Raw genomic sequence first — 57,671 nt, forward strand, 5'->3', positions numbered from 1 at the left:
ATCCCACTCCGAAATAGGAACATTGTCTCTTACTTCTTGGATTCTAAAACCTTTTTCGTCCAAGACATAATTGTAAACAACGCCCCTTTTTATTCTCAATACGCCTGATTGAATTTCATCAGTAACTTTGATCCTCCAAACATGGTCGTACTTCTTAGAAGAAATTTTAAGTTTATTTGGATAAATACCCGTTTTTTCAAACTCCATCATACCACCCATGGTGTGGGTTACAAAAATATCATCGTTACCATTTTCACTAATTTTTCATAATTACATTATACCAACCTCGTTTTTCCAGTTAGCAACTCCTGCATCATCCCCAACTTTATTTTTTTATATTTCTCCAGTTTTTGCTCTAATACTGTAAGTTCTGCATCCATATCCGAAAGAATTGTAGCAATAATGGTTTGTTCTTCAGGTGATTTTGGAAAAGGAATTTCGGTATTATTAATCAAGGTTGTATTCAAATTCATTTGCGAGCCAGTTTGACCACTTTTAGCCCAATTATCTTCTATAAATGTTAGGAAATAATATAAATATTGTCTGTCAACTTGAGGATTTTTAAAAAAAACGAATCCATCATGAATACAAACATCAAAAGTTGTGAGTATTGGCCTTCCAACTGTTGCACAAATGCTCATAATTAAATTTCCATTTTCAACTAATCGACTATTTTTTACTCCTAAATCGGATAATTTTTGAGTTGTTTCAAGAAGAACTTTTTTTGATTTCGTAACATCTGAAATCCTCACCCATCCAACTGGTGATTGCTTATCAAACCATTTAGTGTCTTCTATTGGTCTTGGTGATGCTCCTCTAACTATTGTTGCAACTTCTCCCAACTTCTTAACTTCCCAACCTTCTTTTGGCTGCAAAAGTTCTTGCATCGTACCTTGTTTGATGTTTCGTTTTTTGGCAATGAGTTTTTCTAAACCCGTTAGTAAAGAATCTGCATCGGATAAGGCAGTTGCAATGGCGGTTTGTTCTATTTGATTTGAAGGTGAAGGGAATTCAAAACCTTCCATTTCCCACTTTTGTGTATGAACAAGTGCAGATGCACCATGAGCATTATCTTCAATGAATTTTGTTAATTTTTTTAGAGCATATGTAAAAAAAGGTTTGGAAATTTCATTTTCATTTATCACTATTTTCCAAGTATGATAATTTAACAACCCTTTTGAACCATTCCAAATATGAGGACCAAAAGAAGTGCCTCTACTTCCTGACCAAGCAAATAATAACTGCCCATTGTCAACTTCTAATTTTTTATCGTATATACCTTGATAATAATTATAATCTTGAGAGCCATTTAAATTTTGAATTCGAATAATTGGTAAACCATCAGTTTTCCACTCAAAAGGTTTGAATCCTCTACCATTTATTAATTGGCAAACCTCTCTAATCTTTTTAACTTTCCATTCGCTAGGAATTACGCCAACTTCCGTTTGTTGGTATCCTTCTTTAACTACCATACCAATCCCATTTTAGCCAAATGCGCATTTACTTTTTCTTCAAGGGTTTCCACTTCGTTTTTTAGCTGTGGCATTGGGTTTTCGTATCTTTCTGCTAATTCCTTGATGCGTAAGGTCAAGGCTTGGCTCACACGTTCCATTTCTGTTGTAATGGCGGTGGCAATGGTGTACATCCATTTATGGTCAGCTACCAAAGTTTTTATTTCGATTTCGGTAAGCGTTGGATATTTAGCAATTACATTTTTTTCCAATGCTTTCAAAGCCACTTTCAATTCCGCATTTATTTTGGAGTCTTGCTCCAAGAGTTTCAAATAGGTTTCGCATACTGCAATTTCATCTTTGGCTGCTTTTTCTGTCTTTTTCTCTTTGAGCAATTTGGTTACTTCGGCTTTATTTATTTTTTCTAAATCGCCAAACAATCCGCCTTCAGCTCCATGTTCTTCTTCGAGTTCGATTTTAGTAGCTTGACCTTCTTCTTTTTTTGCATTTAAGGCATCAATTCTATTTTGTTCTGATGTAAAATAATGAGAAATGATAAGGCTTGGCGGGATCAATCTACCTTCCAAACCGTCTAATCCTTCCACATCTTTACGTACGGTTTCTTTCTTAGCGTTTTTACTTTCTTTAGCCATTCGGTTTACTTCATTACCTGCTTTCCAGCCATCGGCAGCAATCACATAAATATCGTCCTGCATGGTTTCGCTCCAATAACTCATCAGGTGTTGGTACACATCATATTGGTCTATCAAAGCGCGATTATCGTAAGCATGTAGTAATGCTTCCGAGATAGTATTTATAACTTCTTTGGGTTTAGAACCCGCGTCTAAGTTTTTAAGTTCAGCAGTAGTTTTATCTTTCCATTGTTCAAAAACCGTTTTCAGATCATTAGTAAACGAAAGAAATTCGGGATGCGTGAAAATCGTATTTTTTACTTCAGCCAAAGGCACATTCAATTGCGCATAAGTGGCATTGGTATCCGAGAATAAAACTTTTTTCAAGTTCGGATATACTCTCCAATAATCGCCTAAGGCATTAATGTCATTTTGAGGGATTCCACCTTTTAAATGGGCTAAAATATCCTGGATGTCTTCGGTTTCCTGACTGTCAATATATCTTGGGATGTTGAGGTTGTAATCGTTTTTGGCATCAGCAATTTCATCCATACTCACCATACGGCTGTATTTAGGTACTTCGAGCTGCTTGTTGAACACATCTACAATTTTATGAATGTCTTGGTCACGCAAGCGGTTTTTATTCCCGTCTTTCATATAACCTTTACCCGCATCAATCATGAAAATTCCTTTGCGGGTATGGGCATTTTCTTTATCAATCAAGATAATACAGGCAGGAATTCCTGTACCGTAAAACAAGTTGGCAGGCAAACCAATAATCCCTTTGATCAATCCTTTTTTGATGATGTTTTTACGAATTTCACTTTCTGCATTACCACGGAACAAAACCCCGTGAGGCAAAATAATAGCACCTTTGCCTGTACTTTTCAATGATTTTATAATGTGAAGCAAAAAGGCATAATCACCATTCTTGTCTGGAGGGGTTCCATAATCCTGGAAACGTTTGTAAATATCATTTTGTGCATCGACACCGTTACCCCAGTTCGATAACGAAAACGGAGGATTGGCTACGACATAATCAAAGGTTTTTAATTTACCATCTTCTTCCCATTTTGGTTTAGCCAAAGTATTGTCGGCCCAAATAGTTCCAGATGGTTTATTGTGTAAGATCATGTTCATACGGGCCAAACCAGCAGTAGCCGTCTCTTTCTCTTGTCCGTATAATGAGATTTCTTTTTCAGCTTCGTCTGCTACTTTTAAAAGCAAGGATCCGCTGCCACATGTTGGATCATAAGCGGTAGTTTGTGCCGTACTATTAGCATCGTTGATTCCAAGAATCTTTGCCAAAACCTTACTTACCTCAGATGGTGTATAGAATTGTCCTTTCGATTTTCCGCTTTCGGTAGCAAAGTGACGCATCAGAAATTCATAGGCATCACCCAAAATATCATCGCCTTCGGCTTTGTTTTTACTAAAGTCTAATTCTGGTTTATTGAAAATCAAAATCAGTTTAGAAAGGGTATCGATCATTTCTTTACCACTACCTAATTTGGTAGGGTCATTAAAATCAGGAAAATCTTGTAGTTGGTTAACTTCTTTAAGCGGATTCAGAATTTTCTTGTTGATGTCATCACCAATAGTTTCTTTTCCTACTAAAGCTACCATGTCCTGGAAACTTGCTCCGTCTGGAATAACAAGCGGTGCGTATTTATCACCTGAATATTTATCGGAGATGTACTTTACAAATAACATTGTAAGTACGTAATCTTTATATTGAGAGGCGTCCATTCCGCCACGTAATTCGTCACAACTAGCCCAAAGGGAGCTGTATAATTCAGATTTTTTAATTGCCATTATTGTATGCTATTCTTTATGTTGGGGATTTATGTTTTCTAAGTCTTTTCGTGGCTAATGTAACCATTATTTCATTAGTACAAATGTGGTAAACCGTAAAGAGAGCGAATAATTTTACCGCTTTTTATACAGATTTGACATCGATTGTTGATCCGTAAATGAACATGGAAATGTTTAGAATTGCAATACCCACTTTTAGTGATATTTAGAAATCAAAACATCTAAGATAACACCTAGTTTACTTGGATTTCTCCTAAAAATTTAGTAACTTGTACTCTAGTAATCTAGAGTTATTTATAGAATTTGATGGAACAAAACAAAGAACAGTTTTGTAATTAATTTGAAAAAGAATGGCTAATATTTCTAACCACAATCTGCAATCGTTCCCTATCGACGGATCCTGGCGCTCGCAAACCCAAATAAATTTGTTCACTGGCTATCTAGCCGAGGGTTTTCGCGCCAGTGCCGCTAGAAGTGCCCCAGGTGATATTAGTATATTTGGTGTATTTTTTGCGCTGTTAAATTTAGCAGCTTGTATTTCAGCTGGCGTTTTGTTATTAATTTGGATTATATTATCTTGGTTATTTAGATTAATTTTCAAGTCAAAACCACCAGTAGAAGAAATGTACAAGGACCAACGGCAGCCACAAGTGAACACTGAATATACTACAGAAATGTTGGATTGGCTGTTGAGCGACGAGTATACAAAATTATGTGAAGAGAGAGAAAGAAATATTAAATAATTTTTTTTCAACCTCATATAGGTGTTAAATTTCTGTTATATAGGCTTTAATAGTACAAAACAAGGACATTTAAGAGCTGTATTAGTACTTCCTATCTTGTAGTATTAGCACCTTTAAAAATAAGTTGTTTCTTACTTAATTAATTTAGCATAATTTTTTAAAAAATAGCAAACCCAATGGTCATAGGCCATGAGTCCTCCCCCCCTTACCGCTAACACATACACCCCCTGGTGTCCCGTGGAATGAAACATTGATTGTCAGAGAAAAATTATGGGAAAAAATTTTTTGGGATTTTTTTCAGCTACTTTATTCCGCTTAGAATGTCCGATCCTTTCTCAATTAATTCCTTAGTTTCCTCAACTTTATTTTGAATATAGCAGGCCTTAAAGTTTAAAACACAATGTATTTTAAATATAAATTAAAGATTTTTATAATAAAACGATCATGAGATATTCAGTTCGCAATCAACATCGATTGCTTAATTTCCAATTTATTCTTTTTTAAAATAAAGAATATTTTTGCATTTTGGGTATTATAACAAATTGCTAACTAATGTTTGCAATTTGTTATATTTTTATGTATCTTTAAATTAGCTAATAAATAACGATGAAAAAATTCATATCTTATTATAGAGTTTCAACGGCAAAACAAGGATTGTCAGGTCTTGGACTACAAGCTCAGAAAGATTCAGTTACTAATTATATTGCTGATAAAGGTAAAGTGATTGCTGAATTTACTGAAATCGAAACTGGTACCAGAAAAAAGAAACGTGTTGAAATTTACAAGGCAATCGAATTGGCTCAAAAAGAGAAGGCTATATTAATCGTCGGTAAATTAGATAGATTATCCCGTGATGTACAGTTTACATCTGCTCTATTTAATGCTGGGATTGAATTTATTTGTTGCGATAACCCCAATGCAAATAAACTCACGATTCAACTGTTAGCAGTTTTTGCTGAGAATGAAGCAGAAATAATCAGTAGTCGAATTAAGGATTCTTTACGGGTAAAAAAAGAAAAAATTAAGAAAGGAATCGTAATTAATAAGGATGGATCTGAAATGCAACCCATTAATGGAATAATTAGACTAGGTAATCCTAAAGGCTTTGGTGATTTTCAAAAGCTTGGTCCCGAGAAGATCAGATTTAATGCTTTAAACAATAAAGAAAATCTTCAGGCAATGGATATTATATGTGACGCCCGAATAAAAGGAATGACATTCCAGCAAATAGCTGATAAATTAAATCAATTGCAGTATACTACCCGAAATGGAAAGATCTTCAATCCAATCCAAGTTCAGCGTTTAAATAAAAGATGCAGTGAATTCACCAATAACTAAAATTCTACTAAAGCTTCCAATCATTTAGCGTAGGTCCCAAAATTAACTATTGCTATTTCATGAATATCAAGCTCCTCTAAAACTAAAGGGAACGATTAGTAAAAAACTAAATAATATAGATTGCTGTAGACTCAAATTGCGAAAACAATATCATAAAGATTGTAGTTATTCGGTGCCACCAGATATTGTAAAAAAAGTAAAGGAAGTATTGATGTAAAATTGCTAAAACTTAATAAAAAACACTAAAAATGAGTTTCCGAAAAACAATTAAAAATAAGTTTGGTGTTGACTTACCAATTAAAGGTGGATTTGGAACCAGTATTGAGCACCCCATTATAATTGATGAGACACAAAAATACAACTACGTAAGTTTGGAGAAAAAATGCATAAATTATGCCTGTCGTATTCTTCAGATGGATTGGGTCATGGTACAACAGGAATTGATTGAACATAAGAGAAAATCGATAGATATCTTAAAAATTAGATTGTCAAATAATGGAGATTTTGAGAATAATTATAAAACTGTTAGTTTTTATTTTGACATATCGGATTGTATTAAGTATTCGATGACTGTGGCTGAAGTAAATAAAGTATGGTAAAGTATAAAAAGTACCCAACTAATAAAATTCCTTTTAATAATTTATAAGATAATTATTATATATTTGAAATTAAGTAAACACTGATAGTTGTCAGACAAAACAGCCCAATTTAAGTTGGATAAATCGTACGTTTTCAGACCTATATACAAGTTACCTGCAATCTTGCACAAAAAAATGAACCAAAAAATATTATGATAGAAATTGAGATCGAGCTAGACGAAAAAATAAAAAATCTATCAATATGGAATTTATCTTTTCAATCAATTTTGAGTGTTCTATTATTTACAGCAGAAAATATTGACATTAAAGGTGATAATGATACTGCAATGGATTATATTAGTAGACTTTCTTTAATATTTCCCTTAATTAAAAAATATGCGCAAAAAGAAGAAATCACAACAACATCAATATCAATAACTAAAACTGGAACTAAAGAGTATTTAGAAGATGTTAATTTTTTAATTTCATATGCTCATTTTTCAATGTTGATGCCTCAGATTCATAGAGAAACATTAATTACAATTAAGAAAAGTGACAATACATTTTATTTAGATTTTAAAAATACAGACACCCTTAATTCTGAATTAATTGATAAACTTTATAGTTTTATATCGTTACATTTTGTTTTAACTTTTAAAGATGAAAATGAATTTAAAAAATATTTAAATGATAAAGTAATTTCCAAAAACTCCCAATTAAATGATGTCGATTTTTATTGGATAAAAAAGATTCAAGAACAATACAAAAAGTACTTTATTAATATTCATGTTTTACCTAATGAAATTTTTGAAGATGTTACAGGTGCAACTTATGATGATTACTATTCATTTATAGCGACTTTAAGAGCATTTTCAGACTATTTTATAAACCTAGCAAGAAGCTACAAAAATCAGATAACTGATTTAAATTCTCATGAAGAAAATGAAATATTAGCAAGTGAGTATTTAGAATGGTCAACATGTTGTTTAGATTTTAAAACAATTGGATTGTTTATTGGAATTTCAGAATTAGAAAAAAATGTTTTTGACAAATTGTTTTCATTTTACATAAATATTATTGATAATAATACTGGAGAAAAGTACCAATCTAACGCTTTTTGTGGTGATGGGTATTTCCCACCAATAACATTAATTGACAAATCAATCATTTTTAGTCCACATGCAATGAAATATATGCTCAATATAAATAATATTCTATATTCAATAAATAAAACCAAAAAACAGCTATTTGATGATAAAATTTCCTCTCATTTAGAACCTACTTTAATAAACCAATTGGAATACTTATTTCAAGGACTTAAAAACATAAAAATTAAAAAAAATATAAATTATGGTTTGAGTGAGATTGATATGCTTTTGTTATCAGAAACTGAAAAAGTTTGCATTGTAATCCAAGTGAAAACAACAATAGCTCCAGACAGTTCTAGAACTGTTGAAAGAGTACAAGGACGAACTATTGAAGCAAAAAAACAAATTGATATTTTTAAATCCATAGATAATCTTGAAAAAATAAAATTGGTTAATAAAGAATTTAATTGTGAATTAAAAGAACTTAAATTTATTAATCTAATCGTTGTTAGATCTTGTGCAGGAACAGATAAAGCATGGGAAATTAATAAAACTTGCAAAATTGTAAATTATTCATTCATTGCTAATTTACTATGTAAAAAAATTAAAAACGAAAAACATAGTATTATAAATTTAGAAGATGAAATTGCTAACGAACAAAATGAATTAATTAAAATGTCATCTTGGACAATTATCAATGAGACACTAAAAATAGATAAGTATGAAATTGTATTTCCTAATATTAATTTCATTGATAATAATATAGCAACTTATAATTTAAAAAATTTAACGTGTTTTCCCAAATTAGAAAATTCCGAATTTTAATAAAAGCCAGCAGGAAACACTGGCCAACAAGAGATTTGGACAATTGGCTTAATGGAAAGTTAACCCGCGGTGGTACCAGCACATTAGGCGTCATTAACACAAAAATCATCATGAAAGAACATATTAAAAGACGTATCGAATATTCTAAAGATGTTGCACCTGAAGAAGGGACGCCAGAGTATGAAAAAGTGGCAAAAATGATTCAACAACATGAATTAAGTAATCCAAACTTTACAAAAGATATAAAAAAAAAGAAAGCAGAAGCAGTAAAAACTTGGGAACTTCAAGAGGCAAATGGTATTGGGCTAGTTATGGATCCAGAATTGAGGTCTTATCTATCAGAGTTTAACAATAGATCATGGACATATGGACATCGAAATATGCCAATAATGTTCAACGTAATGGAAGCCTTTTATACTTTGGATAAGAGGTTAAACTATTGGACATTATTAAATGAAGAAGATTATTCAATTTCATTTTTTGATTTTATAGATTTTTATACTTCTAATAATTTAGAACATGATACAAATGAAATTAAAGAAAGCTTTATTGAAGATTTGATTTATAATTTTAATGTTGGATATGATCTAAAAAATATAAATTTTAAAACCGAAAAAGGAGATAGTTTTATTATCGGTGGAGTTTCTATGGTAAGAAGAGGTAATGAAGTAACTATGTTATTTAATACTGGACAAATAATTGACACTTCAATACAATCTAAAAACTTGAAACCTATCGGTGAAATGGAACGAAGCGTTGGAAAAGAGAAACTTATAATTGCTGAAGATAGACTAAGAGAAGCTGTAAAATTAAATGACGACCCAAATTTATGGAAAATACTTATAGCTTGTCGAATTGATTTAGATACAAATACAATAGATGCGCGATATGTTGCAAAAGATGAAGGAAATAGTTATTCTATATTAACAGATGATTTAACAGGCTTTATGCTAAATGGAAAATGGAGAGAACCAAAATATGAAGAGACATTTAATAATCTTGTTGAACGTGTAGATGAATATAACTCAATTTTTGAATTATCAAAGATTTGTCTGTTCTTACCGAATTATTTTGATTTTTATAATGATGAAATCGAAGAAGAGGAGCACGATACTGGTGTTAAATCAATTTTAAAAAACTCATTCAAAAGTAGAGAGTATAAAGAGGTAGACGATAAATTTAAAATAAGAGTCAAACCTTTATGGGTATTAAATCGCAATCAAATCTTTTTATCTGATAGGATAAAATTTCGCGATGAAAAGTTCAAAGTTGAAAGAACAGGATATTGGAAAAATTTAAAAGATAACGAAATTGGTAATGATAAAAATGGTAATCCTGTACAAGGTAGAACTTGGGTGCAAAAAACAGAAAGTTATTTCCATGCAAAAGAAGATGATTTAATTATTGAAAAAACAAACGATATACCTTACGCTACTGCAAACGCAGGAAAAATTTACATAATGCGAAATAGTAGTCTGCCGAAAGATGTTTTCAAAATAGGACTAACAACAAAAGAAACTGAAGAAAGAGCAAAACAACTATCATCTACAAGTATTCCTGATAAATTTCATGTAATGAGAGAATGGAATGTAAAAGATTGTTTTTTGGCAGAAAAAACCATACACAAAATACTTGAGAAATATCGTGTCGATACAAAACGAGAATTTTTTCAAGTTGAAATGCAGTTCGCGAATGAAATTGTTGACTCGGTCATAAAAAAAATCAACCAAAATAACGACGTCTAACAACCGTTTGCCAATATGACTGGTTTAGGCTGAATTTTAAACTGGTTTTATACTTGTAAATAGTGTTTAACCGAAAGTTTAGACTTGCATAATCCGCCACATCATCAAGCGGCCAAACGTTGGAACAAATGGTTTCCGAAAATCATAAATAAAATTCAGCATTGAAAATAAATTATTAGATTTGTGTAAAATGAAAAAAATGGAATTTGAAAATAATATGGAAATTGGTTTGGGAATTTTTACAGTTCCTGACATCGCGTCTATATTAAATTTAAAATATTCCAGAGTCCATATTTTATTAAATGAATATTGGGATAAAAGATTCGGGAGTCAACATGGCGAAAAATATTCCTGGAAAGTTCATAATAGTAAAGCCGTAAGCTTTCATACTTTAGTGGAATTTTACATTTTTTTTCAACTGAAAGAAGTCGGTGTTCCAACTCAAAAAATTTTAGATGCTCACAGTGAACTTTCAAAAAGATTTGAAACTGCATTTCCATTTGCAGTTTCAAACATAATAAATAAAATGAACTGTGTTGGTAAAAGAATAGTATTTGAAATAAATGATAATGAAATTATAAATTTAGATTCAACAAAACAGTTAAATCTTAAATTCATAAAATTATTTGCACATAAATTAGACTTTGATAAAAATAATTTAGCAAACAAATTTTATCCATTAGGAAAATCAAATAGTGTAATTGTTGATCCTGAACATCAGTTTGGACAACCAGTTATAAAGAATACAAATATTTATCCGCAAACAATTTATAATCTTCATAAATCAAAGGAAAGTAAAAAATTTATTGCTGAATCATATGAGATTTCTTTAAAACAAGTGAATGATGCAATTGAATATTGTAAAAGCGTAGCCTAATGACAAACATTTACATAGATGAAAATTTCTCTCATCACCTTGCCAGCGGTTTAGATCTTTTTCAACAACATTTAAACTCAAATGAGAAAATAAACATTCAAGTACTATCTATTAAAAAAGTTTTTGGAAGAGGTGCTAAAGATGAAGACTGGATACCATTAGTGGGTAAAGAAAAAGGAATTGTTATAACTCAAGATTTACGAATTCATACAACTAGACATCAAAACGAGTTATATAAGAAACATGGCTTAGCTGTTTTCTTTTTTAAACCGCCTTCAAATGGTTATACTTTCTGGGAAATGGTTGAACAATTAGTTAAACGTTGGCCAGAAATTAAAAAGAAAGCATCAGATGAAAGACCATTTGCATATAGAATTTCACCAAAGAACATGGAACGTCTAAAATAAACATCACTTCTTCCAACAACTGTTTGCATTAATGCTTTTTTTCTTTATAAAAAACGCTGTTAACTCCAATTCTATATTTTTAATTGTCCTGGACAATTATGTCACTGACCGCAAGCCGAGGGATGTTTACGATATTCATTTTTTTTAGCGCCATGCTTAACATATTTGTTTAGTATTTCGTGGACCTTTTTTCCTTCAAAATAACAAGTTTCCGAACTCATTAATTCCTCCGTAAGATTAATAATAGCATCCCAAATTTTCTTTTTACCAATAAATTTTCTTGTTTTAGATTGAATCAAATAAAAAAAGAAATCATCATAATATTTTTTTTCAAAATTTTATTAGCTTTATTTATCTCATTTTTTAAACTATCAATGTCATTTTCTGTGTATGATTCTTTATTAGGATTTGAAATTGTCATCAATCCATTTAACCTTTTATTTTTAAATTTAAGTTCCGCACAATAACCACTTAAACATATCACTCCGAATATTTCCAGTCTATTCGTTAATGTATCAAAGTCTGAATTTATCATTTCATGAGTTGGTTTAAAACTATAAGCATTTAACATGCCACTTCCATCATCTGATAAAGTGATGGAAGTGGCAGGTCCAGCCTCGTGACCTGAGGCTATTTTTTTTTCTTCGATTAACATAGTTTCTCTTTATTTAAAATTATTATCTACAGTTTCGGCGAATCCAGATTGTATTGCAGCTTCTAATATTTCGATTCTTCCAAAATAATTATTTTTTGAAAAAAAAGTAAAGCATCTAATTAGGTCTTGTTTACTCGTTGCCCAGACACTCAAGTAATTCCCTTCGTATTTTCGTAAATATATTATATAGTTTAATTTGAGATCTTTGGCTATTATAAAAAATTCTTTTAATTGAGTTTTTTCTTTCACCCAAATAATTGGATCATGTTTTATTATTTTTGTTTTCATTTTTTTAATTTTCTTTTTTATCACAGTTTCAGAACTATCACTATCATAAAGTCCGTTAAAACCATCTTCATAACCTTCTTCATACCCTTCATTATATTCAATTCTTTCACCTCTTTCATCTGATATCAGTTCATTAATACGGCTTTTTTTACCAATTTCAAAATCTATTAAACCTTCACCGTATCCAATATCATATCCTTCATTAGTCCATTCAATGTGTCCTTTTTCATAAGCCTCTTTATATCCATCTTTATATCCATTAATGAATTCTTTTTTGAAGTCTTCATTTATTTCAATTGTTTCATCGTACCAATCACCATGATCGGAATCGCTATAATACTTTTCATTATATATGTCATCAAATGATATATATATTTTATTGTTTAACCCTGTTCCAAAATAACCATCAGATTTACCTTCAGCTGCTCCCAAGATTTTACCACTTTCATAACTTTTTTTCATTTACTTTTTTATTTGTTAATGTTAATATTTTAGGGTTTTTATTTATACCCTGACTTTTATCTGGCACAAAACTATTATTTACTTATTACATAAAAAAGATTTTATTGAATTATATTTAATAATTTAACATTATTTAAAACATAATATTAAGTTTATAAAAGATAAGATTAAGTTTAATGAATATAATTCAATAAAACTTAATCTTATCTTTATTGATGTGTTGAATTTATTGACTTCGATGATCTAAAATGGTTAATAATTGAATTTAACCGATACATTAAAACAATTAATAGTTAATTTATTTCGCCAAATATCTATGAGTGTAAAAAAAATGAAGTTAGTAATTAATTGTAGGATTTCCTGCATAAAGCATTAAGAGGATTTATCAATTAAGGATCAAAAGCAAAAAGAAATTGCTTTAGCTGGAGAAACATGGGATAGATTATATACGATAAATACATGTAGGAATTTATTTTCTAGGATAACGCGGATTAGGAAAGAATCTTTTTTTCATAAATCAAAATCCTTCAAAAATAACTAATTTGACTAGGGCAAATCTTATGCCACTGGGACACTAGGGTCAAGCATTCTCAAATCAGGATCCAATGATCCACAAGCTTTTTTTCTCAAAACTTCGATCTGTGTTAATTTAATCTCCTCAAATGTGATTCGTAGCTCAAAATAAGATTAAAGGAGTGACGAAAAGGAGTGACGAAAACCTTTTAAAACGAGACAAACGGATATTTTATAAAATTAAAATACCTGTAAAACAACAACTTACATGCCGCCGATAAGCATAAGCCTAAGATTCATAACCCTGAGGTCCCGAGTTCAAATCTCGGTCTCGCTACCAAAAGCTCAGTTTAACGACTGGGCTTTTTTTTATGGACTAATCCCTAGTAACTAGCCATTTATAAGTTAGAGCAGAATAGATATTAGTAATAAAGGGTCATTCATTATTACTGTGTTTTAATTTAATTATAATATTGTTTTCCTCTTATGTTACCGTGAATAGGGAGTTCTTGCTCGGGTTCTTGTTCAAATTCAATATGATCTAAGTTGTTTTCTAAAATATTTTGTATGGTTTTAAAATTGTAAATTTTAAAATCAAGTGCCCGCTTACAGGCATTTATTAATCGCTCTTTCCCTACCTTTTTTTCGAAGTTTAATATTCCCAAACAACTTTTATAAGCCTGTTCAGGATGGTTTCTACTTTCGATTATTTGCATAATATATTTTGCTACGGACTCGTCAATATTACTGGCCCAATCAATGAAGCGGGCAGCACTCCACTTGGCTACAAATTGATGCGTGCTAGCCATATGTTCTGGGATTGTGGTATAGATAAGAGGTTTGTAATTCCTTGGATGAATGGCTATTCGATTGTATTTGTGATAGATCTCTACCGTTGATTTGGTATTCAATAGTTTAGCTTTTTTTTTGACATACTGATACGGAACGCTGTAGTAATTTTTGTCCTGACTTAATTGAACATGTCCGATTTGCATCAATATTGCAAAGTATTGATATTTGATTTCAAAATGTTCTTGTGGTAATGGACTTAGTTTTTGTTGCTCATTTTCTTAAAATAATTCTATACGAGAGTAGGGATGTCCTGTGAGTTTTCGATTGTTATGAGCATCCAATAAATCCCATATTTGCTGGTTTATTTCTTATAGAGAAAAGAATTTAGTTTCTTTTAGGTTTACATAAATTCTTCAATACAAGATCTTAACAGGTCCTTCAACCAATGCTTATCTCTTGGTTTGTAATCCCTGGCAGGCAAGATAGTAGTTTGGTATTGTTCGGCTAAATCAGCCAAGGTTTCATTAATTATGGGTTCAAAACGACTACTTTTTATCACTGCAGATTTTAAATTATCGGGAATAATTGCTGCGGAAGTGACTTCAAAAAAACACAGAGCATCTTCTACCGAAGTAACAAAAGCTTCTTTTTGCTGGCTCATTGAAGCTTAGGCATAGGTGTATTGACTGGTTCCTAAGATGGCTACAAAAAATTGTACTTCTTTAATTTCTCCCATGTCTTTATCAATGATGGAGAGTGTTTTCCGGCACAATCCACATACATTTTATCACCTGCTTTGTGAATCATGTGAATCACTGGATTGACTCGTTTGCCCCATGTTTTATAATGACAAATTGCGAGCTTCTGTAACCATTAGGATTTAGGGCAATATATTGCTCCCACATATGGTATATGGTAACTCTGACTCTTTTAAATTCCCGTTCCGTTTTAGGAAAAAATCATGAAGTTTCTGCAATTTGGGGCTAATGGATTCCACTGTAGTGTGTAAAAACAAAAGTTCCAGTTCAGCATCTGTTTTTTCCTTAATTACTTCAAAACTCAATTCTAGTACCTCAAATAAAGAAATATACTTCTTTACAGAATTTCTAGAAAGAGATCAGTACTTATAAATGAATAAATTACTTTTTCCGTTACAATAGAATTTAATTGATTTTCTAATTTTACTCATGTCTGTTATTTTTCTTGCCATAATCCGTGTTTTTTTTAACGAATGTATGGTGCTCACAACATGAAAAAATTAGTAGTTTCAAATGGTCAATTTTACCTCAAATTCAGGTAGTCAGTTTGCTCCGAAACTGGTGGTCAATTTGCATTGGAATTGGGTGGTCAATTTGACCGGTTTTTCCACTACAGGCCGAAACAAGCTTCAAAAAGACAATTTATTATTTAAACAAAAAACTGTATTTGTGAGGATATCGCTTTAAAATATAAGAATTTTATAAATGTTATATATAATTATATAATAACTAAAGTGCTATAAATCAGTAACTTTACTTCTCACTTTTTAAGTTTAACAATTAAATAGGATCCTATGAAAAAAGAAAACAAGCAGCCAGCTGCGTCTGAAAATCTGAAACAGCTGGATTTACAGCAAAACAAATCCGATTCAGCTGATCAAATGATGACTACGGATCAGGGACTGAAAATAAATGATGATAATAATTCTCTCAAGGCAGGTGAGCGCGGTCCTTCAATGCTCGAGGATTTTATCCTTAGAGAGAAAATTACCCATTTTGACCACGAACGTATCCCTGAAAGAATCGTCCATGCCCGTGGATCTGCAGCGCACGGTTATTTCCAGGTTTATAAATCGATGGAAAAATATACCAAAGCAGGATTTCTTCAGGATCCGAGCGTAAAAACACCCGTCTTTACACGGTTTTCAACTGTCGCAGGTTCGCGCGGTTCTACCGACTTGGCACGTGATATTCGAGGTTTCTCAGTGAAATTTTACACCGAGCAAGGGAATTACGATTTGGTTGGAAATAACGTGCCTGTGTTTTTTATTCAGGACGCGATCAAATTCCCCGATTTAATCCATGCTGTAAAGCCCGAACCCAACAATGAAATGCCACAGGCGGCTTCGGCTCATGATACTTTTTGGGACTTCATTTCGCTGATGCCTGAAACCATGCATACCATTATGTGGGTGATGTCCGATCGCGCCATCCCAAGAAGCCTTAGGATGATGGAAGGTTTCGGCGTACATACTTTCCGTTTTATCAATACAAAAAATGAAACGCACTTCGTCAAGTTCCATTGGAAACCCAAATTAGGAACCCATGCCGTGGTTTGGGATGAAGCTCAAAAAATATCAGGAAAAAATTCTGATTTCCACCGCCAGGATCTCTGGGAAGCAATCGAAAGTGGCCATTTTCCTGAGTGGGAATTAGGCGTTCAGATTATCCCCGAAGCCGACGAACATAAATTCGATTTCGACCTCCTTGATCCAACCAAGTTAGTGCCCGAAGAAACCGTTCCCGTTACCATTATCGGAAAAATGGTACTCAACCGGAATCCCGATAACTTCTTTGCCGAAACTGAGCAGGTCGCTTTCCATCCCGGACATGTCGTGCCCGGAATCGATTTCACAAACGACCCCTTATTGCAGGGCCGTCTTTTTTCTTACACCGACACCCAGCTTTCGCGTCTTGGCAGTCCGAATTTTCATGAAATTCCTATCAACAGGACTATCGCACCAATGCACAACAACCAGCGCGACGGGCATATGCGTCAGGAAATCAACGTTGGCCGCGTAAGCTACCATCCAAACTCGCTTGGCGGGGGCTGTCCATTTCAGGCCAAAATCGAAGAGGGTGGATTCACGAGTTTCAATGAAAGAGTTGATGCACAAAAGGTACGCGACCGCAGCGAGAGCTTTTCAGACCATTTCAGTCAGGCCACTTTATTTTTCAATAGCCAAACCCAGATAGAAAAAAATCACATCATAAAAGCACTGCGATTCGAATTAGGGAAAGTAGAGACTGTTGCAATCAGGACCCGAATGCTTGGTTTACTATCTCAGATTGACATGACCTTGGCTGATAAAGTAGCCAAAGGCTTAGGATTAAAAGTTCCCACCTCTCACGAAAAACCAGTCAATCACGGAGTGGGTGCTGATGCCGATAAACAGAAATATGAACCCAAAAAAGTGGTACAAAGAGTCACATATTCGGCTGCGCTGAGCATGCTCAAAAACAAGACGCTCTCCGATACCATCGCAACAAGACAGATTGCTTTTCTATGTGCCGATGGTGTATCAGCAATGGCAATAGACAAGATGAGAGTGGCAATCGAAAAAGAAGGCGCAACGATAAAGATCATTGCTCCACATCTTGGTAGCATCAAATCAGGCGAAGGAAAAGAAATTAAAGTAGACCAAAGTTTGCTGATTGCTGCCTCTGTCCTTTTTGATGCTGTATATATTCCCGATTCAAAAAACGCGGCCTTTCTAGATGCAAACCCGGAAGCTGTAGATTTTATAAACGAAGCATTTAAGCACTGCAAAGTAATTGGTGCAGGCGATGCCTCTTTATTAACAAATGCCAACATCGATACTAAACTGCAAAAAAGTATAAATGCCGATAAAGGAATTATCATCAGTCCAACGACTGGTGCAGAGAACTTTGCTCATTCATTTATCAATGCAATAGGGCAACACCGATTCTGGAATCGCGAACCCGAGCTGCATTAAGTACAAGAAAGACTAAAACAGAATGGGAAATATTAAGATAATTAATAGCGGATTGTATTCAATCCGCTATGTTATTGGAGAGAATTTCAACACTGAACCTTATAGTAAGTCATTTATATAAAAAAAATTATAATAGGTTTAAAAAAACAGTAAAATACATTGGAAATAATAGAAATTAAAGTGATGTGCGGACCGAATTACTGGTCAGGAGACCAAAAAAAACTTATTGTCATGAAACTTGACATAGGAGATTGGGATCAAAAGCTAACTAACACGATTGAAGGTTTTAGCGAAGCACTCGAACAACTATTGCCTTACTTAAAAAATAGGCAATGTTCCGAAGGATTTGAAGACAGTTTTTTGGAGCGGGTAAAAACAGGAACTGTGATCAGTCATGTGGTAGAACATATTGCGCTTGAATTACAAAACCTTGCTGGAATGGAATTTGGTTTTGGACAAACACTTTCTACAAATGTAAAGGGTGTTTATCATATTGTTTTTTCATATAATACTGAAAGAGCTGGTAAATATGCTGCCAAAGCAGCTGTTGATTTGGTAGAAAACCTGTTGGGCGGATTAGAATATAATGTGGACGTTGCAATACAAGAATTGCAAAGCCTTTACAACAGAGAAAAATTGGGACCTAGTACGTTTGCCATTGTAAACGAAGCGGAAAGCAGAAACATTCCTTACACTAGACTAAATGATGATTCTCTCTTGATGTTGGGACAGGGTTACAATCAAAAAATTATCCGCGCATCTATTGCATCAACTACAAGCAGCATAGCAGTTGATATGGCCTGTAATAAAAATGCTACCCGCAACGTATTATCCCAATCTTACATTCCCGTACCAAAAGGTATGCTGATCGATGACATAACGGAACTGGAAGAGGCTGTAAATAAAATTGGATTTCCGGTGGTGACCAAGCCGATAAATGGCAATCACGGCAGAGGAATTACTACGCAAATAACAACTTTAGAAGAGGCTCGATATGGTTTTTGTGATGCCCAAAAAATTTCAGAACATGTAATAATCGAGCGTTTTATACCAGGTAATGACTATCGTTTTCTGGTGATCGATTACAAACTGGCAGCAGTGGCGAAACGAACACCAGCTTTAGTGACGGGTAATGGTAAGGCAACGATTGAAGAGCTGATTCATGAAACGAATACCGATCCAAACAGAGGTGAAGGTCACCAAAAAGTACTCACAAAAATAACAATTGATGCGGCAACATTATTCATTTTAGCGGCAAAAGAACTTAGATTGGAATCGGTTTTACCTCTTGGAGAAATTTTATTTTTAAAAGATACCGCCAACTTAAGCTCGGGCGGAACTGCAACAGATATAACGGATTTGGTACATCCTCTGAATGTTTTCATGGCAGAACGCATTGCGCGTCTGATGAATTTAGACATTTGTGGTATTGATATCATGGCAGAAGATGTCACTATTCCCATCACCGAAAAAACTGGAGCTGTGATTGAAGTAAATGCAGGTCCCGGTTTAAGAATGCACCTTTCCCCTACCGAAGGAATGCCAAGAAATGTGGCTGAGCCTTTAGTAAATATGCTTTTCCCTAATAGTGCCAACGGGCGTATTCCGGTTGTTGCTGTTTCAGGGACCAATGGGAAAACTACGGTTACACGTCTTATTGCTCATTTGGCTCAAGCCGCGGGACATCATACGGGATATACGACAACCGATGGAATTTATATCGATGGAACCACCATTCGTTTTGGAGACTGCAGTGGACCAGGCGGTTCGGCTACCGTGCTTCGTGACCCGCTTGTTGATTTTGCAGTGCTCGAATGTGCCAGAGGTGGAATACTCAGATCCGGTTTAGGGTTTGACAAATGCAACATCAGCGTCGTAACCAATGTTACTGAGGATCATTTGGGATTAAATGACATTGACACCATTGAACAATTAGCACGGGTAAAAGCAGTGGTGGCGCAAAGTACCTTTGATACCGGAACTGCCATTCTGAATGCGGATGACGATTTGGTTTATCCAATGAAAAATACGCTTAAATGTAATATTGCCTTTTTCAGTATGGATGCCAATAATGAACGGATAAAAAAACATTGCAGTGAAGGAGGATTAGCAGCTTTTGTTGAAGATAATTATTTTGTTATAAGTAAAGGAGATTCGAAAACGAAAATAGCAGCAATTAATGAAGTGCCTCTAACCTTTTCCGGCACCTGCGAGTTTATTATTAAAAATGTTTTGCCCGCTATATTAGCGGCTTCGATAAGTAATTTTCCTATCGAAACAATTACCGCTGCGCTTAAATCTTTCATCCCTTCGCCAGCTTTGACGCCCGGCAGAATGAATGTTTTCGAGTTTAAAAATTTCCGATTAATGATTGACTACGTTCATAATACGGACGGATACGTTCAGATGCAAAAATTCATGGAGCAAGTTGAAGCCACAAAAAAAACAGGAATTATTTCAGCCACAGGAGACCGTCGTATGGAGGATATAAAAAATATTGGCAGATTTTCTGCTCAAATGTTTGATGAAATAATAATAAGACACGGAGACAATAGAGGAAGAACATCTAAAGAACTAAGCACGATGCTTTCTGATGGTATTCAGGAAATTGACAGCAACATCAAAGTAAGTATTATCTCAAATGAAACAGAATCTGTACAATATGCTATCGATAATGCGCAAACCGGCGAATTTATTTTTGTGTGTGTTGATGACATTCAAAATACGCTTGCTTATGTAAAACAACAACTAGAAAAAGAAAATTCAGTGGTTAATTTAGTACCGCAGTCCTGATAAAAATTGATTGGTATCCAATGCTAATAGAAGAGTGTTTCGAAATGAATTTCTTTATGCCAAATGAGGCTGATATCAATTCCAGAACTTCTTCCAAAATTTATGTCTTATCTTAAAGTATAGTAATTGGTAGTGAAAAATAAAATGAAGATTCGTTTCCTACTTCACTTTCGACCAATATACCACCATTCTTGAAACCTAAACCAGTATTAATTACGCATGATGAAAAAGTGGGTTGAATAGAAGTTAAGCTTTAAGAAGTCAAAATAAAATTTGCATTTTACTGTAGCCCTTTCGATTGGTTATTTATAAAAACACAACTTTATATTATCTTCATAATTAGATTATAAATATTAATTAATTTTCATTAATTTAACTTAAAATTTTAATATTAACCGTGCAGGTATCCGTACACGATTACTTAATTTTCAAGTCCTGTAACAGCACATAACTAGGTATTCATTTGGTGAAAATATCAAATTTATAACCCTGAGGTCCCGAGTTCAAATCTCGGTCTCGCTACCAAAGCAAAAACCCTAACATCAATATGTTAGGTTTTTTTTATGCATCACACTTTCTGAAAAACCAATATTTTTTATGAAGAGTGACGTTAAGGAGTAACGTTTTATTATTTAGAGACTCTTTTCTTAATTAAGACTGCTATGACAATACTTTTCTACCGTGTTTGCAGTAACAGTGAAAACAATTGCACTATTACGTATATTTGAAATCAATCTTTTATAAGAACGCAAAAAAACAAATTGACTAGCTGTCTAAAATTGTTGTGTAATCTCTTTTTTTAAACGTATTAAAGTGCCTATAGTTTCATATAAATAGTAAATCTAAAGGTTCAGTTCTTATTTTCATACCGTCAGGCTATCACTTTATAATAAATGCCCACTTATTTGATTTTTTTACCACCCTGTATCACGAGTAAATCAATAATTCTTTGCATAATTGGGGCAGCCAAAACACTTTACATCAAGATCAAACTGATACGTCAATGACAATTCATAGATCCCTCCTGTTTTTCCTATTTTTGAGGTACTAAAATCGTGTGATAACCCAAATTTTAAGTGCTCATATTGTAATCCACCAAAAACATTTAACGACGTCACTAAATGACTGTTGTCTGCTTTGGTCCCGGGATTTGTAGCGGCAGACAAACCAAAAAATACCGTTTTAAACATTACAGAAGATCCAAGATCCAAACGGTTGTATTCGCCTTGATTCATGTAATTAGCGGTCAACAAAAACTTTGTTTCATAGGGAAACAAAGCCACATCTAAATAATCAACAACTAAAAATTCATATCCACCACTGGCAGAAAAAAACATATTCAAAGGGATGTTTTTATCAGCAACAAAAGAAATATTAGGCTTGTTGATGTGTTTTAAAGAAAGTCCAAACCACGCATTCTCATTATTAAAAACCATCCCTGCGGTAAAATCAAAAAACTTAAATCTATCATTCAGCACTAAAGGATCTCCACTGGTAGGATTGATAGTTCCAGAACCTATATTAATTTGATCTTCTAGTACTAGATTACCAAAACCAAACGATTTGGTTCCAAAACCAACCTCAATAGCAGGTCTAAAATACCAATTATCATTTAGCCTAACTCTGTAAGCATAATTGACATTGAATTGGGTAAAAGTGTATTGCGTTTTGTTTTCTCTATGATTCAAAATACTAAAACCAATACCGCTATTCCTATTTTCGCTCCATGTATTAATAAAAGCATAATCGGTATCAATTTTTAAATCCAAATCTGGCCACTGTGATCGATGGATGATCCCAGCATAAGTTGTTTCTAAAAAACCAGAAAAACCTGGATTTAGCGTTTCGGGAATGAGGAAATATTGAGTAAATATTGGATCTTGCGCTTTTGCTTGATTGAAAAAGCAGCAAAATAATAAGGCAAATAATATTTTTAATTTCATTTTTTTTAATTTATTAGCACTAATGCTCCTTTATCCTTAATTATTTTTCCGTAAAATGTTTTAGCGATAATAGTGAAATAATAATTTCCATTTTCGCCTTCTTTATTATTGATTTTTCCATCCCAGCCTCTAATATTTTCTCCAGATTCAGAATAAATTAAACTACCCCAAGTATCGTAAACATCAAAATGGATCTCGTTTAATCCTAAAAGAACAGGCGCAAAATAATCGTTGATACCATCATTATTGGGCGTAAATCCTGTTGGAGGAATTAAGCGATATCCTTTCTCAACCTCCAGAGTGATTTGGCGCACATATACACATCCAAAAGGATAAGTAACTGTTTGACTGACAATATAAGTCCCTTCCTTTTTATAAATATGAGTCGGATTTTCTTCTGTTGAAAAAGTAGCATCACCAAAATCCCAAGTTATTGCAGTGTAATCTCCGCTTGCAGTATTGGTAAATTGAATTGGATCTTCAATAGAGTAAATGCCATAAGTACTGTATCCTATTGAGGCAGTGGTAAAGGATGGCGCACCTAATTGGGGAATAGCGACGTCAAATGTATACGTGGTACTGCAATTTCTAGAGTCGATTGCATTTAGCACTACTAATCCGTTTTGCGATGTACTCATTATTTCATTGTTAGGACCACTCACACTTCCACTTGACCATTCAAACTGATAAGGCGGAACTCCTCCTGAAGTTTTGGCCACAAAAGACTGCTTGACAACTTTAGTTTCGCAGTTAAAATCAGTAGCGGTCTCTACTTTTACAGCTATGGCTGCCGGTCGGATAACTGAGTAGCTTCCGGATGCACTACATTTCCTGGCATCCGTTACGGTAACTAAATAATTCCCCGCAGGAATCGCATTCAAATCCTCTGTTACAGTACCATTAGACCACACGTAAGAAAAAGGCGGTGTTCCCCCTGATACTAATAAATTAATTGCACCGCTATTGGCATCATCACAATTTAATGCATTGGTTGTATTTGCAGCCAAAACCAATGCCTGCGGTTCAATTAACACAAAAGTTTTAGTAATTTGACAAGGGGTTCCATCAATTATCGTAGCGGTATAAATCCCTGGTCCAAGATTATTTCTAGTTGTTCCTGCCAAACTGTTGTCACTCCAAACTAACTTCACAATAGGTATTCCTCCCACTAAGTTTAATTTAACACTTCCATCACGAGCGCCAAAACAAGAAATTTGAGTAACAGTAGGTTCCATTTTAAATAGTGGAGCCTCGGGTATATTTACTGTTATCGTTTTTATACAGTTATTAGCATCCGTAATAGTAGCCACATAATCTCCCGCCGAAAGATTGTCCTGAACTAGTCCAACAGCCAAATTACTCCATAAAACCGTATATGGCGCAACTCCTCCAGAAACAGTCAGACGAATGGAGGCATCATTATCGCCATAACAAACAATGGGATTGGTAGTGGCTGAAACTATTACTAGGGATGGCTGTGTTAAAATCACCGTTAGCCTATCGGTGCATCCTGAATTATCGGTTACGATCAAATTATAGGTTCCAGCGAAGACAGCTATCAAATTTTGGCTGGCACTGGCAAAGCGATTTGGTCCTGTCCAAGCAAAATTATAACCAGAAGTGGAAGCGGTCCCTCCTATTACATTAACATTTATAGCTCCCGTTTCAGCACCAAAGCACTTAATATCAGTTTTACTACCAAATGTTACTTCTAAAACTGGCGGTTCTGTAATGGTAAAAGTGGCTGTTTTTGGTCCACAATTGTTGGCATCTGAAACCGTTATCTGATAGATTCCTGAACTTAAATTGGATAAATCTTCAGTGTTGGCGAAAGCGGTTCCATCTTTGGTCCAAGAATAACTATAAACTGAAGTACCTCCACTCACCGTTATTTTTATAGCTCCATCTGAATCGCCAAAACAAGTGACGTCTTTTTCCAAGTTAGTGGTGATTGCAAGATCAGCTGGCTCTGTGATTTTAACTTCCTGTATTTTTTGACAGCCATTAGCATCAGATACGGTTAAATGATAGCTTCCTGCGACTAATCCTGATGCACTTAAGGTTGTGTTCGCTGTAGGGGTATCCCAAGAATAGGTCAGTGGTGCTGTGCCTCCAGAGACAGATACCGCCACTGAACCTGTACTTTTTCCGAAGCAATCGACATTAACTTGGGACGCAAGAGCAGTCACTAATCCATTTGGTTCGGTTATTACTACTTGTTGAATTGTAGAACAATTGTTGGCATCGACAACCGTTACCAAATAGGTTCCTTTAGCCAAATTAATCCCTGTTGCCGCGGTTTGCATTGGTGTCGTATTCCACGAAAAAGTATAAGGAGCGGTACCTCCATTTGGCACAATCGTTGCTGATCCCGAATCACTTCCCGAACAGGCAACATTAATTTGTGCTGAAATAGAAGTAGAAATTGCTGCTGGTTGTTCAATTGCAACCACAGAAGTTGTTTCACATCCGTTAATATCAATAACCTTAACGGAGTAATTGCCCTTCGTTAATCCGGTCGCTGTTGCCCCTGTTTGAACGGGTACTGTATTCCAAGAATAAGTATATGGAGCTGATCCATTTGTGACAGCAACAGTCGCCATACCGTCACTTCCGCCAAAACAGCTTACGTTATTAAAACTGCTTATAGAGGACTCTAGTACGGCTGTGGGTTGTGTAATGATTACTTGTTGCACTTTTGTACAATTATTGGCATCCGTTACCGTAACAGTATACGTATCCGCTGAAAGTCCAGATGCTGTAGCACCAGTATTATTTATCAAAGTGCTCCAAGAAAAAGCATACGGTGCTTCCCCCCCACTAACAGCAATAGTGGCCGTTCCGGTGCTGTTTCCAAAGCATAAAATATTTGTCTGCGGACTTATTGATGTAACTAAACGATCTGGTTCGGTGATTACAACCTGTTTTTCGGTTGCACATGAATTGGTATCGGTGATGGTTACCGTATAGGTACCTGCTGTTAATCCGGTTGCCGTTGGCGTAGTCTGAATAGGAATTGTATTCCAAGAATAAGTCAAAGCTCCACTACCTCCAATTGCAGTTACGGTCGCGCTTCCCGTACTGTCTCCAAAACAAAGAACATTCGTTTGAGCACTCATCGAAGCAGTTATACCTAAAGGTTGGGAAATAATAACTCCTACAATTGTTTTTAAGCTTCCGTTGCTATCAGTAACTTTTATATCATAAGTACCTGCGACTAATCCAGCAAAAGTATAATCCAAAGCTGAATTGTTAAGACTGCTCTGAACAATGCCTCCGCCTTGTAAAATTAATTCATATTTGTAAGGTCCAATGGATTGCTGGGTAATAACCACTTTTATGATACCGGTTGAATAGCCATTACAAAAAATGTTAGCGTGTGCCGCTGTATCTTCCTGAATGACTAAGGACTGCGGTTCGGTTAAAGTAAAAGATAAAATTACAGGATCGCATAGTCCATCATTTATGGTAAGCGTATAATCTCCTGCAATAAGATTAGCAATATCTTGGCTTGAAGCCAAAAAACTATTGGGACCTGACCACGAATAGGTATAAGATCCCGAGCCACCCGATACCGATACAGCAATAGAACCGTCATTTGCACCAACAGTACTTAGGTTAAAACCGTTATAATTCGACAAAACACTGGAGGTTATAATCGCTGGATTTACGGTTATACTATACGTATTAGGTTGACCTTGGCAAACCACTCCATCATTTAGGGTTGCTGTTGCTGTATAAATAACTGTAAGTGGATCTGTGGTAGTATTGGTTAGCGTTTGAATAGGAATTACCGCCGTTGTTCCTGATGTTGTTGCTCCAGTAATTCCCGGAGGGATTGAAGCAGTCCAATTAAAAGTAATATTGCTTGTAGTTGGGCTTGAAAAATTTATTGCGGCAGCATCATTTCCCGAACATATTTTCTGATTCAAACCAGAGAACACCACTTTGGGAGATGGATTAACAGTTATAACCACAGGAAAAGCTGTTCCTGAACAAGTTCCTGATCTTGGAGTTACCGTATAAGTAGCGATAGCCGTTTGATTGGTACCATTTACTAGCGTTTGGTTAATAGAAGATTGAGGCGTATTTTGTGCATTTGCTCCCGAAATTGCCCCAGATGGACTTATTACTGCCGCACTCCAAGTATAAACGGTTCCGGATGGAACTATATTTCCTGAGCCATCACTTGGTGTTAATGAAAATGCAGTAGTACTACAAATGGTTTGTGCCAATGAAGATGTTATGCTTGGTTTTGGTTTCACTATTATGGTATACTTATATGATGCTCCTAAACAAGCCGTTACTCCTGCTACCGTTGCCGTGGCATTATATTCAATAGTAATCGCTGCATTTGTGGTGTTGGTCAAGGTTTGTGTTGGAATACTGCTTGTTCCTGATGTTTGTATTGTTTCAGTTATTCCTGCAGGCTGGGTTGTTGTCCAGCTAAAAGTGACTCCAGCAGTACTACTATTTAACGATACTGCTGCAGCATTTTCTCCTGAACAAATCGTTTGTGGTGCAGGAGTAAAAGTTATCACTGGTGAGGGGTTGACGGTAATAGAAAAACTTTTAGATGCACCAGGACAACCATTAATTGATGGTGTTACAGTTATGGTAGCAATTTTTGGAGCTGAAGTGGCATTACTTCCTGTAAAAGAAGGAATAGTTCCTGATCCGCTAGCGGGTAAACCTATAGATGAATTTGAATTGGTCCAACTGTATATTGTGCTAGGAATATTTCCCGTAAAAGGAATATCCACTGTTGACAAACCATTGCACACTTCCTGATTAAGGGGCTGTTCGACAGTTGGGGTCGGATTAACAGTTATGGTAAAATTTTTGGGTGTTCCAATACAGCCATTCGCTTTTGGCGTGACAGTTACAGTGGCAATTAGGGGTATTAAACCACTATTCGTTACGGTAAAAGAGGCTATATTTCCAATACCAGCAGATGACAAACCTATGGATGGTGTATCGTTTGTCCATTCAAAAGTGGTACCTACAATACTTCCTGTAAATGCAATAGTACTGCTTATATCTCCATTGCATTTGACTAGATTTAATATTGTAGTAACTGTTGGCGTTGTATTAACCGTCACTACAACTGGTTTTATCAAAGTACAACCATTAGTGTTTACTGCCTTTATATAATAAGTTCCACTTACTGCTACTGCATTTGGATTACTTAATGCTATTGTAGCCAAACTATTTGTCCAATACGTCAATGTTAATCCAGGATCTGAACCTATCGTAATATTTGAACTAGTAATATCAACTGTTGTTCGACTACAAACTGCACTTGGATTTGTGATTAGTAAATTTGGCAAAGCATTTGCGGTTACTGTCCCAGAAGCACTTGAACTAACACATCCTGTTGTGGTATTGGTAATAATCACACTATAAGTTCCCGCGATTGTTGTTGGAAAACTAGCTACATTTCCGGGGTTAGTAAATCCTGAAGGAACATTCCAAACATACGAATAAGTGCCTGAGATTCCAGAAGTAGCTATTACAGTCGCTGATAATCCTGAACAAACTACTGGACTGTTTACGGTAACTGTTGGTAAGGCTTTTATAGTTACCACTATTCTAGCACGGTTTCCCTCACAACCCGTAACTGTATTGGTTTGACTTACATAATAATTTTCAGTACCTACAACTGCTGTACTAGGTGTTGGCGTAGCTGCTAGTGGAGTTCCTGCTGTTGCAACCGTGTACCAATTTAAAGTGTTATTGGATAAAGCTATAGCTGTCAAAACATTTGCTGTAGCATTTTGACAATAGGAAACTGGACTTACCACGGGCAAAGGAGGCAAAGGATTAACCGTCACTACAACTGGTTTTATCAAAGTACAACCATTAGTATTTAATGCCTTGATATAGTAAGTTCCACTTACTGCTACTCCATTTGGATTACTTAATGCTATTGTAGCCAAACTATTTGTCCAATACGTCAATGTTAATGCAGGATCTGAACCTGCTGTAATATTTGAACTAGTAATATCAACTGTAGTTGGACTACAAACTGCACTTGGATTTGTGATTACTAAATTTGGCAAAGCATTTTCGGTTACTGTTCCAGAAGCACTTGAACTAACACATCCTGTCGTGGTGTTGGTAATAATTACACTATAAGTTCCCGCGATTGTAGTTGGAAAACTAGCTACATTTCCGGGGTTAGTAAATCCTGAAGGAACATTCCAAACATACGAATAAGTGCCTGAGATTCCAGAAGTGGCTATTACAATTGCTGATAATCCTGAACAAACTACTGGACTATTTACGGTAACTGTTGGTAGAGCATTAACTGTTATGGTTGCCGTCTTTTGACATCCATTATAATTGGTATAGGTAATGGTAGCACTTCCAGCAGCTATTCCATTCACAACTCCAGTAGCACTCACTGTTGCAATTGCAGTATTAGAGGAAACCCAAGGATTTGCGGTGGCTGGAGTTGCACTTCCTGTTAGAGTAGTTGACAAACCGACGCAAACCTTTAAGGTTCCTGTTATAATGGGAGTGGGATTGACAAGGACAATTAAGGTAAATGAGTTACCCGAACAAAGTCCAATTTTTGGCGTTATGGTGTATATTGCTGTTTGAGCTGCTATAGTATTATTTATCAATGTCCCACTTATGGAAGTCTGACCGGTTCCCAAAACTCCACCTGAAATACCACCTGTTACAATTGGAGTGTTCCAAGAATAAGTTGTTCCCACCGGAATAGCGTTTCCTAAAGTTGCGTTTGAAGGAGTGACAGAAAAAGTAGTTCCACTACAAACAGCAATTATTTCGTTTTGTACAATTGGTGCAACTTGCACTGCAAAAGTATTACTTTCAACTGTTGTTGTTCCACATTCATTAGTAACCGCCAATGAAACCCTATAGTTCCCGGGCAATGCATAAGAGACTGCAGGTGGAACAGCCGTCGTTGCTGTTGCCGGAGTTCCTCCAATAAAAGTCCATAAATAAGTTGTTCCTGCAGCATTAGGAGAGCAAATATTAATATTTGCTATTGGATTAAGAGTTGCATTCTGACAAAAATTAGATATTGTATTTATAGTAAGTGATGGTGGTTGCGTGATAGTTACTTTTTGAACAGAGGAAGTCACTGATCCACAAGAACTTCCTGAAATAGTTACTTTTATGGAATAAGTTCCTGGCGTTACAAAATTAAAAGAGGGACTTGCTGATGTTGCACTTCCCGTTGCATAACTCCAAACAGCTGGTGCAGTACCACAAAATCCACTTGTATATTGAACATCCCAAGCATAAGTTAAAACACTGCATGTTTTCGATAAATCAGTAGTGTTTTTTGTTGCTACAGCCAATGGCGAACACCCTTCAGTAGCATTTATAGTAAACTGAGGAGTTAAAGGGGGTTCGATGCAAATTGTGCTTTTAAAAACCGAAGGATTACCGCAATATCCATAGGTAGTCAAAGAAACTACATAAGTACCAGGCGAAGTATAACTGTGATTAATATTTGGAATCCCAGTAGATGTAATACTTGAAACAGGACTTCCATCTCCAAAATTCCATTCATAAAGAGTACTTTGTATACAACTTTGATTCAATGATGGTGTTGAATTATTTATAAATACAATATTTGAATTAACACAACCATTAATTGGAATTGTAAATTTAGAAACTGGAGGTCTTAAAATGCTTATTGGTGAGATCGTAGATTTTGTTTTACCACAAGAATTTTCCATAACTAAAGTCGCTGTTATACTAGCATTAGGACAGCTTGTAGAATCATATATATGCGGTACTGGATAATTAGCAGATAAGGCTGGATTACTTGAATTATAGTAAACCGATGCATTTAATTCAGTTTGGGTTAATATAAGAGATGGCGTAGTATCTCCATAATCAAGTGTATAGATTGTAGTAGGTGAATTTTTACCCCAGTTGGCTATCACAAATTCTAAATTAGGTGTTGGAGCACATAAGTTTTCTGTACTACCAGGACTACTCAAACTTCCAGATGGATTAGACTCGTTTTTTACAGTATACGTTTTACTACTTAAACAACCATTTGATCCTATGGCGGTTACTACCATTTGAAAAGCACCTAATTGTGTATAAGAATGATTTGCAGGAAAACTAACATTTGATGTTGAGTTACCATCTCCCCAATTTATTGAATAGGAACTGATACAAGAAACTGATGATGACAAATTTCCTATAGAAACTGAATAATTTGGGTTCGATGCAGATGCTGAACCACAATTACTAAATTGATTAGACAGATTCAATGGATTGTAAGGAACATTGTCATCTTTAAAATTTACATCTGGCTGCTGTTTTATTTTTATTATCTTGGTTATTGTATTTGAACAGCCATTGGCGTTTGTAATCGTTAACGACACATTAAATGTGGCTATTCCGCAACCAAATGAAGTGTAAATATGTGATGGGTTTGTTAGAGCAGAGGTAGTTCCATCCCCAAAATTCCAAGTGTAAATAGTTCCGGAGCTTGTAGTACTAAGTTGAACTGCAGTTCCAGAACATTGGTTATCAGTAAAAGTAAAATCAACGACTGGAGGTGCATTAACGGTGAATGTAACATTTCCGTTTTGCGAGATTTCTTCGATTGGCATCGATGCATCTCGAACACTTATTAACGCGTACACAAAACTTCCTACAGTAGCTGTTGGCAAGTTGATTGTTGCTGCATTGCCTGAGGTAGTGGTTACAGTAGGTTGCTGCACTCCATTAATACTATAGGTAAAAGTATAAGGTGCCGTTCCTCCCGCTCCAGTAAAAGTGATTACTGACGCGGGTCCGTCTTTACAAACAGCAGTGGCACTGGCAGTTATGGTTGCCGTGGGCAGTGCTAAATTAGTGTCTCCCTTATTTAGGAATTTTTTCTCCTTAATTAAAAAGCTGCTAGTGACTTTAGCGCTTAATTGATGAACTGAAGATAGTAAAACAAAGAAAAATAGAATCCTATAAAGGTGTTTCATAACTGTATTTTAAAAAAATAAACTTAGAATACATCTGTTTTTCACGGTAAGAAAAAAGATAATTTTGACCAAATATAACGTATTCGTTTTTGATGTTTTTATGGTTTACCGTAAACACACTATTTTACCGATTAAATAATTTAATAATTCTGTCATGGTCAGAAGCTACTTTCTGAAGGTTATTAAACACATAACTATGCTTGTTATTTCCTCTGAAATCATTCGAACAAAACGATTGAAAGACTTATTAAACCCTGAAAACTGCAAAGTAACAAGATACAAAACAGTAATAATCTGAAATAAAAAAAACTCAAAACAGTGCATTTGTAAGTTGTTGAAGGCAACGGATGCTGGAACACTTTTTAGTACTTAAAATAGTGTACAAAAATGGTATAATCCCATAGCTTATCTATAGAATGTTTTCTTTCAAAAGAGCACCATGATTGACACTAATACATTTCGTAAGTTGAAACAATGCTAATACCATACTATATTTATTTCTTTATGAATCAGCAATACATCAATAATAAAAGGCATCAAAGTTTAAAATACTGATCATCAATTTTAATACCCTGCAAAATTCTAAAAAAACAAATGAAGATATCAACGCCATGTATAGGTATCGATTAGTCGTACCGTGATATATCCTTCAGTATGCGAACACGCTTTATTCCATAAAAAAATGCAGCAGAAACGAACACAACGGATTTTCAAAAAAGGGATGAAATTCTAGCAGCCTTATAAAAATTAATAATATGGACAAATTATACCTTGGAACTGTTTTGACTCCAAAAGAGAAAAAACAGTTCAAGACCTTTGTAACTTATAGTGCTTTAATTAATTCAGCAACGCAAAATGAAAATCGGAATCAAGTCCGAAACAACAGTACTCATGCTTTACAGACGCTGGAGCAACTTTCCAAAATACAAAGTGAGTACGGCAAATCAAAATTGACACATTCTAATTCCATCTATAACGGAAACAACGTTTTGGAAAAACTCCAGATTGCTTTACTAATCATCCTAGGCGGCACTACCTTATAGATTACTTTCCAAGAAAAACAAGGTACGTATTAAAGTTCCAGACTTTCACAGTCTGAATTAAATTTGAAAATACTCTTTGAAAAATGACCTGTTTAGAAATGGATTTTTCTCCAAATAATAAACCCGCTCTAAACAACGGGTTTAGGAAATTTTGATATATGTAAAATCTACCGCAGTAGAATTGAATTTAAAAACGGATCAGTAGCTTTGTCACGAACTGCCAATAAACTATTTAGTCGTAATTACAATTACTCCACTAGATCCCTGAGCACCATAAATTGATGCTGCAGCATCTTTTAAAACGCTGACATTTTTGACATTATTTGGAAAAAGATAATCAATACTCGATACAATAACACCATCAACAACAAATAACGGCTCTGAAACATTTCTAATCGAAGTCAAACCTCGGATTGTTATTTTGTTGTCCCTTGAAACCGTAACTCCTGCTAAACGGCCTCGTAAAAGATCATATATAGTAACAAAACTTCTAGTGCTTTTATCGTTCTGAACATCCATCGTTTGAGCTGTTTTTACTCTATATCCCTGGTCTTCTTCTGAATATCCAATGGTAATTTTACCTCCTTTTTTTATTCTATTTTTTATTTCTTTTTCAGATTCTAAAAAAATGAAACTCATACTATTTTCATTACTAAATTTAGAAGAAAGCAAACCATATTTATCCGAATAAATATTAATCACAGCCACTTTTTCAGGGAGCAGCACTTCAAATTCTCCGTTTTTATTTGTATTTACATTGGTATAAATAGAATCCACAAATACTTTAGCATTGGGAACTGGTCTATTACTGTGATTCATAACTTTTCCTGTTAACTTATTTTGCGAATAACTAAAAACTGCAAATAGTAACATAATAAACACTAACGATTTAGAGATCTTCATAACGGCTTTTTAAAAATTTTATTAAATGTACGGAAAAAATATTCTTAAAATATTTTCTGTGGAAAATAGAGGTTTTTATTTAAGTTATTAATTGAAAAAAGAATAATAAAAAAAAATAAAAATTCAAGTGATATACCTTTATAGATTATTCTTAATAATGCTAAGCTATATCAATAGAAAGCAACTAATTCATAATCACTAATCTGAGAATTTATATTTCCAAAGGACACCGTTTAACTTTAGTTACAGTTATTTTAACTTCTCACAAGTCTATTAACAATAAATTCAAATTAAAGAACAACAACGTGCTATTTGTTAAAATTCTCTTTGATAAACAATTTTAAAAAACGAATAAATATCTATTAAAAACATTTTCATTTATCATTCTAAACACTACTTACATCCATTTTAATGACACGTGCTTTATCGGTAAACGAACCACTAAATCCGATAAACTACACAAAATCACAACATTTTATCAATAAAAAGTTGTTTCGTAAAAAACAAACAAGTAGTTTTATTGCCTAAATACCTCACTAGAAAGTTTATGACTCAAAATTACCTTGCAAAAAATACCGATTATTTTAAATATACAACAAATTTCCATCCTCTTTGCTTAAGTACTAACTCAAAAGTAAAACTGCATAAAACTAGATTTTTTTCTTGGTTTTTTGTCTTATCGATTTTCTTCGTTTTTTTGATGGGAAATAAAGCAATTGCGCAAGTTACAATAACAAAACCTAATTTATCCATACCAGTTTGTTCAGGTTTCCCATCTTCATACTATCCTTTAGAAGATATAGAAATCACCGAAACAGCAACAAGTAATTTTTCTTCAGGCTCTAATATTACTTTAATACTTTCTGCACCAGCTAATTTTGAATTTAAAGCTAATACTGGTTTTGTATCAGCTAGTAGCGGAGCTGACTTCACCTCAATTTCATCATTGACCGTCTCTTCAAGTGTTATAACTTTAACATACAGTGTTAATTCACCCACAAACAAAACTGACAGATTAACGTTTAGCCAATTACAAATAAGAGCAATAAATAATGTTAGTACTGGTAACATTACCCGTAATGGGGGAACAGGAACTATATCAGGTTTAATAACCGGAACAACCTTAACTAATACAATAACATCAGTAATTGGAACGCCTCCATCTATATCTAATGCAGGTTCAAACCAAACTTTAACTTCATGTGCAACTACAACAACAGTAGCAGGTAATGTGCCAACATCCGGAACAGGACTCTGGTCTGTAGTATCTGGAACGGCTACTATAACAACACCATCTTCCCCCACTTCTGGGGTAACTGGATTAACTGTAGGGACCACAGCAACTTTACGTTGGACTATAAGTAATGGAGCATGTGAAAGTTTATTTTCTGACGTGACAATTACAACAGTAAGGGGAGCAGGTTGTTTAGTATATTGTACACCATCTGTAAGTAGCGGAGTTCAGGCATCCAACTATATAAAAGACGTAAATTTCATAGGTAATATAACAAATTCTAACAACTCTTCAACCTACAGCTCATCTCCTTTGGGCTATCAAGATCAAACAAATTTAGGCACAAGAGCTTCACAGGCGCAAGGAGAGGGAGTAAACATTTTCACAAATACAACAGGTGGAGCCAATTACATGAAAGCATGGGTAGATTGGAACAGCAATGGAATTTTTGACGAGTCAACTGAAATTGTATACCAATGTACTAATGCTTTTATTAATACAACATTTGGTTTTAAAATCCCAGAGACGACCATTCCAGGAAATTATAGAATTAGAATCAGAATTAATAAATCAAATTCTACAGCTGATAATACTTTCAGTGCATGTGGAAATATTGCTAATTATGGAGAAACCGAAGATTATTTATTTACTGTGGTAGCAAATTGTGCTGCGAAAATCACATCCATAGCCAATGGCTTTAATTGCGGAACAGGCTCAGTTACATTAGGCGCAGCAGGAACTGCCGATAATACACAATACCGTTGGTATGACTCCCAATCAGGAGGAACATTAGTAGAAACTACAATCTCAACCACATGGTCAACGCCTTCTATTAGTGCCTCAAAAACTTTTTATGTAACTGCATTTAATGGGAGTTGTGAATCTTTATTTAGAACCCCAGTCGTGGCAACTATAAAACCTATACCAACATTAACTTTTGCAAATGCCAATCCAGAAGTATGCGGTGAAAATAGCATCATCGATTTACAAGCATCAGGAAATAATGAGCAAGTTTACCTGATTGACGAAAACTTCGAGAGTGGTATGGTTAACTTTACCAGCAACAGTATTGCTTTTCCTACAGGTGAAGAATCAAAAACAAAGTGGCAAATTCAATCAAGTACCTATGTCCCTCCCTACCCAACATTTCCTGTATGGTATCCCGCGATTTCATCTGGATTTGGCACGAATAAATTTGCAATAACAACCTCAGATGTTGTAGCTGGTGGCACAACTTTCGGAAAAGTAGAAAATGCATTAGAATCAGTAATAGTCAATACTACTGGTTTTTTAAATTTATCTCTCAGCTTTAAGATGTATTTTTCAAGTTATAATGATGCAAATAGCGCTTCGGTTGAATATGTTAATGTAGAAGTTTCAACAAATGGAGGAGATTCCTGGAATCCCACTCCAATAGTCCAATATCTTGGAGATGTAGGAATAGGAACCCAATTTGTAACATCTCCTAATTTTAACGTAAACGCTTTTATAGGTATTACCTCCCTTAAAATCAGAATTAGGTATAAAGCTGGCTGGTGTGATGGTGTTGCGGTAGATGATATCAAATTATTTGGTGACAAGCCATTATCACCCTCATTCCAGTGGACAAGTGCTCTTCCTCCCGATGCTTATACTAATGCCGCATGTACTTTGCCTTATACTGCCGGCACACCAGCATCAATTGTTTATATAAAACCAACATTAGCACAACTGGAACAAAGTACCTATTCATTTACTGCAAAAGCAAATTTAGCAAATGGCTGTTCTACAAGTGCAATCATAAACGTAACTAACAAATCTAAAGTTTGGCAAAACTTAACTATCGACTGGAATAATTCGAGCAACTGGAAACCATCCGGAGTTCCTACAGCAGCGAATTGTGTAATTATACCAAATACAACTATCATTCCAGGAAACAACTATAATGCCTATGCAAAAAATTTAACAGTTAAATCAACCGGTAATTTAGAGCTTTCCTCCACAAGCAACCTTACAGTTACTGACTTTGTAGATGTAAATACAGATGGGATTTTCAATATTAGAGATAAAGCAAACTTGATTCAAATCAATAATACTCCAAATACCGGAATTGTAAATATTGAAAGAGTTTCACAGCCAATGTACAATATTGATTATACCTATTGGAATTCACCGCTAACATTAGCTTCTAATTTTACTTTAGGATCATTATCTCCAAATAGTCCTTTGATGTTTTCTTGGATACCAACAGTTTCTGCAGGAACTGGTGGCAACTGGAAAAATGAAAATAACGCTACAATCATGGACCCTCGAAAAGGGTATATAATAAGAGCACCTACTACCTTCAGCTCATCAATCAAAACGCCTTATACAGCCACATTCAAGGGAACACCTAACAATGGTACCGTAACTGCGCCTATAATAAAAGGAACTTTGACAGGAGTCGTTGATGTAGATGCTGAAAATGATGAGTGGAATCTAATTGGTAATCCATACCCATCTGCAATCGACGCCGGAACATTCGTAGATTTTAATGCCAATTTGAATGTAATAGATGGAACAATTTATGTTTGGACCCATAATACAGCACCAAGCCAGGCAGAACCTGATCCTTTTTATGGCGATTATGCCTTAAACTACACCGAAAATGATTACGCTTCCTTTAATAGAACAGGTGGAGTATCAACAAGATCTTCTGCTACTACGGGTGGTTCTCCGCCATCAGGATTTATAGCGTCGGGGCAGTCTTTTTTTGTAAGAGCAGCCAACACCATGGCTCCAGGTACTCTAAACGCAACTTTCAATAATAGTATGCGAGTAGGTGTAGAAGGAAAGAATGGTGATTTCTTCAAAATGAATAAAAACCAAAAAAACGAAGCAATTCCAAAGAATGTTTCAGATAAAGAGAGACACCGTATCTGGTTGAACTTAACCAATAACTCGGGCGCATTCAGTCAAATACTTGTAGGGTATATTGAAGGCGCCACACAATCTTTGGACAGGAGTTTTGATGGAGAATCATTCGGCGGGAATGATGTTGGCTTTTACTCCATTATACCTGAAGCGCAACTAACCATTCAAGGGCGTTCACTACCATTTGATGAAAATGATCAAGTTAAACTAGGTTACTATTCTGAAATTTCAGCGAAACTATCCGTAAGAATTGACCATTTTGACGGTCTTTTTGATAATCAAAACATTCTTTTAGAAGATAAGGAATTAGGAATTATCCATGATTTAAAAGATACACCTTATGTCTTTCAAACAGAAATTGGTGATTTCGATGATCGTTTTATACTTCGCTACACTGACAAAACCCTTAGCCTACAAGATCCAATTTATGATAACGCTGTCACTGTGTTTTTTACACGTTCAAATAACACATTGAATATTAAAAATAGTGCAAGTGACAACACCGTTCTTTCCGCTTCTTTATACGACATTCAAGGAAAATTACTATCCAAATGGGATGTGAAGGAAAAAGAACAATCCAATATTAAAATTCCTATCCAAGACAAAGCTTCGGCGGTGTATATTGTAAAATTGAAAACCGAAAAAGGTACTATCAGCAAGAAAATTATCGTAAAATAATTTTAAATCTATTTTAATTTCATAAAGACTTCTCTTAATTGGGAAGTCTTTTTTTTTGTAAAATATAGTTCTCCTTACATAAAATCGAGTGAAGAAATAGGCAATACATCTGAAATAAAACCATCTGGAAAATTGCACTATTCTTCTCTAACCTTTTACTGAATTAAAAGTAAAGTTTTTGTAATTATAGTTTACAAATAAACTTACATTTTTTTATTTTTTATGTATTTAGTCGATTTTATTTGCGCTTAATCCGATTATTGTAATATTAATTCTAAATTTAAACTGTACAAAATATTTCTGATACTTCGCTTCGCCCATTTAAAACGAAAATTAAAACCATAAATTAATTAAACAAGAATTAAATTATGAAGAAAACTACTCTTACGAATAAAAAGCTTTTTTTTACAATCAGCCTGCTTTTCATTATAATTTATGGTTATTCCCAAACAACACAAACCTACAGTACGTCTGGAACTTTTACAGTTCCTGCAGGTGTAACCAGCTTAACAGTTGAAGCTTGGGGAGGTGGAGGAAGTGGAGGTACAAGAACATCAAATGGTGTTAGCGGTGGTGGTGGTGGTGGTGCTTATGCTAAAAAAATAATAACTGTAGTACCTGGAGAACAATATACTTATGTGGTAGGCACTGGAAGTACATCAAATGCAGCCGGTGGCGATTCTTCATTTTCTTCACTTGCCCCAACTACTCTTGTAAGAGCAAAAGGTGGCGGTAGTGTACCAGACAATACAACAACTGGAGCAATTGGAGGCTTAATCTCAGGTTGTATTGGAGATTTAACTTATAGTGGCGGTAGCGGTGCAACTGGTAGTAATGGAACATACAGCGGAGGTGGTGGTTCATCAGCGGGGACGGCATTTAATGGTAATGCAGCTACAAATCAAACCGGAGCAACAGCTCCTGGTGGAGGTGGAAATGGTGGTTCAGGCAACAATAACAATAATAATGGTTTACCTGGAACTATTCCCGGAGGTGGTGGAGGTGGTGCATACCGGACATCATCGGGCAACAGGACGGGTGGTTCTGGAGCTGATGGTAAAATAGTTGTTACTTATGTGGCGCCTCAAGAAATAAACATTCTTGGAAATACTATTACTATAACTGACGGTGATATAACTCCAAGTCCCTCAGATTGGACAGATTTTGGATCAATGGAAACCAGTACGGGAACGATCACAAAAAAATACACCATTCAAAATAAGGGAAATGCTGTCCTATCTATTGGTTCCATAACTATTTCTGGAACAAACGATGCTAATTTTACACTTACCGTTAGCCCAAGTGCTTCAATTGCTGGAGGAGCAAGTTCTACATTTTCTGTTACTTTTGACCCTGATACTATCGGAATTAAAACTGCTGCAATTTCAATTATAAACAATGACTCCGATGAAAATCCATATAATTTTTCCATTAAAGGAACTGGAATCCAAACCTTTTTTGATAGTGATGGTGATGGCGTTTTTGACAACTTTGACATCGATGATGATAATGATGGAATTCTGGATGCTACCGAAGAAATAAATTGTAATAATTCTAACGGCCGTAAAGTAGATTATAAGTTTCTAAATGAAACCTTCGGGACAGGCGGCAGAACTCCAGAATTTACTGCAGCTTATAACGCAACAACAACCTACTGTTACGAAGACGGAATTGTTGGTACTAATACACCAGAATGCCCTTCACAATCAACAAAAATATTGGATGATGGGGAATACACAGTGGTTTCCAAAATCACCGGAACAGTAGCGAGCGATCCTGAAAATATTCATGGCGATTTAGCTTGGTACAATGGAGAAGATCATACCACAGGTGATGTCAATGGCAGAATGGCTGTTTTTAATGCCAGTTTTGAACCAGGTGTATTCTATGAAACTACGATTACAGGAATATTGTCTAATCTGCCTATAACCTACAGCTTTTGGGCTTTGAACATCATGGCATCTTCTACCTACCCTAATTCAATTCTACCCAATATAACGGTTGAATTTTACGATTTATCAAACAATCTTCTTAACTCTTTCAACACAGGTGATATTGGCAGATGTTCTGGAAGCACCACTGACAACAGTTGCCCTCAAGGAGTTTGGCAACAATACACAACAAGTGTAAACTTAGGTAATGTAAATGCGTTTACCATTCGTTTTAAAAACAATGCTCCTGGTGGTGGCGGTAATGACCTTGCTCTTGATGATATCCTAATCTCACAAACCTTGTGCGATTTAGACAACGATGGCGTTGCTGATATGTTTGATTTGGATGCTGATAATGATGGAATCGAAGATATCATTGAAGTTGGCTTAGGAAATTTAAGCAATGGTAAAGGAAAAATTGATATGGCTTGGGCCGATGCTAACGGTAATGGATTGCACGACAGTGCAGAATCAAGCGCATCATTACCTGCATTGGATTCAGATGGAGATGGAATTCCAAATTACTTGGATTTAGACAGCGACAATGACAGTCTCTTTGATGTGGATGAATCCAACGCCGGAAACTCTAGTGCAATTGCTGGATTTATCAATGGTGATGGTGATATCAACGGAAACGGAACCGGAGATGGCTTAGATACGGAAACTTTTAGAAGCAAAGACACTGATGGTAACGGAACTTCGGAACTTTTTGGTGATGGAATTTTAGACATTTACGATTACGGTACCGGAGTAAATCAATACGGAAATTTAGGACAAGGAAGTACAATTGCTCCTTTTCTGAATTATCTTTTGGATACCGATGGAGATGGAACTCCGAATTATATTGATGTAAAATCCAACGGAATTACTTTTGATATCGCAAATACGTTGTTAATATATGACTACAAAACACTCGATACTAACAACGATGGAATTATCGACGGAACAACTGATACCGACAAAGACGGAATACTGGATGTGTTTGATACCAATAACGCTGTTTTTGGTTCTCCAAGAGATTTGCGTACCAAATTATTTCTTGATTTCGATGGTCGAAATGATTACGGACAAAGCACTTCTATTCTTGGTGGATTGACCAATGCTTCCCTAATGGCATGGATTAATTTGAATCCTGCTTTTTCAACAGAGGGTGTTATTGTGGGTCAGGATAAATTCCAAATTCGTATTACAGCAGACAGAAAATTGGAAGCAGTCGTTAATGGAACCACAACTGCTTTTGCTACAGCACTAAATGTTTCCCAATGGTATAATGTTGCCACAGTTTATGACGGAAATAATTTGAAATTATATCTAAACGGGGCTTTAGTGGCAACCCAAGCAGCGTCCGGAAGTATCGCTGCTGATGCATCATTGCTTACTTTAGGAAAAAATCCAATTACAAACACCAAGTATTTTAAAGGAAAAATAGATGAAGTACGCGTTTTCAATGTTGCGCTGACGGATTCCAATTTACAAAGAATGGTCTATCAGGAAATTGAGGACTTTGGTTCACAAATCAGAGGAACGGTCATACCTAAAAATATTGCCTCTACTCCTGCTACACTACCTTTTTCAAATTTACTGCGTTATTACAGAATGGACAACTACAAAGATGACATTATTGATGACTTGACAACACCAACGATTGATGTAACAGGAACGAAAATTTACAATCATAAATATATATATCTTCAACAAGCACCTTTGCCTTTCGTAACCGAAAGAGCAGGAACTTTTGCTACAGCCGTAAATAGTCCAACTAAAGAAATCCGAGGAAATGACATTATGGAAAACGATTGGTCAATTGTCAAAGTACAACATGATATTACCGAAACGGCCAACAACATTGATTTAGGGATGCTGGTCGATTCCGGAAAGAAAATCGTAATGGATAACGATACCAAAATACAAAATGACTGGTATCTAAAATTAGACGGTAAAATTGATTTAACAGGAATGTCACAATTAGTCCAAACTTTGGAGAGTGATTTAGACGTGGCTAGTGCTGGATCTATTGAAAGAGACCAGCAAGGACAATCTAATCTGTACAATTACAACTATTGGAGTTCCCCGGTAAGCCCTATAAATACCTTAGCTAACAATACGGACTATACCATAAACGGGGTGTTTAGAGACGGAACAAACCCTGCATCACCTGCAAATATTACGTGGATAAGTGGGTATAACGGAGCACCTACAAACCCAATTAGTTTGGCGCGCTACTGGCTATATAAATTTGATAATTATGCTAGCGCTTACGCAAATTGGGTGCAAATAAATGAAACAAGTCCGTTGCGAGCAGGTCAGGGATTTACCTTAAAAGGCGACGGAGCAGTCTCTGGAACTCAAAATTATACCTTTACAGGAAAACCAAATAATGGAACAATACTGACTAATACTGTAACTGCCGAACAACTATTGCTAACCGGAAATCCGTATCCATCCGCTATAGATGCGTATGCTTTTATAAATGACAATCTGACGTCAGTAGACCGACCGCAAGACACGGGTTTAGACGGAACCATTTATTTCTGGGAACATTCCTCTAGTAACAATTCCCATGTTCTCAAAGACTATTTAGGCGGATATGCCATGCTCAATTTATCAGGAGGCTTGCCTCCCGTAGTTCCAGACTTGATTAGCGGTGTAGGTTTGAGTACTAAAATTCCAAAGCAACATATTCCTGTTGGGCAAGGATTTTTTGTGTACGGAAAAACAGGCGGTGGCGGAACTGTAATCTTTAATAATGGGCAACGGGCATTTCAGAGAGAAACGGATGCTACATCCAACACTCTTTTCAAAAATAAAGCTAAAGCAAAAGAAGAATATTCATGGGATACGAATTCTAATGATCCGATAAAAATAGACACCCTAAAAAGAATTCGCTTGGGTTTCAATTCGGCATCTAATTTTCACCGCCAAGTATTGCTGGCCTTCATGCAGGAAAAAGCGACTAGCGCAATTGATTATGGGTATGACGGCTATATTCTAGACGATTTCCCTACTGACATGTATTTTCTTAACGGCGCAGAACAATTGGCCATTCAAGGCGAAGGCTACTTTGATAGCGAGTCCTCCTTCCCTATCGGCGTAAAAACGGATGTCGAGGGTCCAGTAAAGTTCTTGATTGATGAACTCGAGAATTTTGAGTCTGATCAAGCGATATTTATCTACGATGACCAAACAAAAATATACCACAATATTAGGAATGAAGGTTTTGAAATTAATTTGCTCAAAGGCGAATTTCACAACCGGTTTTCACTACGTTTCAAAGACAAAACGCTAGGAACAACTGAACAAATTAAAAATGAAAATGACCTTACATTCCTCTATTCACAAAATAGAAATGCACTGATAATCCATAATAAATTGCTGGATACAACAGTTCAAGAAGTTACTTTATTCACTATTTTGGGACAGGCAGTTGCTAATTGGGAAATTGAAAACCAAGGTCAGGAAAACATTGAACTTCCTGTCAAAAAAGTAAGCACTGGCGTTTATATTGTAAAACTTAAAACATCCAGAGGAGTTATAAGCAAAAAAATAATCATTAAATAACACGTTTCTTTCGGAGAAAAATTAAGCCAATTAAGTAAATATTAATCCAAAAATTTAAGATTAATTTGAATTATTATTTACATTTGAATGGAAATTTAAGATGAATATCCAATTAAAGAAAACCAATTAAACAGTATAAAATGAAAAAAATAGTAACATTTGTAGCAATTGCATTTCTTACCATAAGCGTTAATGCTCAAGAAGTTAAAGCTGTGGCAAAAGAAAAAGCAAAAAAAGAATCTTGTTGTGCCAATAAAGACACAAAAGCTAAAACCATGACTGCGGCAGAAGTGGCTAAGTGTAAAGCTAAATGCAAAGCGGAAGGTAAAACTTGTAAAACGGCTTGCTAATTAAAAGTTGATGTATTGCATTTAAATTTGATGCAAACGAAGACGCCTCTTTACATCAGTACGAGGCGTTTTCTAGTTTTATATTCTTGTGGAAACTGTTTTTATTTTACCCTTACACTCCATTCAAAATCCATTTCGGAAACTTGTATTCCCTTTTCATCGGTTCCTGTGGATTTCATCCAAAAGGTTTGCCCTTCTCCGGTAGCAATTGTATCTTGAATTGCTTTTTCTATCAAATGCCCGTCCTTGCAGGTAAATGTGATTCTTCCTGTCGCTTTCTTGGTAAAATTTCCTTTATTATTCGCTACCAACATCGAGATTTTCCTGCCACTTTTTTGAATCTGAAACATCACCAAAGCTCCCGTAGAAAGCTCAGCTGCCATGGCCTGTACCGCAAAATACATAGAGTTAAATGGATTTTGGTTGATCCAACGGTGCTTCACCGAAACTACACATTGATTCTCATCTATTGTTTTTACGCGTACTCCACATATAAATGCCGACGGTAATTTGAACAATAGAAATTTATTAAGTTTTGATGCTGTAAGTTTCATATGTAGCTACTATTTATTATTTTTATATGGATATGGTATCGCCATTCTTCATTATTTTTTATGTTCCGAAGCTGGGGGATTGAATCATGGCAAGTTCATTATCACTGGGTTTTTTGCTAAAATACAAAAAAATAGTATGCGTGCCTATAAAATTAATTTGTTAATATTATGTTAATATTTGGTCCTATGCGATACCAGATACTGTCTTTTAGATATATATTTGCTTAAGAAATTACTATGTAGCCTAAATGCTTTTATAGTTAACTCGTTTCAATCATCATCAAAATCAAAAAAAAAAAAATGGAAACCACTACTGAAAAAAACATCGCCACTTTTACTCACTTGAGTACCTTGACTCAATATTTTATTCCGTTTGGAAATTATATTTTTCCAATCATATTATGGAGTACAAAAAAGGACGACTCTGAATTTGTGGATCACCACGGCAAACAAGTACTTAACTTTCAATTGAGCTTATTGTTGTACTCTTTACTACTGATTATAATTGCTATTCCTTCGTTTCTTATTTCTGTATTTAAGGATATGTCTTTTAACACCTTGATGCACAATCATGAATTTACTTATTCAAATTTCAACTTTGAGGATAATATTGGCTTACTAACCCTTGGATTGATTTGTGTATTGATTTTTGGTCTTTTGAAAGTAGCTGAATTCTTTTTAATCATTTATGCTTCAATCAAAACATCAAATGGAGAAAAATACAAGTATCCTATAACGATTCCGTTCCTGAAATAAGAAGCAATCCGATTAAAAGAGAATAAACGTAATACATAAAGTGAACGAACTAGCCCTGATTAAAACGGCATCCTTTACTTGCTTCTTTAAGCAAGTAAAGATAAAGTGGAAAGCAGGAATAAGCTCCAAAAAATAAAAAGAGTATCAAGCAATACGAGATTGCTTCGTTCCTCGCAATGACAAATCATCACCCAGCCAGCAAGACGAACTGGCAAAACAATCAAAAAATGAACTGTTTAATCAACACAAAATCAAAAAAAAGGAATTATGAACATTGAAAACACAAAAGCCCAGATGCGCAAAGGTGTTCTCGAGTTTTGCATCTTATCTGTATTGAAAGAAAAAGATGCCTATACATCGGAAATATTAGACACCTTGAAAAACGCAAAATTATTAGTCGTGGAAGGAACCATTTATCCTCTATTAACCCGACTTAAAAACGACGGATTACTCAACTACCGTTGGGAAGAATCGACCTCAGGACCACCAAGAAAATATTACGGCCTGACCGAAATTGGACAAACTTTTTTAAATGAACTAAATAGCACCTGGACTGAATTATCAGATGCCGTAAACCTAATAACCAACCAAAAACAATAGTCATGAACAAAACTGTAAATATAAACCTAGGCGGAATGTTCTTTCACATAGATGAAGACGCATACCAAAAAATGACACGTTATTTTGACGCTATAAAACGTTCTTTATCCAATTCATCAGGACATGATGAGATCATCAAAGATATTGAAATGCGTGTTTCGGAATTATTGAACGAAAAACAAAAATCAGACAAATATGTTATTGGTTTTAAAGATGTAGATGAAGTGATTGCCGTAATGGGACAACCGGAAGACTATATCATTGAAGATGATTTTAAAGAGGCAAATACTACGTACAGCACTGCTAGCCGAAGAACAAAAAAACTATACCGTGACCGAGAAAAAGGGATGATCGGTGGTGTTTCGGCTGGATTAGGACATTACTTTGGTGTTGATGCCGTGTGGATCAGAATCGTGCTTATATTATTGGTTTTTGCGGGATTTGGAACTGGAATCCTAGCCTATATCATTCTTTGGATTGTAACTCCGGAAGCGATCACAACAACTGAAAAACTGGAAATGACTGGAAAACCCGTGACTATTTCAAATATCGAAAAAAAAGTAAGAGAAGAGTTTGAAAATGTTTCCGACAAAATAAAAAATGCGGACTACGATAAATACGGCAATCAAATAAAAACAGGTGCTAGCAAAATAGGAAATTCTTTTGGTGATTTTATCATGACTATTTTCAAGATTTTCGCTAAGTTCTTAGGCGTAATTTTAATCATCACTGGGATAACAGTATTGTTTTTTCTGCTAATAGGTATTTTCACTTTAGGTTCCGGTGCATTCATTGATTTTCCTTGGCAAGGTTTTATCGAGGCAGGCAATTTCATGGATTATCCAATATGGGCTTTTGGACTTTTGATGTTCTTTGCCGTTGGAATTCCTTTCTTTTTCTTAGCATTATTAGGTTTCAAATTATTGGCTCCAAACATGAAATCTATCGGAAACATTGCAAAATACACGTTGTTGGCACTCTGGTTAATCGCGGTTGCACTAGCGATATCAATTGGAATAAAACAAGCCAGCGCGTTTGCAGTTGATGGACGAGTAGTTAAAAAAGAAACAATCAACTTGAATCCAAGTGATACGCTTTTCATCAAATTCAAACACAATGATTATTTTGCTAAAAATGTGGAAGACCGCAACGATTTCATGGTAACTCAAGATTCAACCGGAAATGATATCATTTATTCAAATGAAGTTAGTTTTAAAATTGAAAAAACAGAGGAGAAAGCACCTTATATCCAAATTGAAAAAGAGGCTAGAGGAAAATCCTTATCTGATGCAAAACAAAGAGCCGAACAAATTAAATACAGTTACAAAATTATTGGCAACCAATTGATTTTAGACAATTATTTACTAACGGAATTAAAAAACAAATACAGAGACCAAGAGATTGAAATAACGTTATTTGTACCAGAAGGACTATTGTTAAAAATTGATTCTAGTGTTCAAAATTACGACAGATCAGACGACGAATATTTTAATTTACACTACAGTTCAGACAATTACATTTATAAAGTAGAAAATTCTCAAATAAAATGTTTAAATTGTCCCGCAGATGAAAACGAGTATAATGACGTAGATACTGATACTGAAAATGACAGCATCGAAACGTCAGTTACTATCAATGAAGACGGAGTTTCTGTAACGAATGACACTTTGACTAATTCAAAAAAGAATCTTAAAGAATTAAAAATAAACAAAGACGGTATCATCATTAAAACAAACTAATCATGTTAAAAGTCATCACATTAATTACCAAGTTTATTGTAATAGCATTGACAGCTTTGTTATTCGCATCGTGCAACCACTCCATTAATTTGAATTCAATAGAAGGGAGCGGAAATGTCACGACCGAGAAAAGAAATGTTGAAGATGATTTCAAGAGCATAGAGGTTAACAATGGCATTGATGTAGTTATTGTACAAGCTGATAAAACAGAAATAGTTGTGGAAGCAGATGATAATTTACAAAAACACATTACTACAAAAGTTAAAAATGGAACCCTGGTTATTTCTTGTGACAAAAATTATTTTATCAATACCGGTTCTAAAAAAGTGATGGTTAAAATGCCTATAATTGATGAATTAGAAGCTACGAGCAGTGCCACAATTACGAGTAAGAATACATTGAAAGGCGAAAACGTCCGTTTGAATACTTCGAGTGGGGCAAGTATTGATTTAAGCATCGAATCGGATACTATTACTTGCGATGCCAGCAGCGGTAGTACGATCACAATAAATGGAAAAGCACTTCAGACGAAAACCACCGCATCAAGTGGGAGCGAAATTAATGCTGATGAATTATTAGCTAATGAGGTAACCGCCGATGTTTCCAGTGGAGCTTCCATAAGTGTTCATCCAATTGTAAAATTAGTGGCACAAGCATCCAGCGGAGGAAATATCTCCTACGCCGTACAACCAAAATCAATTCAAAAAGAAACCAGTTCTGGCGGCAGCATAAGTCGACTATAGTTAATACTTCAAGTAAATATAATAGAAATCATCCATCACAAGTGGATGATTTTTTTATATTTGTGTAGACTCAAACCAACTAATCATGAAAAAATATACACTTATACTCATGCTCCTTTTGTCAACCGCATTGACTTTGGCACAGAAAAAGAAAAAAATAAAAGGATCAAAAACAGTTACAGTAGAACAACGGGAAGTAGGGAATTTTGAAGCGTTGGTAGTTGAAGACAACCTAGAAGTCCATTTGCAAAGAGGCGAAAAAACCGAACTAAAAATTGAGGCCGATGATAACCTGCACGATATTATTTCTTTGGATTTAAGTGATAATATATTGCGCATTTACACCACAAAGCAAGCCACCAATTATAAAAAAACAATAGTGAGAGTGACCTATACCAAAGATTTGAGTCTCATTACGTCAAAAGATGAATCGACCGTTAATGCGATACAGGAACTTTTACTGAATACCATTACACTAAAAGCACATGATGCTTCCAAATTATTTTTGAATGTCAACACCAAGGATTTCTTACTTCAGGCAGACGATAAATCAAAAACAGAATTGAATTTAAAATCAGAAAATACAACTATTGAATTAAGTAAAAATGCATCTCTGAAAGCCTTAGTTAACACTACTGATTTGAAAATGGATATGTACCAAAAATCAGAAGCTACATTAGAGGGAAGTGCTATAAATACGATGCTTCGATTGGACAATAACGCCTTATTTACCGGAAACAAGTTCACCACCAAAAATGCCGATATCACCACCGAAAGTTATTCCAACTGTAGTTTATTTGTGGAAACTGCCGTGATTATTGACGCCGCTAATAAATCAGAAATCCAATTAGTAGGTGCTCCAAAAATTGAAATCAGAAAATTTGCTGATGAAGCAAAATTGCTTAAGAAATTGAAATAGTCCGCTCCCCAACCCTCTCCAAAGGAGAGAGAGAAAAAGATAAGATTGCTATTATATATTCTAACAACAAAAAGTCCCACTTGCTATGGCAAATGGGACTTTTTCAATTTTAACTTTTCTGGCTATGATTATTCTTTTGCAGCTAAATATCTTTCCGCATCAAGAGCAGCCATACAACCTGTACCTGCAGCAGTTATTGCCTGACGATACACATGATCTGCAGCATCACCGGCGACGAAAACACCTTCCACATTTGTTTTAGAACTTCCTGGAGTATTAATAATATACCCTGTTTCATCTAAGGAGATGTATTTTTTAAAAATATCGGTATTTGGTTTATGGCCAATAGCGACAAAGAAACCAGTGGCTTCAATTTCAAAAGTTTCATTTGTTGTTTTATTAAGTGCTTTTACACCAGTAACAACTTGCTCATCACCTAAAACTTCGATCGTGTCATGATTCATCAAAATCGTAATATTCTCTGTTTTGCGAACGCGTTCTTCCATAATTTTAGAAGCTCTGAATTTTTCACTACGCACAAGCATCGTTACTTTTTTACATAATTTAGATAAATAGTGTGCCTCTTCACAAGCTGAATCTCCAGCTCCAACGATTACTACCTCTTGATTTCTATAGAAAAAACCGTCACATACCGCACAAGCCGAAACTCCACCACCCATTTTTAAATAGTGTTGCTCAGAAGGCAACCCTAAGTATTTAGCCGAAGCTCCAGTAGAAATAATTACTGTTTCGCAGTGCAATTCTTTTACATCATTGATCCAAACTTTGAAAACATCTCCGGAAAAGTCAACTTTTGTAGCCCAACCATCGCGAACATCAGTCCCAAAACGCTGCGCTTGGGCTTGTAACCCAACCATCATTTCAGGCCCCGTTATTCCTTCAGGATTTCCTGGCCAGTTTTCTACTTCATTAGTTGTTGTTAGTTGGCCTCCAGGCTGCATTCCTTGGTATAAAACTGGAAACATATTAGCTCTGGCTGCATAAATAGCAGCAGTATAACCTGCAGGACCAGAACCTATAATAAGACATTTGATTTTTTCGATTGTATCAGACATAGTGTGTGAATTATAATTTTTACCGTGCAAAAATAGGATATAATTACGGTAGAAAGGACGTTGAAGTATCAGTTTTAATTATTTGGTAATAAAAAAATCCCTTCTGTACTGCTACAGAAAGGATTTTTTGTCGGGGTGGCAGGATTCGAACCTGCGGCCTCCTGCTCCCAAAGCAGGCGCGATAACCGAGCTACGCTACACCCCGAAAGCGGGTGCAAAGATAGCATTATTATTGGCTTAAGCAAACTATTGCAGAAATTAAGAAACAATTTTATTAGAACAGCAATTCGCTTACATCACTGTCGACCGTAGCTTTTTGAGAGTCAGTAGTCTTTGCTAAGATGGCAGTAAATAACCTGACATTCAGATTTCGCATTTTTATTGAATTAAAAGAACACCGCATGCCGCTTTCAAAAGCAAAGCTGTTTTAACTAATTAGAAATGTCAAATAGCGAGGAATCAAGCTTTAACAAATGTTAACAAAATAGATTTTTAGAAACCATAAATAATTGTATTTTTACGGTTCAAAATTTAGAAAAATAAATGGGCAAAATCATCGCGATTGCTAATCAAAAAGGAGGCGTTGGAAAGACTACAACATCAGTTAATCTTGCGGCTTCATTGGGAGTTTTAGAAAAAAAAGTATTACTTATTGATGCTGATCCACAGGCAAATGCCTCATCAGGATTAGGAATTGATGTCGAATCTGTTGAAATAGGAACGTATCAAATTCTAGAACACAGTCACACACCAAAAGAGGCCATCATAAAATGTACTGCAATAAATGTAGATGTGATTCCCTCGCATATTGATCTTGTAGCCATTGAAATTGAATTGGTAGATAAAGAAAATCGGGAATATATGCTTAAAAAGGCACTAGAAAGTGTCAAGGACGACTATGATTTTATCATCATAGATTGTGCGCCATCGTTAGGATTACTTACATTAAATGCTTTGACAGCGGCGGATTCTGTAATTATCCCAATTCAGTGCGAATATTTTGCATTAGAAGGTTTGGGGAAATTGCTGAACACCATCAAAAGTATCCAAAAAATTCACAATCCAGATTTAGACATTGAAGGATTGTTATTGACAATGTTTGACTCCCGTTTGCGTTTGTCCAATCAAGTGGTAGAAGAGGTGCAGAAACATTTTAATGATATGGTTTTTGAGACTATAATTCAGAGAAATGTGAAATTGAGTGAAGCACCAAGTTTTGGCGAAAGCATCATAAATTATGACGCAACAAGCAAAGGAGCAACTAATTATTTGCACCTAGCTCAAGAAGTTATAAAGAAAAACAGTAAATAGTTTTATGGCAAAAGCAATAAAAAAACAAGCCTTAGGCCGAGGATTATCCGCCTTATTAAAAGACCCTGAGAACGATATCAAATCTGTTGCAGATAAAAATGCAGATAAAGTTGTAGGAAACATCATTGAGCTTGAAATTGAAGCAATTGAGATTAATCCTTTTCAGCCCCGAAGTAATTTCAATGAGGAATCCCTTAGAGAATTAGCCACATCTATTAAAGAACTTGGTGTAATTCAGCCTATTACCGTTAGGAAATTAGATTTTAATAAATACCAATTAATATCTGGAGAGCGACGTCTTCGTGCTTCTACTTTAGTTGGATTAACAACGGTGCCCGCTTATATCCGAATCGCAAATGACAATGAATCATTGGTTATGGCCTTGGTGGAAAACATCCAGCGCCATGATTTAGATCCAATAGAAATTGCCCTTTCGTACCAACGTTTGATTGATGAAATTCAATTAACACAGGAACAAATGAGTGAACGCGTTGGTAAAAAACGCTCTACAATTGCTAATTACTTAAGGCTTTTAAAGTTGGATCCAATAATCCAAACGGGCATTCGTGATGGCTTTATCAGCATGGGTCATGGAAGAGCCATAATCAATATTGAAGATCAAGACATTCAAACGGATATTTATCAGAAAATTGTAAGCCAAAATCTTTCGGTACGTGACACGGAAGCTTTGGTAAAAAATTATCAGGAAAGCTTAAAACCTAGGCCAGTATCTAAGCCAAAAGCTGCTTCATTTGAAATCGCAGAATCTCAAAAAAGCACTTTTACAACTTATTTTGGAACCAAAGTAGATGTTAAAGTGGCTGGTAATGGTAAAGGAAAAATAACCATTCCTTTTCACTCAGAAGAAGATTTCAACAGAATTATCAAACTAATAAACGAATAGTGACTAAAATCATTTTCATCGCTCTATTCCTTTTTTCGTTAGGAAACACTGCCGTTTTTGCACAAACGGAAACAGAAGCGGTGTTGGTCGCTACCGATACTTTGAAATCAAATGATATAGACCCGCTGACTCCCGCAAAAGCAGCGTTCTATTCGGCCATTTTACCGGGACTAGGCCAAGCTTACAACAAAAAATATTGGAAAATACCACTTGTATACGGAGCGCTAGGAACCAGTATTTATTTTTATATTGATAACAATAAAAAATACAATCAATATAGAGACGCCTACAAAAGCAGATTGGAGGGATTAGTCACAGATGACTTAGCTTTCCTTGACAACAATCGATTAATTGCCGGACAAAAATTCTACCAACGCAACCGCGATTTATCAGCTTTAGTTACGTTGGCATTTTATGCCTTAAATATTCTTGACGCCAATGTAGATGCGGCTTTAATACAGTTTAATGTTGATGAAAACTTATCGGTAAGACCCGTTCTTTACCCAAATGATGTAACATTTAAGACAAATGTAGGACTAACATTTAATTATACTTTCTAGTCCAATTTCGAAAACAAGGAAGCTATCAAACAAACGATCAGTATGTCATTACTCACTAAAATAGGTAAGAAATATTTTTTTATCATTACCACAGTTTTACTGTTAATTACTTTAATAAATTATTCAGAAATTCAAGCATTGGAACCTATTCGAATGAATAATTTCTTCTCTGGGTTCATCGCTGGAATTTTGCTAGGACTCCTGTTTGCAGGACTGCTGCAGTATTCAAAATTTAAAAAATAAACAAATGAAAATTGCGCTTTTAGGATACGGAAAAATGGGTCAGGTAATTGAGCGAATTGCACTGGAAAGAGGACATGAAATTGTTTTGAAAAAAGAGGAAAACAACACTTTTGAGGGACTTTCTACAGCAGATGTAGCTATTGACTTTAGCGTCCCAACAGCTGCGGTGACCAATATTTCTGCTTGTTTTCATGCAAACGTACCTGTTATTTCCGGTACCACAGGCTGGCTAGAAAATTATGACGAAATGACCAAACTATGTGCCGCTACAAATGGCGGATTCATTTCTAGTTCAAACTTTAGTTTAGGAGTGAATATCTTCTTTGAAATCAACGAACATTTGGCTAAAATTATGGCGAAATTCAAATCCTATTCTGTTGTAATGGAAGAAATTCATCACACCCAAAAACTAGATGCACCTAGCGGTACAGCAATATCATTAGCCAAAGGAGTAATTGAAAATAGCTCCTACACCAACTGGACTTTAGAAAGCCCAGATACTACGCAAATTCATATCGCTACCAAGCGCATTGGAACAGTCCCAGGGACACACACGGTGACTTACAACTCAGCGGTAGACGCTATCGAAATAAAACACACTGCACACAATCGCGAAGGCTTTGCGCTTGGAGCAATTATTGCCGCAGAATGGATTGTGGGTAAACAGGGTGTTTTTACAATGAAAGACGTACTGGAATTTTAAGAGCATCATAATAGCAATTTAGAGCGTTCGATTTTAATAACTGATAAAACGTTTTGATTTTCATAAAACAAATAAAACATTAACCTAATAAACATATTATGTCAGCATATCAATGGTTTATATTTTTTCTTATTCTACAAGTAGTACACTTTTTAGGAACATGGAAATTATACGAGAGCGCAGGAAGAAAACGATGGGAAGCCGCTATTCCGGTTTATAATGCCATTATTTTAATGAAAATAATTGGACGCCCTACTTGGTGGACCGTTTTATTATTCCTACCCATTATCAACCTAATTATTTTCCCAGTAATCTGGGTGGAAACGCTGCGCAGTTTTGGAAAACGATCTGGAGTAGACACTTTTTTAGGAATTGTTACACTTGGATTTTACATCTATTATGTAAACTATACTCAGAAATTAGAGTACGTAGCAGATAGAAGTTTAACCCCTCGAAATAAAACTGCAGACACAATTAGCTCGCTACTTTTTGCGGTGGTTGTTGCCACAATAGTACATACCTATTTAATTCAACCCTTCACCATTCCAACCTCGTCATTAGAAAAATCATTATTAGTAGGAGACTTTCTATTTGTAAGCAAGATGAATTATGGCGCCAGAGTACCTATGACTACAATTGCTTTACCCATGGTGCATGACTCCATTCCTTTGACAAAAAATAAATCCTACCTGACCTATCCACAGTTGCCTTATATGAGATTGCCGGGTATTCAGAATATTGATCGCACCGACATCGTTGTTTTCAACTGGCCTGTAGATACCGTATTTAAATTTTTTGATACTTCAAAACGACGCGCTTACAAACCGGTTGATAAAAAATCGAATTATGTAAAAAGATGCGTTGGAATTCCAGGTGATAACTTATCCATAAAAGATGGTGTCATTTATATCGATGGGAAATTATTGCAGTTACCAGAAAGAGCCAAACCGCAGTTTTCTTATAAGGTAGCTTTTGATGGAAAAACAGCAGTCAATCTTGAATATTTATTTAAAGATTTAGACATCACAGATCCTGCTTTTTTCACTGACGACACGAAAAGAGACACCTTGTTTTTAAGCGCTTTAACTGAAGCTGGAGCTCAGCGACTAAAAAATACACCTGGCATAACTGCTGTTGTTAGACAAATTTCCAAAGACGTAGACAATGGTGTTTTCCCACATATCAACAAGTGGAATAGGGATAACTATGGTCCAATTTATATTCCAGAAAAAGGAAAAACAGTTCCGTTAACAACAGAAACATTACCGTTTTACAAGGCAATTATAAGTGATTATGAGAACAATGATTTGAAAATTAACGGTTCAGAGATTCGAATAAATGGTCAAATTGCCACTAGTTATACTTTTGGACAAAATTATTACTGGATGATGGGAGACAACCGTCATAACTCTGAAGACAGCAGGTATTGGGGATTTGTTCCTGAAAATCACATTGTAGGAAAACCTGTTTTTATCTGGCTAAGCATTGATCCAAATGGAAAAGGACTAAACAAAATACGTTGGGACAGAGTTTTCACAACTGTTAGTGGTGAAGGTCAACCACAATCGTACTTTAAATTGTTTCTACTTGGTTTAGTACTCTTCTTTGTAGGAGAATATTTTTGGAAAAAAAGAAAAGCGAACAAAGGGTAAATAAAAATAGTTAAAGTTTAGGGTTTAAAGCGATACAACGACCTTACACTTTAAACCCTAAACACATAAACAAATGAATATTTTACTACATCCCACCTATTTCCCATCCGTAAGCCATTTTGCAGCAATAGCACAAGCAGACACGGTTACCTTTGAAATAGAGGATAATTTCCAGAAACAAACAAACCGAAATCGCACATACATTTACAGTCCAAACGGGATTCAATTGCTAAATATTCCAATAAAACATTCGAAAGAAAGCCATCAAAAAACTAAAGATGTTAGAATTGAAAATGATTTTGACTGGCAAAAACAACATTTCAAATCTCTTGAAGCGGCGTACAGAAGTTCTCCTTTTTTTGAATTTTTCGAAGACGACATCCGACCAATTTTTGAAAAAAAACAAGAATTCTTGTTAGACCTAAATTTTGAAGCATTAACTATTGTTTTTAAATGCTTGCGTATGAAGATAGAGTACCACACGACGACAGAATATTTTCATGACTCAGATACTCTTACCATTTCTGATTTTAGACCTTTGGTTAATGGAAAAAAAGACCTCTCGCTTTTTGACAAGTATACTCAAGTTTTTGATGACAAACATGGATTTATCAATAACCTTAGTGTTTTAGACTTGCTTTTTAATGAAGGAAAATACGCGATGGATTATCTAAGCCAACAAAAACTGATTGTTCAATAGCATATACTATTAAAATTCTTCATACGATAATCTAGCCATAATAGGAAAATGGTCTGAGTTAATAAAATTAGAAAAACTTTCAAATTTTTTAACGGTCATCTTTTCGTTAGCAAAAATATAATCAATTCGAGCAGGGTAATACCTGAATTTATAAGTCTCTCCAAAGCCCGTACCTGCCTCTTCGAAGCCATCCTTCATCTTACCTTTGATGCTTCTGTACACGTATGAAAAGGCACTATTATTCATATCACCACAAATAATAACTGGATAAATACATTTCATTTTATGTTCCTTAAACAGCTCTGCTTGCTGCTGCTGCTGCTTGAAAGCTTTACTTATTCTAATAAAAAGCTTTTGCGATTTCTGCTGATTGATAACATCTATATTTTCATCAATTTCATTCACGTCAGGAGATATTTTTATCGATTGCAAATGCATGTTATACACTCTAATAATATCTTTCCCTTTCTTAATATCAGCAAAAACAACATTATTACTAGAATTAGGAAAAATAATATTTCCCTGATTCAGAATAGGGAATTTAGAAAAGATAGCCTGACCAGTTTTAATTTGATCCCCATCAGTAAAAATATAGCGATGTGGATATACTTTCAAATCAATATTTGCTGACGGTGAATATTCTTGTATACACAAGATATCCGGGTTCTTATCATTAATAAACGCTACTATATCTGCAGGTACATCATCTCTGTCAATCCATTTAAATACATTCAAAAGGCGAACATTGTAACTCATTACTGTAAAATCTTTTTCTTCCTTGGAAAATTTTGGCTCCGAAAATTTATAAAATTTATTTATAAATGTAATTCCTAGCAGCAAAACTAAACCCGAGACAATCAATTGCTTTTTAAATTGAATCGCCCAATAGATAAAAAATAACGCATTAAAAATAAAGAAAAGAGGCATGAAAAGTGTCAAAACAGACAAAAGTGGAAAAGATTTTGGCGCTAAAAAAGGCAAGACATA

The 57,671-nt window shown here is 35.1% G+C and carries 36 protein-coding genes, 2 tRNA genes and 1 pseudogene (2 of these 39 only partly in view); 25 read left to right on the forward strand and 14 right to left on the reverse strand.

Going from position 1 to position 57,671, the window contains the following annotated elements; genetic code table 11:
* The 3 genes from BLS90_RS03325 to BLS90_RS03335 all read right to left on the reverse strand — a co-directional run.
* Nucleotides 1-210: the 5' portion of a hypothetical protein gene (locus tag BLS90_RS03325; protein ID WP_139171384.1), read on the reverse strand. 33 nt of this gene lie to the left of the window's left edge; 210 of the gene's 243 nt are visible here — the first part of the coding sequence; its start codon is at nt 208-210; its stop codon lies beyond the left edge, outside the window.
* Nucleotides 211-275: 65 nt separating this feature from the next.
* The gene (locus BLS90_RS03330) at nt 276-1,472 is read right to left on the reverse strand and encodes a restriction endonuclease subunit S (RefSeq protein WP_091255214.1); all 1,197 of its coding nucleotides are present in this window, start codon (nt 1,470-1,472) and stop codon (nt 276-278) included.
* Complete coding sequence (locus BLS90_RS03335) at nt 1,466-3,898, reverse strand: type I restriction-modification system subunit M (protein WP_091255216.1); 2,433 nt, start codon at nt 3,896-3,898, stop codon at nt 1,466-1,468. Before BLS90_RS03335 ends, BLS90_RS03330 begins: the two co-directional genes overlap by 7 nt.
* A 350-nt stretch (nt 3,899-4,248) precedes the next feature.
* Here BLS90_RS03335 and BLS90_RS03340 point away from each other — a divergent pair, with 350 nt between their 5' ends.
* The 7 genes from BLS90_RS03340 to BLS90_RS03370 all read left to right on the forward strand — a co-directional run bounded on the left by BLS90_RS03340 (nt 4,249) and on the right by BLS90_RS03370 (nt 11,499).
* On the forward strand, nt 4,249-4,641 hold the full coding sequence (locus BLS90_RS03340) for a hypothetical protein (RefSeq protein ID WP_091255218.1): 393 nt from the start codon (nt 4,249-4,251) through the stop codon (nt 4,639-4,641).
* Between the two features lie 606 nt (nt 4,642-5,247).
* Entirely contained in the window at nt 5,248-5,979 is a 732-nt protein-coding gene (locus BLS90_RS03345; protein WP_091255221.1) for a recombinase family protein, read from the forward strand.
* Nucleotides 5,980-6,227: 248 nt separating this feature from the next.
* Complete coding sequence (locus BLS90_RS03350; RefSeq protein WP_091255223.1) at nt 6,228-6,578, forward strand: hypothetical protein; 351 nt, start codon at nt 6,228-6,230, stop codon at nt 6,576-6,578.
* Nucleotides 6,579-6,769: 191 nt separating this feature from the next.
* Nucleotides 6,770-8,470 (forward strand): hypothetical protein, encoded by a 1,701-nt coding sequence (locus BLS90_RS03355; RefSeq protein ID WP_091255225.1) that lies wholly within the window; start codon nt 6,770-6,772, stop codon nt 8,468-8,470.
* Nucleotides 8,437-10,215, forward strand: a complete 1,779-nt coding sequence (locus BLS90_RS03360) for a GIY-YIG nuclease family protein (RefSeq protein ID WP_245705036.1) — start codon at nt 8,437-8,439, stop codon at nt 10,213-10,215. The genes BLS90_RS03355 and BLS90_RS03360 overlap by 34 nt, the downstream gene beginning before the upstream one ends.
* A gap of 190 nt (nt 10,216-10,405) precedes the next feature.
* Entirely contained in the window at nt 10,406-11,092 is a 687-nt protein-coding gene (locus BLS90_RS03365; RefSeq protein ID WP_091255226.1) for a DUF433 domain-containing protein, read from the forward strand.
* Nucleotides 11,092-11,499: a PIN-like domain-containing protein gene (locus BLS90_RS03370; RefSeq protein ID WP_091255228.1), complete on the forward strand. Its 408-nt coding sequence runs from the start codon at nt 11,092-11,094 to the stop codon at nt 11,497-11,499. Before BLS90_RS03365 ends, BLS90_RS03370 begins: the two co-directional genes overlap by 1 nt.
* A gap of 295 nt (nt 11,500-11,794) precedes the next feature.
* Here BLS90_RS03370 and BLS90_RS03380 read toward each other — a convergent pair whose 3' ends face one another.
* The 4 genes and pseudogenes from BLS90_RS03380 to BLS90_RS03395 all read right to left on the reverse strand — a co-directional run bounded on the left by BLS90_RS03380 (nt 11,795) and on the right by BLS90_RS03395 (nt 14,870).
* Nucleotides 11,795-12,154 (reverse strand): hypothetical protein, encoded by a 360-nt coding sequence (locus tag BLS90_RS03380; RefSeq protein ID WP_091255232.1) that lies wholly within the window; start codon nt 12,152-12,154, stop codon nt 11,795-11,797.
* Between the two features lie 9 nt (nt 12,155-12,163).
* Nucleotides 12,164-12,904: a hypothetical protein gene (locus BLS90_RS03385; RefSeq protein ID WP_091255234.1), complete on the reverse strand. Its 741-nt coding sequence runs from the start codon at nt 12,902-12,904 to the stop codon at nt 12,164-12,166.
* Between the two features lie 974 nt (nt 12,905-13,878).
* Nucleotides 13,879-14,448, reverse strand: a pseudogene (locus BLS90_RS03390) (Mu transposase domain-containing protein); the annotation flags it as partial.
* Nucleotides 14,449-14,609: 161 nt separating this feature from the next.
* On the reverse strand, nt 14,610-14,870 hold the full coding sequence (locus tag BLS90_RS03395) for a hypothetical protein (RefSeq protein WP_091255237.1): 261 nt from the start codon (nt 14,868-14,870) through the stop codon (nt 14,610-14,612).
* An 891-nt stretch (nt 14,871-15,761) separates the two neighbouring features.
* Between BLS90_RS03395 and BLS90_RS03400 the strand changes: the two genes are divergently transcribed.
* The 3 genes from BLS90_RS03400 (at nt 15,762) to BLS90_RS16770 (ending at nt 21,242) form a co-directional block, all read left to right on the forward strand.
* A complete protein-coding gene (locus tag BLS90_RS03400; RefSeq protein ID WP_091255239.1) occupies nt 15,762-17,924 on the forward strand; it encodes a catalase in 2,163 nt (720 codons plus the stop codon).
* A gap of 159 nt (nt 17,925-18,083) precedes the next feature.
* On the forward strand, nt 18,084-20,717 hold the full coding sequence (cphA, locus tag BLS90_RS03405; RefSeq protein ID WP_091255242.1) for a cyanophycin synthetase: 2,634 nt from the start codon (nt 18,084-18,086) through the stop codon (nt 20,715-20,717).
* A gap of 449 nt (nt 20,718-21,166) precedes the next feature.
* A tRNA-OTHER gene (locus tag BLS90_RS16770) sits at nt 21,167-21,242 on the forward strand.
* A gap of 413 nt (nt 21,243-21,655) precedes the next feature.
* On the opposite strand, the gene BLS90_RS03410 is transcribed toward BLS90_RS16770, so the two are convergent.
* Both BLS90_RS03410 and BLS90_RS03415 read right to left on the reverse strand, forming a co-directional pair.
* Entirely contained in the window at nt 21,656-22,660 is a 1,005-nt protein-coding gene (locus BLS90_RS03410; RefSeq protein WP_091255244.1) for a PorP/SprF family type IX secretion system membrane protein, read from the reverse strand.
* A 5-nt stretch (nt 22,661-22,665) separates the two neighbouring features.
* A complete protein-coding gene (locus BLS90_RS03415; protein WP_091255246.1) occupies nt 22,666-31,635 on the reverse strand; it encodes a PKD domain-containing protein in 8,970 nt (2,989 codons plus the stop codon).
* A 755-nt stretch (nt 31,636-32,390) separates the two neighbouring features.
* On the opposite strand from BLS90_RS03415, the gene BLS90_RS03420 reads away from it, so the two are divergent.
* Complete coding sequence (locus BLS90_RS03420; RefSeq protein WP_091255247.1) at nt 32,391-32,678, forward strand: hypothetical protein; 288 nt, start codon at nt 32,391-32,393, stop codon at nt 32,676-32,678.
* Between the two features lie 228 nt (nt 32,679-32,906).
* Here BLS90_RS03420 and BLS90_RS03425 read toward each other — a convergent pair whose 3' ends face one another.
* Nucleotides 32,907-33,497, reverse strand: a complete 591-nt coding sequence (locus BLS90_RS03425) for a TonB-dependent receptor plug domain-containing protein (RefSeq protein WP_175455428.1) — start codon at nt 33,495-33,497, stop codon at nt 32,907-32,909.
* 784 nt (nt 33,498-34,281) lie between these two features.
* Here BLS90_RS03425 and BLS90_RS03430 point away from each other — a divergent pair.
* From BLS90_RS03430 to BLS90_RS03440, 3 genes are all read left to right on the forward strand, one after another.
* The gene (locus tag BLS90_RS03430) at nt 34,282-38,385 is read left to right on the forward strand and encodes a GEVED domain-containing protein (protein ID WP_175455429.1); all 4,104 of its coding nucleotides are present in this window, start codon (nt 34,282-34,284) and stop codon (nt 38,383-38,385) included.
* Between the two features lie 368 nt (nt 38,386-38,753).
* Complete coding sequence (locus BLS90_RS03435) at nt 38,754-43,874, forward strand: LamG-like jellyroll fold domain-containing protein (RefSeq protein WP_091255250.1); 5,121 nt, start codon at nt 38,754-38,756, stop codon at nt 43,872-43,874.
* 140 nt (nt 43,875-44,014) lie between these two features.
* Nucleotides 44,015-44,224 carry a hypothetical protein gene (locus BLS90_RS03440; RefSeq protein WP_091255253.1) on the forward strand — a complete coding sequence of 70 codons (210 nt, stop codon included), beginning with the start codon at nt 44,015-44,017 and terminating at the stop codon, nt 44,222-44,224.
* Between the two features lie 101 nt (nt 44,225-44,325).
* Here BLS90_RS03440 and BLS90_RS03445 read toward each other — a convergent pair whose 3' ends face one another.
* Entirely contained in the window at nt 44,326-44,778 is a 453-nt protein-coding gene (locus BLS90_RS03445; protein ID WP_091255255.1) for a DUF4442 domain-containing protein, read from the reverse strand.
* A gap of 300 nt (nt 44,779-45,078) precedes the next feature.
* Between BLS90_RS03445 and BLS90_RS03450 the strand changes: the two genes are divergently transcribed.
* From BLS90_RS03450 to BLS90_RS03470, 5 genes are all read left to right on the forward strand, one after another.
* Complete coding sequence (locus BLS90_RS03450; RefSeq protein ID WP_091255257.1) at nt 45,079-45,534, forward strand: DUF4870 domain-containing protein; 456 nt, start codon at nt 45,079-45,081, stop codon at nt 45,532-45,534.
* Nucleotides 45,535-45,801: 267 nt separating this feature from the next.
* Entirely contained in the window at nt 45,802-46,134 is a 333-nt protein-coding gene (locus tag BLS90_RS03455; RefSeq protein WP_091255259.1) for a PadR family transcriptional regulator, read from the forward strand.
* 2 nt (nt 46,135-46,136) lie between these two features.
* A complete protein-coding gene (locus BLS90_RS03460) occupies nt 46,137-47,873 on the forward strand; it encodes a PspC domain-containing protein (RefSeq protein WP_091255261.1) in 1,737 nt (578 codons plus the stop codon).
* A 2-nt stretch (nt 47,874-47,875) separates the two neighbouring features.
* A complete protein-coding gene (locus BLS90_RS03465; RefSeq protein ID WP_091255263.1) occupies nt 47,876-48,616 on the forward strand; it encodes a head GIN domain-containing protein in 741 nt (246 codons plus the stop codon).
* An 85-nt stretch (nt 48,617-48,701) separates the two neighbouring features.
* Nucleotides 48,702-49,535, forward strand: a complete 834-nt coding sequence (locus tag BLS90_RS03470; protein WP_091255266.1) for a GIN domain-containing protein — start codon at nt 48,702-48,704, stop codon at nt 49,533-49,535.
* A 128-nt stretch (nt 49,536-49,663) separates the two neighbouring features.
* Here the strand turns inward: BLS90_RS03470 and trxB are convergent, their stop codons facing one another.
* Both trxB and BLS90_RS03480 read right to left on the reverse strand, forming a co-directional pair.
* A complete protein-coding gene (trxB, locus tag BLS90_RS03475) occupies nt 49,664-50,611 on the reverse strand; it encodes a thioredoxin-disulfide reductase (protein ID WP_091255269.1) in 948 nt (315 codons plus the stop codon).
* Between the two features lie 130 nt (nt 50,612-50,741).
* Nucleotides 50,742-50,816: transfer RNA gene (locus tag BLS90_RS03480), tRNA-Pro, on the reverse strand.
* Nucleotides 50,817-51,154: 338 nt separating this feature from the next.
* On the opposite strand from BLS90_RS03480, the gene BLS90_RS03485 reads away from it, so the two are divergent.
* The 6 genes from BLS90_RS03485 (at nt 51,155) to BLS90_RS03515 (ending at nt 56,684) form a co-directional block, all read left to right on the forward strand.
* Nucleotides 51,155-51,922 (forward strand): ParA family protein, encoded by a 768-nt coding sequence (locus BLS90_RS03485; protein ID WP_073350716.1) that lies wholly within the window; start codon nt 51,155-51,157, stop codon nt 51,920-51,922.
* Between the two features lie 4 nt (nt 51,923-51,926).
* Nucleotides 51,927-52,826 (forward strand): ParB/RepB/Spo0J family partition protein, encoded by a 900-nt coding sequence (locus BLS90_RS03490; RefSeq protein ID WP_091255271.1) that lies wholly within the window; start codon nt 51,927-51,929, stop codon nt 52,824-52,826.
* A complete protein-coding gene (locus BLS90_RS03495) occupies nt 52,826-53,386 on the forward strand; it encodes a DUF5683 domain-containing protein (RefSeq protein ID WP_091255274.1) in 561 nt (186 codons plus the stop codon). The genes BLS90_RS03490 and BLS90_RS03495 overlap by 1 nt, the downstream gene beginning before the upstream one ends.
* 247 nt (nt 53,387-53,633) lie before the next feature.
* Entirely contained in the window at nt 53,634-54,332 is a 699-nt protein-coding gene (gene dapB, locus BLS90_RS03505; RefSeq protein WP_091255277.1) for a 4-hydroxy-tetrahydrodipicolinate reductase, read from the forward strand.
* A gap of 98 nt (nt 54,333-54,430) precedes the next feature.
* Nucleotides 54,431-55,984: a signal peptidase I gene (gene lepB, locus BLS90_RS03510; RefSeq protein ID WP_091255279.1), complete on the forward strand. Its 1,554-nt coding sequence runs from the start codon at nt 54,431-54,433 to the stop codon at nt 55,982-55,984.
* Between the two features lie 73 nt (nt 55,985-56,057).
* Nucleotides 56,058-56,684 carry a WbqC family protein gene (locus BLS90_RS03515; RefSeq protein WP_091255281.1) on the forward strand — a complete coding sequence of 209 codons (627 nt, stop codon included), beginning with the start codon at nt 56,058-56,060 and terminating at the stop codon, nt 56,682-56,684.
* 9 nt (nt 56,685-56,693) lie between these two features.
* Here the strand turns inward: BLS90_RS03515 and BLS90_RS03520 are convergent, their stop codons facing one another.
* Nucleotides 56,694-57,671, reverse strand: the 3' portion of a protein-coding gene (locus BLS90_RS03520; protein ID WP_091255283.1) for an endonuclease/exonuclease/phosphatase family protein. It continues 75 nt past the right edge of the window; the window shows 978 of its 1,053 coding nt (coding positions 76-1,053); its start codon lies beyond the right edge, outside the window — the gene reads right to left on this strand; it ends in the stop codon at nt 56,694-56,696.

This window comes from Flavobacterium omnivorum (assembly GCF_900099915.1).
Classification (GTDB): Bacteria; Bacteroidota; Bacteroidia; order Flavobacteriales; family Flavobacteriaceae; genus Flavobacterium; species Flavobacterium omnivorum.

Excerpts from the sequence above, each read along its gene's own strand:
- BLS90_RS03465 (WP_091255263.1), top strand. The coding sequence starts at position 47,876 with ATGTTAAAAGTCATCACATTAATTACCAAGTTTATTGTAATAGCATTG.
- lepB (WP_091255279.1), top strand. The coding sequence starts at position 54,431 with ATGTCAGCATATCAATGGTTTATATTTTTTCTTATTCTACAAGTAGTA.
- BLS90_RS03365 (WP_091255226.1), top strand. The coding sequence starts at position 10,406 with ATGAAAAAAATGGAATTTGAAAATAATATGGAAATTGGTTTGGGAATT.
- BLS90_RS03450 (WP_091255257.1), top strand. The coding sequence starts at position 45,079 with ATGGAAACCACTACTGAAAAAAACATCGCCACTTTTACTCACTTGAGT.
- BLS90_RS03400 (WP_091255239.1), top strand. The coding sequence starts at position 15,762 with ATGAAAAAAGAAAACAAGCAGCCAGCTGCGTCTGAAAATCTGAAACAG.
- BLS90_RS03430 (WP_175455429.1), top strand. The coding sequence starts at position 34,282 with ATGGGAAATAAAGCAATTGCGCAAGTTACAATAACAAAACCTAATTTA.
- dapB (WP_091255277.1), top strand. The coding sequence starts at position 53,634 with ATGAAAATTGCGCTTTTAGGATACGGAAAAATGGGTCAGGTAATTGAG.
- BLS90_RS03415 (WP_091255246.1), bottom strand. The coding sequence starts at position 31,635 with ATGAAACACCTTTATAGGATTCTATTTTTCTTTGTTTTACTATCTTCA.
- BLS90_RS03515 (WP_091255281.1), top strand. The coding sequence starts at position 56,058 with ATGAATATTTTACTACATCCCACCTATTTCCCATCCGTAAGCCATTTT.
- BLS90_RS03340 (WP_091255218.1), top strand. The coding sequence starts at position 4,249 with ATGGCTAATATTTCTAACCACAATCTGCAATCGTTCCCTATCGACGGA.
- BLS90_RS03370 (WP_091255228.1), top strand. The coding sequence starts at position 11,092 with ATGACAAACATTTACATAGATGAAAATTTCTCTCATCACCTTGCCAGC.
- BLS90_RS03385 (WP_091255234.1), bottom strand. The coding sequence starts at position 12,904 with ATGAAAAAAAGTTATGAAAGTGGTAAAATCTTGGGAGCAGCTGAAGGT.
- BLS90_RS03355 (WP_091255225.1), top strand. The coding sequence starts at position 6,770 with ATGATAGAAATTGAGATCGAGCTAGACGAAAAAATAAAAAATCTATCA.
- trxB (WP_091255269.1), bottom strand. The coding sequence starts at position 50,611 with ATGTCTGATACAATCGAAAAAATCAAATGTCTTATTATAGGTTCTGGT.
- BLS90_RS03485 (WP_073350716.1), top strand. The coding sequence starts at position 51,155 with ATGGGCAAAATCATCGCGATTGCTAATCAAAAAGGAGGCGTTGGAAAG.
- BLS90_RS03445 (WP_091255255.1), bottom strand. The coding sequence starts at position 44,778 with ATGAAACTTACAGCATCAAAACTTAATAAATTTCTATTGTTCAAATTA.
- BLS90_RS03410 (WP_091255244.1), bottom strand. The coding sequence starts at position 22,660 with ATGAAATTAAAAATATTATTTGCCTTATTATTTTGCTGCTTTTTCAAT.
- BLS90_RS03420 (WP_091255247.1), top strand. The coding sequence starts at position 32,391 with ATGGACAAATTATACCTTGGAACTGTTTTGACTCCAAAAGAGAAAAAA.
- BLS90_RS03350 (WP_091255223.1), top strand. The coding sequence starts at position 6,228 with ATGAGTTTCCGAAAAACAATTAAAAATAAGTTTGGTGTTGACTTACCA.
- BLS90_RS03345 (WP_091255221.1), top strand. The coding sequence starts at position 5,248 with ATGAAAAAATTCATATCTTATTATAGAGTTTCAACGGCAAAACAAGGA.
- BLS90_RS03460 (WP_091255261.1), top strand. The coding sequence starts at position 46,137 with ATGAACAAAACTGTAAATATAAACCTAGGCGGAATGTTCTTTCACATA.
- BLS90_RS03490 (WP_091255271.1), top strand. The coding sequence starts at position 51,927 with ATGGCAAAAGCAATAAAAAAACAAGCCTTAGGCCGAGGATTATCCGCC.
- BLS90_RS03440 (WP_091255253.1), top strand. The coding sequence starts at position 44,015 with ATGAAAAAAATAGTAACATTTGTAGCAATTGCATTTCTTACCATAAGC.
- BLS90_RS03335 (WP_091255216.1), bottom strand. The coding sequence starts at position 3,898 with ATGGCAATTAAAAAATCTGAATTATACAGCTCCCTTTGGGCTAGTTGT.
- BLS90_RS03425 (WP_175455428.1), bottom strand. The coding sequence starts at position 33,497 with ATGAATCACAGTAATAGACCAGTTCCCAATGCTAAAGTATTTGTGGAT.
- BLS90_RS03470 (WP_091255266.1), top strand. The coding sequence starts at position 48,702 with ATGAAAAAATATACACTTATACTCATGCTCCTTTTGTCAACCGCATTG.
- BLS90_RS03380 (WP_091255232.1), bottom strand. The coding sequence starts at position 12,154 with ATGTTAATCGAAGAAAAAAAAATAGCCTCAGGTCACGAGGCTGGACCT.
- BLS90_RS03330 (WP_091255214.1), bottom strand. The coding sequence starts at position 1,472 with ATGGTAGTTAAAGAAGGATACCAACAAACGGAAGTTGGCGTAATTCCT.
- BLS90_RS03455 (WP_091255259.1), top strand. The coding sequence starts at position 45,802 with ATGAACATTGAAAACACAAAAGCCCAGATGCGCAAAGGTGTTCTCGAG.
- BLS90_RS03435 (WP_091255250.1), top strand. The coding sequence starts at position 38,754 with ATGAAGAAAACTACTCTTACGAATAAAAAGCTTTTTTTTACAATCAGC.
- BLS90_RS03395 (WP_091255237.1), bottom strand. The coding sequence starts at position 14,870 with ATGAGCCAGCAAAAAGAAGCTTTTGTTACTTCGGTAGAAGATGCTCTG.